Annotated in this window: 48 protein-coding genes and 1 pseudogene (2 of these 49 running past the window's edge); 12 read left to right on the top strand and 37 right to left on the bottom strand. The window is 61.6% G+C overall.

The genetic code is table 11. From position 1 onward, the window contains the following. The 5 genes from HHL24_RS03850 to HHL24_RS03830 all read right to left on the bottom strand — a co-directional run. Positions 1-988 carry the 5' portion of a CaiB/BaiF CoA transferase family protein gene (locus HHL24_RS03850; RefSeq protein ID WP_169484064.1) on the bottom strand. The gene continues 155 nt to the left of window position 1, outside the view, so the window shows 988 of its 1,143 coding nt (coding positions 1-988); the start codon lies at positions 986-988; its stop codon lies beyond the left edge, outside the window. Positions 989-1,056: 68 nt separating this feature from the next. Next, positions 1,057-2,301 carry a CaiB/BaiF CoA transferase family protein gene (locus HHL24_RS03845; RefSeq protein WP_169484063.1) on the bottom strand — a complete coding sequence of 415 codons (1,245 nt, stop codon included), beginning with the start codon at positions 2,299-2,301 and terminating at the stop codon, positions 1,057-1,059. A 59-nt stretch (positions 2,302-2,360) separates the two neighbouring features. After that, positions 2,361-3,551: an acyl-CoA dehydrogenase family protein gene (locus HHL24_RS03840; protein ID WP_169484062.1), complete on the bottom strand. Its 1,191-nt coding sequence runs from the start codon at positions 3,549-3,551 to the stop codon at positions 2,361-2,363. A gap of 117 nt (positions 3,552-3,668) precedes the next feature. Then, on the bottom strand, positions 3,669-4,124 hold the full coding sequence (locus HHL24_RS03835; protein ID WP_169484061.1) for a MaoC family dehydratase: 456 nt from the start codon (positions 4,122-4,124) through the stop codon (positions 3,669-3,671). 72 nt (positions 4,125-4,196) lie between these two features. After that, complete coding sequence (locus tag HHL24_RS03830; RefSeq protein ID WP_169484059.1) at positions 4,197-5,072, bottom strand: HpcH/HpaI aldolase/citrate lyase family protein; 876 nt, start codon at positions 5,070-5,072, stop codon at positions 4,197-4,199. Positions 5,073-5,363: 291 nt separating this feature from the next. On the opposite strand from HHL24_RS03830, the gene HHL24_RS03825 reads away from it, so the two are divergent. Next, positions 5,364-6,275: an alpha/beta fold hydrolase gene (locus tag HHL24_RS03825; protein WP_169484098.1), complete on the top strand. Its 912-nt coding sequence runs from the start codon at positions 5,364-5,366 to the stop codon at positions 6,273-6,275. 8 nt (positions 6,276-6,283) lie between these two features. Here HHL24_RS03825 and HHL24_RS03820 read toward each other — a convergent pair whose 3' ends face one another. Further along, complete coding sequence (locus tag HHL24_RS03820; protein ID WP_169484058.1) at positions 6,284-6,901, bottom strand: TetR/AcrR family transcriptional regulator; 618 nt, start codon at positions 6,899-6,901, stop codon at positions 6,284-6,286. Between the two features lie 552 nt (positions 6,902-7,453). On the opposite strand from HHL24_RS03820, the gene HHL24_RS03815 reads away from it, so the two are divergent. Together HHL24_RS03815 and HHL24_RS03810 are read left to right on the top strand one after the other, a co-directional pair. Next, the gene (locus HHL24_RS03815) at positions 7,454-7,642 is read left to right on the top strand and encodes a hypothetical protein (protein WP_169484057.1); all 189 of its coding nucleotides are present in this window, start codon (positions 7,454-7,456) and stop codon (positions 7,640-7,642) included. A gap of 322 nt (positions 7,643-7,964) precedes the next feature. Continuing rightward, positions 7,965-9,305 (top strand): MFS transporter, encoded by a 1,341-nt coding sequence (locus HHL24_RS03810; protein ID WP_169484056.1) that lies wholly within the window; start codon positions 7,965-7,967, stop codon positions 9,303-9,305. A 131-nt stretch (positions 9,306-9,436) separates the two neighbouring features. Here the strand turns inward: HHL24_RS03810 and HHL24_RS03805 are convergent, their stop codons facing one another. The 3 genes from HHL24_RS03805 to HHL24_RS03795 form a co-directional block, all read right to left on the bottom strand. Then, a complete protein-coding gene (locus tag HHL24_RS03805) occupies positions 9,437-9,736 on the bottom strand; it encodes an enoyl-CoA hydratase-related protein (protein ID WP_169484055.1) in 300 nt (99 codons plus the stop codon). Positions 9,737-9,939: 203 nt separating this feature from the next. After that, entirely contained in the window at positions 9,940-10,287 is a 348-nt protein-coding gene (locus HHL24_RS03800; RefSeq protein ID WP_169484054.1) for a BON domain-containing protein, read from the bottom strand. A 114-nt stretch (positions 10,288-10,401) separates the two neighbouring features. Continuing rightward, positions 10,402-11,466 carry a porin gene (locus tag HHL24_RS03795; RefSeq protein WP_169484096.1) on the bottom strand — a complete coding sequence of 355 codons (1,065 nt, stop codon included), beginning with the start codon at positions 11,464-11,466 and terminating at the stop codon, positions 10,402-10,404. Positions 11,467-12,288: 822 nt separating this feature from the next. On the opposite strand from HHL24_RS03795, the gene HHL24_RS03790 reads away from it, so the two are divergent. The 3 genes from HHL24_RS03790 (at position 12,289) to HHL24_RS03780 (ending at position 16,014) form a co-directional block, all read left to right on the top strand. After that, complete coding sequence (locus HHL24_RS03790; protein ID WP_169484053.1) at positions 12,289-13,578, top strand: acetyl-CoA hydrolase/transferase family protein; 1,290 nt, start codon at positions 12,289-12,291, stop codon at positions 13,576-13,578. A gap of 55 nt (positions 13,579-13,633) precedes the next feature. Further along, positions 13,634-14,761: a CaiB/BaiF CoA transferase family protein gene (locus tag HHL24_RS03785; protein ID WP_169484052.1), complete on the top strand. Its 1,128-nt coding sequence runs from the start codon at positions 13,634-13,636 to the stop codon at positions 14,759-14,761. A gap of 242 nt (positions 14,762-15,003) precedes the next feature. After that, positions 15,004-16,014 carry a LysR family transcriptional regulator gene (locus HHL24_RS03780; protein ID WP_169484050.1) on the top strand — a complete coding sequence of 337 codons (1,011 nt, stop codon included), beginning with the start codon at positions 15,004-15,006 and terminating at the stop codon, positions 16,012-16,014. Positions 16,015-16,688: 674 nt separating this feature from the next. Here HHL24_RS03780 and guaA read toward each other — a convergent pair. The 3 genes from guaA to guaB all read right to left on the bottom strand — a co-directional run bounded on the left by guaA (position 16,689) and on the right by guaB (position 20,671). Continuing rightward, complete coding sequence (guaA, locus tag HHL24_RS03775) at positions 16,689-18,272, bottom strand: glutamine-hydrolyzing GMP synthase (protein WP_169484048.1); 1,584 nt, start codon at positions 18,270-18,272, stop codon at positions 16,689-16,691. 203 nt (positions 18,273-18,475) lie between these two features. Next, the gene (locus tag HHL24_RS03770) at positions 18,476-19,204 is read right to left on the bottom strand and encodes a hypothetical protein (RefSeq protein WP_169484047.1); all 729 of its coding nucleotides are present in this window, start codon (positions 19,202-19,204) and stop codon (positions 18,476-18,478) included. A 6-nt stretch (positions 19,205-19,210) separates the two neighbouring features. Beyond that, entirely contained in the window at positions 19,211-20,671 is a 1,461-nt protein-coding gene (gene guaB, locus HHL24_RS03765; protein ID WP_169484046.1) for an IMP dehydrogenase, read from the bottom strand. Between the two features lie 360 nt (positions 20,672-21,031). Here guaB and HHL24_RS03760 point away from each other — a divergent pair, with 360 nt between their 5' ends. Then, positions 21,032-22,009: a DMT family transporter gene (locus HHL24_RS03760; RefSeq protein ID WP_169484043.1), complete on the top strand. Its 978-nt coding sequence runs from the start codon at positions 21,032-21,034 to the stop codon at positions 22,007-22,009. 197 nt (positions 22,010-22,206) lie between these two features. Here the strand turns inward: HHL24_RS03760 and HHL24_RS03755 are convergent, their stop codons facing one another. Together HHL24_RS03755 and HHL24_RS03750 are read right to left on the bottom strand one after the other, a co-directional pair. Beyond that, complete coding sequence (locus HHL24_RS03755) at positions 22,207-22,539, bottom strand: RnfH family protein (RefSeq protein ID WP_169484042.1); 333 nt, start codon at positions 22,537-22,539, stop codon at positions 22,207-22,209. After that, positions 22,536-22,973 carry a type II toxin-antitoxin system RatA family toxin gene (locus HHL24_RS03750; protein ID WP_074283112.1) on the bottom strand — a complete coding sequence of 146 codons (438 nt, stop codon included), beginning with the start codon at positions 22,971-22,973 and terminating at the stop codon, positions 22,536-22,538. The genes HHL24_RS03755 and HHL24_RS03750 overlap by 4 nt, the downstream gene beginning before the upstream one ends. A gap of 100 nt (positions 22,974-23,073) precedes the next feature. On the opposite strand from HHL24_RS03750, the gene smpB reads away from it, so the two are divergent. Then, a complete protein-coding gene (smpB, locus tag HHL24_RS03745) occupies positions 23,074-23,520 on the top strand; it encodes an SsrA-binding protein SmpB (RefSeq protein WP_042323149.1) in 447 nt (148 codons plus the stop codon). A gap of 262 nt (positions 23,521-23,782) precedes the next feature. Here the strand turns inward: smpB and HHL24_RS03740 are convergent, their stop codons facing one another. From HHL24_RS03740 to ppsA, 3 genes are all read right to left on the bottom strand, one after another. Next, on the bottom strand, positions 23,783-24,715 hold the full coding sequence (locus HHL24_RS03740) for an SPFH domain-containing protein (protein WP_169484040.1): 933 nt from the start codon (positions 24,713-24,715) through the stop codon (positions 23,783-23,785). 63 nt (positions 24,716-24,778) lie between these two features. Beyond that, positions 24,779-25,234, bottom strand: a complete 456-nt coding sequence (locus tag HHL24_RS03735; protein WP_169484039.1) for an NfeD family protein — start codon at positions 25,232-25,234, stop codon at positions 24,779-24,781. A 180-nt stretch (positions 25,235-25,414) separates the two neighbouring features. After that, positions 25,415-27,820, bottom strand: a complete 2,406-nt coding sequence (gene ppsA / locus HHL24_RS03730; RefSeq protein ID WP_169484037.1) for a phosphoenolpyruvate synthase — start codon at positions 27,818-27,820, stop codon at positions 25,415-25,417. A 539-nt stretch (positions 27,821-28,359) separates the two neighbouring features. On the opposite strand from ppsA, the gene ppsR reads away from it, so the two are divergent. Continuing rightward, positions 28,360-29,175, top strand: a complete 816-nt coding sequence (ppsR, locus tag HHL24_RS03725) for a posphoenolpyruvate synthetase regulatory kinase/phosphorylase PpsR (RefSeq protein WP_063496521.1) — start codon at positions 28,360-28,362, stop codon at positions 29,173-29,175. Positions 29,176-29,347: 172 nt separating this feature from the next. Here ppsR and HHL24_RS03720 read toward each other — a convergent pair whose 3' ends face one another. The 16 genes from HHL24_RS03720 to rpsB form a co-directional block, all read right to left on the bottom strand. Continuing rightward, positions 29,348-30,130 carry a TrmH family RNA methyltransferase gene (locus HHL24_RS03720; RefSeq protein WP_169484036.1) on the bottom strand — a complete coding sequence of 261 codons (783 nt, stop codon included), beginning with the start codon at positions 30,128-30,130 and terminating at the stop codon, positions 29,348-29,350. Between the two features lie 61 nt (positions 30,131-30,191). Then, the gene (gene rnhB, locus HHL24_RS03715) at positions 30,192-30,971 is read right to left on the bottom strand and encodes a ribonuclease HII (protein ID WP_169484034.1); all 780 of its coding nucleotides are present in this window, start codon (positions 30,969-30,971) and stop codon (positions 30,192-30,194) included. Beyond that, positions 30,968-32,137, bottom strand: a complete 1,170-nt coding sequence (gene lpxB / locus HHL24_RS03710) for a lipid-A-disaccharide synthase (RefSeq protein ID WP_169484033.1) — start codon at positions 32,135-32,137, stop codon at positions 30,968-30,970. Before lpxB ends, rnhB begins: the two co-directional genes overlap by 4 nt. 3 nt (positions 32,138-32,140) lie before the next feature. Next, positions 32,141-32,929 (bottom strand): acyl-ACP--UDP-N-acetylglucosamine O-acyltransferase, encoded by a 789-nt coding sequence (gene lpxA, locus HHL24_RS03705; protein WP_169484032.1) that lies wholly within the window; start codon positions 32,927-32,929, stop codon positions 32,141-32,143. Positions 32,930-33,024: 95 nt separating this feature from the next. Next, positions 33,025-33,489, bottom strand: a complete 465-nt coding sequence (fabZ, locus tag HHL24_RS03700; protein WP_012433437.1) for a 3-hydroxyacyl-ACP dehydratase FabZ — start codon at positions 33,487-33,489, stop codon at positions 33,025-33,027. 220 nt (positions 33,490-33,709) lie between these two features. Continuing rightward, positions 33,710-34,813, bottom strand: coding sequence for a UDP-3-O-(3-hydroxymyristoyl)glucosamine N-acyltransferase (lpxD, locus tag HHL24_RS03695; RefSeq protein ID WP_169484031.1), 1,104 nt, complete (start codon positions 34,811-34,813; stop codon positions 33,710-33,712). Positions 34,814-35,033: 220 nt separating this feature from the next. Beyond that, positions 35,034-35,570: an OmpH family outer membrane protein gene (locus tag HHL24_RS03690; protein WP_206002691.1), complete on the bottom strand. Its 537-nt coding sequence runs from the start codon at positions 35,568-35,570 to the stop codon at positions 35,034-35,036. 59 nt (positions 35,571-35,629) lie between these two features. After that, positions 35,630-37,942, bottom strand: coding sequence for an outer membrane protein assembly factor BamA (bamA, locus tag HHL24_RS03685; RefSeq protein ID WP_169484028.1), 2,313 nt, complete (start codon positions 37,940-37,942; stop codon positions 35,630-35,632). A 67-nt stretch (positions 37,943-38,009) separates the two neighbouring features. Next, positions 38,010-39,395 carry an RIP metalloprotease RseP gene (gene rseP, locus HHL24_RS03680; protein WP_169484027.1) on the bottom strand — a complete coding sequence of 462 codons (1,386 nt, stop codon included), beginning with the start codon at positions 39,393-39,395 and terminating at the stop codon, positions 38,010-38,012. 7 nt (positions 39,396-39,402) lie between these two features. Next, the gene (locus tag HHL24_RS03675) at positions 39,403-40,608 is read right to left on the bottom strand and encodes a 1-deoxy-D-xylulose-5-phosphate reductoisomerase (protein WP_169484025.1); all 1,206 of its coding nucleotides are present in this window, start codon (positions 40,606-40,608) and stop codon (positions 39,403-39,405) included. Positions 40,609-40,618: 10 nt separating this feature from the next. Beyond that, positions 40,619-41,440 carry a phosphatidate cytidylyltransferase gene (locus tag HHL24_RS03670; RefSeq protein ID WP_169484024.1) on the bottom strand — a complete coding sequence of 274 codons (822 nt, stop codon included), beginning with the start codon at positions 41,438-41,440 and terminating at the stop codon, positions 40,619-40,621. Next, the gene (gene uppS / locus HHL24_RS03665) at positions 41,434-42,216 is read right to left on the bottom strand and encodes a polyprenyl diphosphate synthase (protein WP_169484023.1); all 783 of its coding nucleotides are present in this window, start codon (positions 42,214-42,216) and stop codon (positions 41,434-41,436) included. Before uppS ends, HHL24_RS03670 begins: the two co-directional genes overlap by 7 nt. 170 nt (positions 42,217-42,386) lie before the next feature. Further along, the gene (gene frr / locus HHL24_RS03660) at positions 42,387-42,947 is read right to left on the bottom strand and encodes a ribosome recycling factor (protein WP_028199370.1); all 561 of its coding nucleotides are present in this window, start codon (positions 42,945-42,947) and stop codon (positions 42,387-42,389) included. Positions 42,948-43,047: 100 nt separating this feature from the next. Further along, positions 43,048-43,761: a UMP kinase gene (gene pyrH / locus HHL24_RS03655; RefSeq protein WP_028199371.1), complete on the bottom strand. Its 714-nt coding sequence runs from the start codon at positions 43,759-43,761 to the stop codon at positions 43,048-43,050. 217 nt (positions 43,762-43,978) lie between these two features. Beyond that, complete coding sequence (gene tsf / locus HHL24_RS03650) at positions 43,979-44,860, bottom strand: translation elongation factor Ts (protein WP_169484095.1); 882 nt, start codon at positions 44,858-44,860, stop codon at positions 43,979-43,981. A 192-nt stretch (positions 44,861-45,052) separates the two neighbouring features. Next, positions 45,053-45,805 (bottom strand): 30S ribosomal protein S2, encoded by a 753-nt coding sequence (gene rpsB, locus HHL24_RS03645; RefSeq protein WP_073427980.1) that lies wholly within the window; start codon positions 45,803-45,805, stop codon positions 45,053-45,055. Between the two features lie 453 nt (positions 45,806-46,258). On the opposite strand from rpsB, the gene map reads away from it, so the two are divergent. From map to HHL24_RS03630, 3 genes and pseudogenes are all read left to right on the top strand, one after another. Further along, a complete protein-coding gene (map, locus tag HHL24_RS03640; protein ID WP_169484022.1) occupies positions 46,259-47,068 on the top strand; it encodes a type I methionyl aminopeptidase in 810 nt (269 codons plus the stop codon). A gap of 31 nt (positions 47,069-47,099) precedes the next feature. After that, complete coding sequence (locus HHL24_RS03635) at positions 47,100-49,679, top strand: [protein-PII] uridylyltransferase (protein WP_169484020.1); 2,580 nt, start codon at positions 47,100-47,102, stop codon at positions 49,677-49,679. A 375-nt stretch (positions 49,680-50,054) separates the two neighbouring features. After that, positions 50,055-51,986: pseudogene (locus HHL24_RS03630) on the top strand (pseudouridine synthase); the annotation flags it as partial. 144 nt (positions 51,987-52,130) lie between these two features. On the opposite strand, the gene def reads toward HHL24_RS03630, so the two are convergent. The 4 genes from def to smc all read right to left on the bottom strand — a co-directional run. Beyond that, positions 52,131-52,664, bottom strand: coding sequence for a peptide deformylase (gene def / locus HHL24_RS03625; RefSeq protein WP_169484018.1), 534 nt, complete (start codon positions 52,662-52,664; stop codon positions 52,131-52,133). Next, a complete protein-coding gene (gene ligA, locus HHL24_RS03620) occupies positions 52,661-54,727 on the bottom strand; it encodes an NAD-dependent DNA ligase LigA (protein ID WP_169484016.1) in 2,067 nt (688 codons plus the stop codon). The genes def and ligA overlap by 4 nt, the downstream gene beginning before the upstream one ends. A 164-nt stretch (positions 54,728-54,891) precedes the next feature. Continuing rightward, positions 54,892-56,145 (bottom strand): cell division protein ZipA C-terminal FtsZ-binding domain-containing protein, encoded by a 1,254-nt coding sequence (locus HHL24_RS03615; RefSeq protein ID WP_169484014.1) that lies wholly within the window; start codon positions 56,143-56,145, stop codon positions 54,892-54,894. Between the two features lie 117 nt (positions 56,146-56,262). Next, positions 56,263-57,671 carry the final stretch of a chromosome segregation protein SMC gene (gene smc / locus HHL24_RS03610; RefSeq protein ID WP_169484012.1) on the bottom strand. The gene runs 2,110 nt beyond the window's last position, so 1,409 of the gene's 3,519 nt are visible here — the last part of the coding sequence; its start codon lies beyond the right edge, outside the window; the stop codon is at positions 56,263-56,265.

The following is a 57,671-nucleotide window of genomic DNA, read 5'->3' as shown; positions in this document are numbered from 1 at the left end:
TCACCCCGGCCACGTCCATATAAGTTGCGCGAGCTTTGATATGTGGATGTTCGTAGGCTTCCTTCAAATCCAGCACTGGCGCGACACAGGCGTCCGAACCCTCGAACAGTGCCAGCCACTCGGCCCGGGTTTTTTCCTTGAACTTCGACGCAAAGATTGACTTGTTCCTCTGCCAGTTACGTTGGTCCATCTGATTGCCCAGATCCGCTGGATTCAAACCGAGACGCTCGATCAATTGCACATAGAACTTCTGCTCGATGGGACCGATCGACACGTACTTGTCGTCGGCGCAGGCGTAGACCTGGTAAAAAGGCGCGCCTGAGTCAGTCAGGTTGGTGCCGCGTTCACCACTGAACATGCCGGCCTCGCGCAAGCCGACGAGGACTGTCATTAGCGACGCCACGCCGTCCACGATCGCGGCGTCCACCACCTGCCCCTTGCCCGACGTGCGAGCCTCAAGCACGCCCGCGAGGATCCCGAGTGCGAGATAGAGCGACCCGCCGGCATAGTCGCCGATCACATTGAGGGGAATCACCGGCGCCTCGCCGTGCTCGCCGATTGCGTTCAGCACGCCGGTGATCGAGATGTAGTTGATGTCATGACCGGCAGACTGCGCGAGCGGCCCGTCCTGTCCCCACCCTGTCACGCGCCCATACACCAGCTTCGGATTGCGCGCGAGGCAAATGTCCGGCCCTAGTCCTAGACGTTCGGTCACGCCAGGGCGAAAGCCTTCGATCAACGCATCCGCCTTGCCGATAAGATCCAGCACGAGCGCGATCCCCGCCGGATCCTTCAGGTCGACCCGGATCGACTTACGATTGCGTAGCGCCACGTCGAACTGAACCGGGCGCGGCAACCCAAGCCCGGACGGCTCCTTTCGATCCACACGGATCACGGTCGCCCCGAGATCGGCGAGCAGCATTGCTGCGACCGGTCCTGGGCCGATCCCCGCCAATTCGACAATACGTACCCCTGCTAACGGTCCCAATTTACTTCCCCTCGTTTTCAAAGCTGATATGAAATGTGGCGTGTCAACGGCGGTTTCGTCGCGTGTCGCTAGATAATCCCGGCAGCACGCAATGCTTCAATGTCGCGCTTCGAGAAATTAAGCAGGTCGCCGTAGATCTCCTCGTTCGCGGAACCGAGTTCGGTCGCCGGCTGGTCGAACTGGGCCGTGCTTTTCGAGAACCGAATGGGGAGGCCCATCCCAATTGCACCGATTGGTCCAAGCACGGGATGCTCCAGATTCATGACCGCACCACTTTCATGCAGGAGCGGATCGTTCAGCACCTCGTCGGGCCGACGCACGCGCGCGGACGGCACGCAACGCTTCTCCAGCAGTTCGTGTACGACCTCGTCCGAGGTTCGCTGCCGAGTCCATGCTTCGATGATCGCGTTCAATTCCGCGGCATGCTTGAGTCGCGGTCCACGGCTGCTGAAACGCGGGTCGTCCATCAGGTGCGGCTGGTCAAGCGCATCGAGCAAACCTCGCAACCAGTCTGGATGAAGCGCCGCGATAGACACGTACCCGTCCTTCGTTTGATAGACGCCGAACGGGACCAGACGGTCCTGAAAATTGCCCGTTCGCATGCGGTAGCCCGCTTTGGCAAACACGTCGAAATGTTCCTCAGCAACCCACGATGCGAGGCAATCGAGCATGGAAACCTTCACGAACTGGCCCTCGCCCGTCCGGCCGCGTTGAATCAACGCCGCGAGGACTCCATTCAGCGCGTAAAGCGGCGCCACCAGATCCGCGATAGGCAGACCACACCGCGTAGGCGGCCCGTCCGCGAAGCCGGTGACCTCCATGACACCGCTCAGGGCCTGCACGATGATGTCCATGCCCTTCAGACCGGGATAGGCGCTCGGCTCGCCCAGCGCCTTGATGGACGCGTAGATGATTTTAGGGTTGCGGCGCTGAACCTGGTCGTAGTCGATGCCAAGGCGCGCCGTCGCCCCTTCGCTCACATTTTCGATCAGCACGTCGCATTGTTCCGCGAGCTTCATGAAGATCTCGCGACCCCGTTCGCTTTTCAGGTCGAGGGTAATGCTCTTCTTGTTGCGCGCACGATTCAGGATGGTGAGCGAAACTTCATCGTCGGCCTTCGCGCCAAAATTGATACCGTCCTTGCCGACGAACGGCGGATTGGTACGCGCGATATCGCCGCCTCCCGGCGCCTCCACGCGAATGACTTCGGCCCCCATGCCACCCAGCACCATCGACGCGTAGGGTCCAGCGAGGGCGACCGTCAGGTCGAGGACCCGAATGCCTTCGAGCGGACGTGAATTCTGATCTGACATCTTTGTCTCCTGCCTCTACTTTGAAATGAGTGATAGCCCCCGCAGGGGCCAATCACCGTTCAGTAGGACTTGGGCAGGCCGAGGACCTTGTTGGAGACGAAGTTGAGCACCATCTCCTGCGAAATCGGCGCGAGGCGCAAGAGACGGACTTCACGCCAGAGCCTTTCGACGTGGTATTCCTTCGCGTAAGCGAAGCCGCCGTGGGTTTGCATGGCCTGGTCGGCGGCCCGGAATCCGGCATCGGCGCCCAGGAACTTCGCGGCATTTGCCTCGGCACCGCACGACTGATGGCTGTCGTAGAGCGCCGCTGCCCGAAGCGCCATGAGCTCGGCCGCTTCCAGCCGGATCCAGTTCTCCGCCAGCGGATGCGCGACCGCCTGGTTCTTGCCGATCGGACGATCGAAAATCACTCGCGAGTTCGCGTATTCGACCGCCAGATTCAAGGCCGCGCGCCCGATGCCGATCCCTTCCATCCCCACGACGATCCGCTCCGGATTCAAGCCGTCCAGCAGATAGTGGAAGCCACGTCCGACCTCACCGACCACATTCTCGTCGGCGACTTCGAGGCCGTCGATGAACACCTCGTTGGAATCCACCGCCGCGCGGCCCAGCTTGTCGATCACGCGCACGTCGCAATGCTTGCGATCGAGATCGGCAAAGAACAGCGTCATGCCGTCGAGCGGCCGCTTTTCATCGCGGGGCGAAGTGCGCGCCAGCAGCAGAATCTTCGTCGCATTCTGCGCGTTTGTCGTCCACACTTTCTGACCGTTGATGACCCAGCGGTCGCCCTTGCGTTCCGCCTTCGTGCGGATGCGGGACGTGTCCACGCCCGAAGTCGGCTCCGTCACGCCGAAGGCCATCAGCATTTCACCCTTCGCCATGGCCGGCAGACATCTGCGCTTGAGTTCCTCCGAGCCGTGCCGCATGATCGGCTGCGGCGGGAAAACGTAGAAATGAACGGCCGACGCGCCGCTCATGCCTGCGCCCGATGCACCGATCTCGTTCAGCATGATCGCGGCTTCACTCAGCCCCAGCCCCATGCCGCCGTACTCTTCCGGCGTCATGACACCCATCCAGCCAGCCTTCGCAAACGCGTTCACGAACTCCCAGGGATACTTTTCTTCCTTGTCGCAGGTACGCCAATACGCCAGATCGAAACGGCGTGCAAGGGTGCGTGCGGCCTCCCGCACATCCTTCAAATGCGACTCGCGCTCTTCTTTGGCATCGCCCACTACACTTGATTCACTCATGATTTCTCCAGCGGAATATAATTACGGATAACTTATTATTATCCAGTTAAATTTGGCAAAGTTTCACAGAAAAACTGAGGTCCTGGCCTTCTTGCCGCTCGCGTTCCCTCGTATGTTCTATTGCTTCGGGCGCACCAACATCAGGCCGACGCGCACCGCTTCGCAGACGATTTCGTCACGCTGATTCAAGGCGACGTGCTTGAACGTCACGATGCCCGAGTCGTTGCGGCTCTTCGAGAGCCGTGAGTTAACGATCTCCGTTCGCACGCGGATCGTATCGCCGTGGAAGGTCGGTTTCGGGAAAGTGATCTCCTTGAAGCCCAGGTTGCCGAGCGTCGTGCCGAGCGTCGTCTCAGCCACCGTCACACCCGCCACCAGCGCGAGCAGGAACATGCTATTGACGAGGCGCTGACCGTAGATGGAGCTCTTGCTGTATTCGGCGTCGATGTGCAGCGGTGCGCAGTTGTACGTCATCGCAGAAAACAGGACGTTGTCGGTCTCAGTCACGGTTCGGCGAATTGCGTGATCAATTACAAGTCCTTCCTCGCAATCTTCGAAGTAAAGTCCAGCCATGATGCATCTCCTGAATAGTGACTTGGCGGCCCCGAACGGGGGACCGTTGCTGAATGAAGTTCCTGCCGCCGGTCAGCCGTTAAAGGTTTGCGCCAGTGCGATGATTTCCCGGGCAGTTTTCACATGAGCGATGTCGATGTGCTCGCCGTCATAGATCGTCGAAGCGCGTCCTTCCGCCTCGGCCTTCTCGAGTGCGGCAATCATGCCCTCGTAGTAGGCCACCTGTTCGGTGGAAGGGCTGTAGACCTCGTTGACGGCCGCCACGTTCGACGGATGCAGCACCAGTTCGCCCGTCATGCCCAAGGCCCGATCGAGTTGCGCCGATTTCTTCAAACCCTCGACGTCATGCACCTGCTGCCACACGCCGCCAATGGGCAACTTGCCGGCAGCGCGCGCGGCCATGACGGCACGCGACTTGAAATACAGGCTTTCTCGCCCATCCGGCGACCATACATAGCCGAGCGCGCGGGCCACGTCGGCGTTTTTTGCCGTCGCGCCGCACAGTGCCGCGACCCGGTCTCGCTGCGCGATCTCGTAAGCGAACTCCAGCGCGCGAGCCGTCTCCAGTAGCGGAATCACGCGCGTCGTGCCGACCGGCAGCCCGTTGCGATATTCGGCCTCAGCCAGCATCATCGACGCGCAGTCCACATCCTCCGGCCCGCAAGGCTTCGAGATCACGATTCCTTCCACGTGCGGCCCGACGACGGCGAGCATGTCCTCGAAGTCATACAGGTGCGGGCTGCGGTTGATCCGCACGAACACGCGCTGCTTTTGCTCTGCAAGCCACGCGAGTTTCGACTGAACAATGCCGCGCGCTTCCACCTTCAGTTCCGCCGGCACGCTGTCTTCCAGATCGAGAATCAGTGCGTCGGCCTTGGCGGCGACCACCTTCTCCATCCAGCTCGGCTTATTCCCGGGTACGAACAGGAAGGATCGAATGGGTTTCATCGGACAAGCACTCATACAAGGTCACCCTTTTCTCATCGTTGACTAATTTACCTTACTAGCGTTAGGTAGTTTGGTCGCTAGCAGTATCGCCTACAAGCAGTGTTAACCCGATCCGACGATCGGCGCGATGATTGGCACACGACCCGGAATCGTTACATGACCTGAGTGACGTCCGAAGTACGGAACATCAATGTGCGAGATATTGACGTGCTAACGGCTGGGAGGGATGCTCGGCAAGGACGTGCCGTGCGTGCCGAGTACGGCCCGTATTACCTTATTGATGAGGAAAAGATGGACGCAGGAGAACGCCTTCCTGGAACACCGATCCCAATGCATGTATGGATCGGCGCGGATGGAGTCAAACTTGCGGGAGACTCCTGGGGCGATCCAGATGGACAGCTGGTCGTCCTGTTGCACGGCGGCGGCCAAACCCGCCACGCATGGGGCGAAACCGGCGAGCGTCTTGGCGCCGGCGGCTATTTTGCGGTGGCCTTCGACGCGAGAGGTCACGGCGATTCCGACTGGTGCCCGGACGGGAACTACAGTCAGAACGCGATGGTAAGCGATCTGAACTGCGTCCTCACAGCGCTCGGCGGACGGCAGCCCGTGCTCGTCGGCGCGTCCATGGGCGGCTGCACCAGCCTCGTCGCGGTAGGTGAGGACAGTGTCGACGCTCGCGCGCTGATCCTGGTCGACATCGTGCCGCATACCGAACCTGCGGGCGTGGCCCGCATCCAGACCTTCATGCAACAGATGCCAGAAGGCTTCGCATCACTCGACGAAGTCGCCGATGCGATCACCCGGTACCGATTGCAGCAGACGCGCCCCCGAAGTCTCGATGGACTTGCCAAGAATGTGCGCCTCGGGAAGGACGGCAAATTCCGCTGGCATTGGGATCCCCGCTTCATCGGACACCAGCACGACCGGGACCGTCGCCATGCGCGCCTGTCGGCGTGCGCACGGGGCTTGACACTACCTACGCTGCTCGTGCGTGGCGGCAATTCCGATGTGGTCAGCGAAGCGGGTGTCGAAGAGTTTCTCGGACTGTGTCCGCGGGCCGAGTATGTGAACGTCAGTGAGGCAGGTCATATGGTGGCCGGTGACCGCAACGATGTATTCGGCCGTGCAGCGATTGATTTTCTGCTGCGCCATGTACGAACCGGCGGAATGCCGGACAGCTTCCCCGCCAGATCGGAACAGTAACGCGAGCCTCAGGACGACGCAGCATCCACGGCGCGACGCGATACTTTGCGTGCCTTCGCGGCCGGCTTGACCCCGTCGAAAAACATGCCGCAGATCTGCTCCGCGACTTGATCCAGGGACCCCTTTCGAGGATTGAACCAGCCTTGCACAGAATTGATGCACCCGAGCAGGAACACACGGCACAAGGCGATGTCGACGTCGGCACGCAGCATGCCTTCCGTCCGCAGACCCTCGAGCAGTTGGGTCCAGAGCCGCTGATTCTGCTCATGACGCTTCACCTGACCCTCGCGCGCCTTATCGGGCAATTGGGCAAGCAGTCTTCCATGCGCCAGCGCATAGTCGCCGAACTTGATCAGCGCGCTCATCTGCCCAAGCACCGCCGCCTTGAACCGCGTCTCCGCGGATGCGGACGGCGGCAGTGCGTCCAGATGTTCCTGGATATGCTGCACGATGCTATCCCCGCCGTGTGCAACGACAACCTCCACCAGTTCTTCTTTCGAAGAAAAATGGTAATAGATGCTCGCGGCCTCAATGCCGGCCTGGTCCGCGAGGGAACGCATCGTCGTCGCGGTGTATCCCTGCGTGACGAACGAGCGGGCGGCCAGTTGCAAAAGGGTCTCCCGCATATCCACGTTCGAATTGACGTTTCGCTTGCCCACGTGTGTCTTCGCTCTCTGAAATAAAAACGGTCACCATCACGCCGCGCGGAGCGCGTGACTCTGGCCTTTGATTGCCCCGAGTCGACTCGAAAGAGCCGTGATTGATGTAGTCCAGACCCGGGGCGCCCTTCGCGACGGCCGGCGCATTTTGCCTCGCGCTTTGCGGCGCGGCTTGAGCCTCTGACTACGGTTTCTTTATTCGGCTTATGCGCGCGGCCGCAGCGCTTTGTGCTTGAAAGATTATCCTATTTCGGTCCCGCAAGCTAGCCGATGGAGGCCACCGCCGAGGGCCGCCCGGCATTGAATGCCGGATCCTTCCAGATAGTTGTGTTCCAGTGCACGGAGTCAAAGCATGGACACCCTCCACAACACCCCACAGCAGGCATCACGCGCGCGGAGTTGCATCATCGCCAGATCGACATGGCGAATAGCTGCGCGCGCTAATCAGCGCTATGCATCGGCCCCGGCTGAAACAACCAGGCGGGCAAGCTCTTGCCGTCGTATGACACGTGCGCGCATTTGAAAGAACTCCTCGGCCGGCTTGCCAACATCGTCTTTCCGACCATGATCGCGCAGCGCCCCAACGTGCCCAATACGGTTGATAGCGCTGGAAAGCCGGTCGAGATCGTTAGCTGCTACGCGTACGGGGCTTCGCACGACCTGGTGAAGCTCTGTGGTCCGCCTACCATCGCTGACCGCAGCGCGTGAATGCGCGTGTTCTTCAACGACAGCAACACGATAAATTACCGCCGACATTAAGACGGCATCCTTATCATTTTTCCGACACCTATTCGTTCAGTGTCGGATCTACTTTCAGGCTGTTTCATTGAAGCGTGAAGATGCTCCAGGGCTAACACCCATGGCTTGAGTTTTTTTCTCATCTCACACTACCTAACATTAGTATGGTTGAAATTGAGCATCGAATAGCACTGAAATCAGATCAATCCAAATCTTGCGAAAGCCTGGAGAAATGATGAGAAACCCGACGCACGCCGCGGTTCCAGAGGATGGCCGCCAGGAAGGACCGCCAATGTCTCGATCCACCGGTGCGATCCGCCTGGATAGCGCAGGATCGTGGTACGCCCTCGCCGCTCTTGCGCTGTCGTACTCGCTGGCTTACATCGATCGCCAGTTGCTTAATCTGCTCGTCGACCCGATCCGGCATTCGCTGGCGATCTCCGACACGCAATTGAGCCTGGTCCAGGGCATCGCCTTCGTCTCCGCCTACCTGCTCGCAGCACCGATATTCGGACGTCTCGTCGACGTCACCAACCGACGCAACATTCTCGTGGTCGGCATCTGTCTGTGGAGCATCTGTACAGCACTCTGCGGACGCGCGGATACCTATCTCGAATTGTTCGTCGCCCGTTTCGGCGTTGGCGCAAGCGAAGCCTGCGTCTTTCCGGTCGCATGCTCACTCATTGCCGACCTGTTCAGCGCCCGACGCGCCCCTCGGGCCCTGAGCATCTTCGCGCTCGGGCCGTTGCTGGGCGGCGGCTTCTCGCTCCTTGCGGGCGGCTTCGTCATTACCTTCGCGAGCAATATGCGCGCGCAATTCCCGATTCTGGCTACGCTCGCCACATGGCAACTGGCCTTCGTGATGATCGGTCTGCCGGGGCTTCTGCTTGGGGCAATACTGTTCCTGACGGTACGCGAACCGGCTCGCAGCCACACGCTGGGGTCGACGGTAAATGACCGGCATTACACGGTCCGCGAAGCCGCCTCGTTTATCTGGCAACGCCGCGGATTTTATGGCCGTATCTATATCGGCCTCGGCATGCTCGGCATCGTGCTGCTCGGCATGCCCGCCTGGCTTCCTGCCTATCTGATCCGCGTTCACGGCGTTGCGCCCGCGATGGTCGGCTTCCGCTTTGGGTTGCTGGTGGTCACGTTTGGCGCAGCCGGCGTACTCACCGGACCGTGGGTTGCACGGGCATTCGAAAAGCGCGGCTACGAAGACGCGGCGTTGCGCGTAGCGGGTTATTCGATGATCGGCATACTCGTTTTCTGCACAGCCATTCCGTTCGCGCCGGGCTCGCTCGGGGTGCTCGCAGCCAGCGCAGGGGCGGTCTTCTTTTTCAGCTTGCCCACCGGTGTCATGGCTGCGGCGATGCAACTTGCCTCGCCTAGCCGCATGCGTGGCGCGGTGGGCGCGCTCTACACTTTCTTTGGACAACTGATTGGCTTCAGCCTTGGACCGACATCCATTGCACTCGTCACCGACAAAGTGTTCCACGATCCCAAGGCACTGGGCTATTCGATCGCCATCGTTTGCGCCATCGCTTCCGTGGCGGCTGCGTGGCTGATGTTCACGGCGCTGCCCCATTACCGCAGAAGACTCGATGAAGAGCGGTTGGCGAACGCGTCCTGAGCGGTGTCGGCTGAAACATCGAGATGTCGGCCACGCCTTACGTAATTCGTTATTCAGCGCGTGCCAGTTCCGGTGCGCGGCCGACAGTGCCCAATTAGCAAGCCGGGGCGCGGCGGGCGCAACGTGATCTCTTACTGCCGCGCCTGGTTTGAAGGGTCGTCGAGCAGACTAGCAGCCTGGGAGGCGACAGAGATATCTGCCAGCAGAGCCGCAACAAGGCCCGCGCCGACCACCGATCCATGAATCGTCGACACGGTCGGCTTCGAGCAGTCGCGCCACGCGCGGGCAAGTTCATTATGCCCGCTCGCATCAAGCGCGTTGAGCTTCTCCCGACGATTTAGCGTAACCCGCAATACGCCCTTAGCGGGGGCGATTGAAAGCAAACTCGAATAGGCGTCGGATACCAACGTATCCTTTACGTTGTCCGACATTGTTTTATTTATTTATGCCTCTTTCACGCACCATGCTCAAGACCACACCGTGCCGGGTAGACGCATTGACTGCGTTGGACACTTGATCAGTTCCGTGCAGAGTTGGGATGCAGTACGATCCATCGAGCGCCCGGTTCCTCCGGGCCGCTTTCGCAAGCTGGTGAATCCGGGCAATCCGGTATGAGGCACGAACTTGGCGGTTCTTATGGACCGACCGCACTAACGGTCAGCCGGTTCACCACGGACGTGACGCCCGCGACACCACCGGCTATCTTTGTGGCGAGGTCGATCTGACCAGACTCTGGCACGGTACCTTGCAAGGTGATCGCGCCGCCTTGCGCCCGGACGAGGATGTTCGCAACGCTAAGCCCTTTTGATCTGGAGAGCGCGCGGCGCACATTTTTCTGTAAAGCACGATTGGCCGTCTTGCTACTTACCGCCGACGTAGAAGCGGGCGCGGACGCCGCTTCTCCGTTCTGCGCCATTGCACCAAAAGATCCAGCGAGAATGAGCACACCGACTACAAGCCTGGCCAGCTGAATTTGTTTCATTGGATTTTTTCCCGTTAAGAATTGCTACGAGCCCGTCCTGGATCAGCACGATGGTCCGCCTGATGTCTAATCGCAGGCGCCTGCTGCATGACCGCCCAGGTGACCGTCCGCGGCCTAAAACTTGTGAACGATTCCAAGCGAGGCACCCATCGTCGTACCTTTCACCCCTTCCTGTGCACCGTCGCGATCCAGACCGTAGACATCAGCACCATGGTTATTCACGACACCGATCTGCGCATACAGCGAGGTAGTCTTCGAAAGAAAATACGTCGTACCCAATGCCCACGTCATGGAATGATTGTTTGAGTCGTGAGGGTCCCGTACGATCCAGACACCGGAATTTATATCGAGTTCAGGCAACGCGAAATAGTCGAAACCGATGTTCCATACATTACTATCCCCTCCGCTTGTAACGCCATCAACTACCATCTGTGGGCCTTTATAGTTGGTAAACGAAGCCTTAACATTGACAGTGGCGAAGCGATACGCCACCCCAACTGTTCGCCCCTCAAACGGTTGCGTAAAAAAGCTGCCGTTGACGGCGGCGTCATTACTATTGCTTTCGTCGTCAACAGCGGCGTTGACCATTAGGCCACCGTACTCATACTTGAGGCTGGCCGAGTATTGACGCCCGGCGTGAAAGTCTCCGGCCACGCCGCCAAGGACATACATGGCGCTGGCGGTTAGGCCTGCGATCTTGGGGCTGGTATAGCTAATCGCATTCGAATTGAACGTTCCAGAAAACGTGTTGTTAGCGTACACGGTGATTGCGCTGCCGAATTGCGCCATGCTTCGCGGGTCGGAGTCGAATAGCGCCAGAATGAAAGGAGAATATTGCACGCCGGCTTTCACTTCGCCGTAGTTACTCCAAAGCGAAACCCATGCCTGTCGGCCAAACAGGTTTTCGTTGGAATTATCAAAGCCACCGTTGGCAAGGCTGATCCCGCTTTCAAGCTTGAATTTCGCCTTCATCCCGCCACCGAGATCTTCCTGACCCTGCATACCGAACACTGACGGCTCCATTGCGCTACTGATCAGCTCCGCCTGCTTCCCCGAATTCTGACCCGTTGCTACGTCAAGGGACTTGTTCGTATACAGGAAACCCATATCCAGCGTTCCATAGAGCGTGACGCTACCCTGTGCCCACGCCGCAGCGGGAAAGAGCAATGTACCAACCATTACCGCACTCCATTTCACCTTTTTTTCACCTGCTTCTCGAAACAACATCTTTGTCTCCCTCCTGAAATATTAATATGTATTACTTAAGAACTACGACGCTCAACGAGATATCTTTGTGAAAAAATTGACGTGACTTGATCGTGGAGATCAGCCCATGGCCTTGAGGCTATGCAAAGCACCCTACATGGGGCGCTGCCTGCTATCGCCCGCTAAACTTACTAACGTTAGGTAGTTTTAGCAGCGAAGAAAAAACACGCCATGCGTGTTAGCCCTTACCAATTTCACTTAACTAGTAAACCTATATTTACAAAATGAAAAATAAGATATGTTTTGCATGCCAATCGTTCTGACGACGATTTACCGCATCGCAGCAAATTTGCCACATCGAAACGGACGGCGAATGACGGCATCGGAGCTATCGACTACGGGGTGTTTAGCCACGATGCAGTTGTACCGAGTCTCCGTCAACGTACGTTGAAAAACAGTTCCGTACTTTGAAACGATTGTGAAAAGCCTGGCGGCGCATGGTGGAATGCGCCGGGCGATCTCCTCGACGCCCTTCCCCGTCGCATCGGGCCAGAACCGGATTCCCTGGGGAAATCGCCTGGAGACGAAGGATGGCGGATTCGACTTTTCGATAATGAAACCGCCGATTCGTGGTCGGCAAACCAGACAAGCAAGCTTGTTTTCAGTTTCCAACTCGCGAAGCGACACTTCTCAACACACAAATTGAACGCTTGTGGACCTCTCCCTAGTATCTGAAGTACACGATCCGCTTCCCAGTGCGGGAGCGATGCGCCTTTAGCCACTGGGAGAGAAAAAATGATTGTTTGCAGCAGCGTCGACACGCTGGATCTGTCGGCCTTGATTCGCGCAGGCGACGCCGTCGTCTGTAGCCAGGGACTTGCTGAACCCGTCACGCTGACGCGGGCATTGGTCGCACAACGAAAAACGATTGGTCCGATCAGTCTTTTCATCGGCCCGACGTACAGCGACAGTTTCAAAGCCGGGCATGGCGATTCGATCGCGTTCAAGAGCTATTGCGGCACGGCACGCAATGCGCCGCTTCAGGCTGCCGGGGTGCTCGATGTCGTGCCCGCGCATTACTCCGATCTGCCGCGTCTTTTCGCGCGAGGCATCTTTCCGGCTGACGTTGTCCTCCTGACGCTGAGCGAACCCGACGAGCACGGCCGATTCAACCTGGGGCTGGTCAACGATTACGTCATCGACGCAGCGCGGCGTGCGCGGGTCGTCATCGCAGAGATCAGCGATCGGCTGCCGTGGGTCCATGGCGCTGAGTTACCCGACGACATCCAGCCGCACGTAGTCGTGCGCACTTCGCGCGATCCGATCTACATGCCACGCAAAGAACCCGGCGACGCCAGCCAGCAAGATCGCGCCATCGCCCAGTTAGTCGCATCGCTGATCCCGGATGGCGCGACGCTCGAGCTTGGGATCGGCACATTGCCCGATCTGGTACTGCATGCGCTGCATGACCATCGCGATATCGGAATCCACTCAGGGGTATTGGGCGACGGCGTTGCGGACCTGATGGAGCGCGGCGTGATCAACAACGCTCGCAAGTTAAATTTTCGTGGCGTAAGCGTTGCGGGGTTGTTAATGGGCAGCCGGCGGCTGCTGGATTTTGCGCACCGGAACAGCAGCGTGTTCCTCGCCGCGCCGAGCGAAACTCACGATATCGGCGTACTGCGCGCGATCCCGCATTTCATTGCTATCAACGGCGCAATCGAGGTCGACCTAACCGGTCAGGTGAACGCCGAGAGCGTGGACGGCAAATACGTTGGCGCGGTGGGAGGCCAGGTCGACTTCGTGCGAGGCGCGAACAATTCACCTGGTGGCCGCTCGATCATGTTGCTGCCGTCCACTGCTCGCAACGGCACCGTCAGCCGCATCGTTTTTCGCCTGCACGGCTCAGTCGTCACCACTCCACGCAGCGATGTCGACATCGTCGTTACCGAATGGGGCATCGCCGAACTGCGTGGAAAGAGTTTGAGAGAGCGCGCCGCCGCTCTTACCGCGATCGCCCATCCTGACTTCCGTGAACAACTCGGGCGGCAAGTTCACGAGACGGGCGCGTTGCAGATGAGCTGACCAAGACCCGTCAGTTCAACGATAAGTTCAACGATAACTACGTGGAGACAAGGCTATGGCAAGTGTTCTGCAGGGCGTCAAGGTGGTCGATCAGGGCACGTTCATCACGGGTCCCGCCGCCGGCATGCTGCTCGGCGATCTCGGCGCCGACGTGATCAAGGTCGAGCAACCGGGCAGCGGTGATCCGTTTCGAGCTTTCAAGGGTGGGCTATACAGCCCACACTTTCAGGCGTGCAATCGAAATAAGCGCAGCGTTACGCTCGATACGAAACTGCCGGCGGACCTGGAGAAGTTCGACGCGCTGATTCGCGATGCGGACGTGTACATTCAGAACTTCCGGCCGGGCGTGGCCGAGCGGCTCAACGCAGGCGCCGAGCGCCTGCAGGCAATCAATCCACGTCTGATCTATTGCTCGATCAGCGGCTTCGGGCCAACCGGCCCGTCAGCTCAGCGGCCCGCCTACGACGGTGTGGCGCAAGCCGCAAGCGGATTGCTCAGTCTGCTTATCACCCCCGAGAATCCACGCGTAGTCGGCCCTGCACTCGCCGATTCTCTGACCGCGTTCTACGCGACATATGGAATACTCGGCGCGCTTTACGAGCGCGAGCGAACTGCCCGTGGCCGCAAAGTCGAACTGTCGATGCTGGAGGCCATGACTCACTTCAATCTCGACGCCTTCACCCACTTCTACCAGGCGGGCGAAATCGTCGGGCCTTACACTCGACCGAGCGTGTCGCAAACCTACGCGCTCAAGTGCGCCGACGGTAAATGGATCGCGTTGCATATGTCGTCGCCGGAAAAGTTTTGGGTCGGTCTTGCGAATGTGATCGAGCGTCCCACGCTGCTGCAAGACCCACGCTTCGACAGCCGCGAAGGACGCATTGCCAATCAGGCAATTCTCGCCGGTGTGTTAGCCGATGTCTTCGTCCGTTTCGACCGTGCCGAATGGTGCACACGCCTCGAAAAAGCGGATGTGCCACATTCACCGATGTACGACGCAAGCGACGCACTCGAAGATCCCCAGGCGAAGCATATGGAACTGTTGATCAAGGCGCGACACCAGACGATGGGCGATTTCCGAACCGTACGTTGCCCAGTCAGCTACGACGGGGAGCGCTCGACTCACGTTCGTCCCCCTCCCCTACTGGGCGAACACAATACAGAGATTCTTGAGCGTCCCTGACAATAGGCTTGCGGTAAGCCGCGACACACCGTGCACGGAAGAACACGAGGTGTCGCTCTTTCGCATCCCGCTTGCCTTCTCGCGCCACGACACCCTGGCGGCGTTTCAGTGTTTGCCCAATGCGCACACGCGCCGGCCGCAGGCGGCTCTAGCACGTATACCCGCCATTGACCCTGAATGCCGCAACGTGGTAGCTTTTTCAGCTACCGACCACAACAATAAAAGGTCACCCAGGAGGCGCAATGAACGGGCTCAGCATTCACAATCTGGTGAGGAAAGTCGATCTCTTCACCTTGAAGCTCTTTCTCACGGCGATCGAAGAAGGCCAGATCGGGCGAGCCGCGGTGCGCGAGCACATTGCACCGTCAGCCGCCACCAAGCGCATCCAGGATCTGGAAGATCTCGCTGGGCTCAAACTATTGGACCGCAGCCCGAAAGGCGTCGTGCCGAGCTCGGCAGGCGAAGTATTTGCGCGGCACATCCGGATGATGCTCGCCAATCTCGACGACATGCGTCGCGAGATCGGTGAATTCAGCGAAGGTATCCGTGGCCATGTCGCCGTCTGCGCCCCGCGCCTGATGATCACGGAATTTCTGGGTAACGAGATCGGCGATTTCACCCGGCGCTTCCCGCTGGTCAACGTCGAGGTACTGGAGGATAGCAACGCGAATGCGGTGCGGGCGGTCGCCGCGGGCGACGTCGATCTGTCCGTGTTCGTTGCAAACAACGAGTTGCCCTGCGACACACTCGACATTGTCGAATATCGGCCCGACCGGCTGGTCGCCGTGCTGCCGCCGAATCACCCGCTAAGCGGCCGCAGCAGTCTGGCGCTCGACGAACTGCTCGATCTCGACTTCGTGGCGCATCACACAACGGTCATCACGGGCATTCAACGGGCGGCGCTTGGGATCGGCCGGGAACTTCATGTGAAATACAGCGTGAATACGGTTGAGTCCGCACGCAGCCTCGTTAGAGCGGGCCTGGGCATTACCGTGCAACCTGGATGCATGCTGTCCGTAGAAGACCAGGCACAACTCGCTACGGTGCCGCTCGCCGGCGATTGGGCCAGACTCAGCCATTGCATCGGGACGCTGCATGGCCGTTCGTTGACGGCCGCCGCAAAGGCGCTAATCGAACAACTAACGCATCATGCGTCGGTATTGCACGATACGCAGACAGCAGACGATGCCGAGCCGCGGCCGTATTCAGCCGCGGACCTTGACCGCGCATCGACGAACCCGCTTGCGCATTGAACCGATCACACAAGAGGTCCAACCGCCGCATCGTATAAAAACAGGCCGAAAAATCGCCGGCTTGCTCACCGAAACATACAGGCCGACACCACTCGAAATGAGGTGAGTTGATGCTGCAGCCGTACTTTAGGTGATCCATCAATTTCTTGCGCGCTAATGCAGGTGAAATTCCTTCCCGGCATAGCGGCCAATCGTCAGCGTCTCTCGGCGCCCATTGATGCGCTCGTCGTATCAAAAGTAGATGTTGCCCGCTGGGACACCGTGACGTACCTGCCGTCACGGTCGGCGATCTTATACATCGCCGTGCGGGCCTAAGGTTGCTTAGCGTGAATTCGGCGAGCATGGTGTCGTTCTCATGGTGGGGACAGGTAATTGACTGTCACCGACCACGAAATTTACAGACACATGGTCACCCGCGCGGAGTCGGGCTCCTTGGCCGAACGTCTCTGACGTGTCCAAAATTGGGCTGAAGGTAATCCATCAAGGATCATTACGCTCCATACCGTGCGTTTTACAGACACCAGCTACCGTCTCTGGTACCGTAGAGTTTGCCCGGCTTCCAACGGAATCGTCAAAAATACGCCTAAAATCAATAACTTGCAGACAGACAAATTCTGAAGTGATAATCGCATCCGTGACGTACACCGTTGATTTTATTCAGGAAATTCCCACCCCTATTCCCACTCGATCGTCGCCGGCGGCTTCCCAGAGATGTCGTACACCACCCGGTTGATCCCGCGCACTTCATTAATGATGCGGTTCGACACATGCCCCAGCAACTCGTGCGGCAGATGCGCCCAATGCGCGGTCATGAAGTCCAGCGTCTGCACAGCGCGCAGCGCAACGACGTACTCATAGGTGCGGCCGTCGCCCATCACACCAACGCTCTTCACCGGCAGGAACACCGCGAACGCCTGGCTCGTCAGGTCGTACCAGGACTTGCCGGTTTCCTTGTCGATAAAGGTGCGCAGCGTCTCGATGAAAATCGCGTCCGCGCGACGCAACAGATCGGCGAAATCGCGGCGCACTTCGCCGAGAATCCGCACACCGAGACCCGGGCCCGGGAACGGGTGGCGATACACCATTGCCGGCGGCAAACCGAGCTTCACGCCGAGTTCGCGCACTTCGTCCTTGAACAGTTCGCGCAGCGGCTCGAGCAGCTTCAGATTCAGCGTCTCAGGCAGGCCGCCCACGTTGTGGTGGCTCTTGATGGTTTGCGTCGCCTTCTTGCCCTTGCCGGCCGATTCGATCACGTCCGGATAGATCGTGCCTTGCGCGAGCCACTTCGCATCGGTCAGCTTGTTGGCTTCGGTCTGGAACACTTCGACGAATTCCGCACCGATGATCTTGCGCTTCGCTTCCGGATCGGTCACGCCGGCCAGCTTCGACAGGAACACTTCGCTCGCGTCGACGTGGATCACCTTCACGCCGAGGTGATCGGCGAAAGTGGCCATCACCTGCTCGGCTTCGTTCAAACGCAAGAGGCCGTGATCGACGAACACGCAGGTCAGCTGATCACCGATCGCGCGATGCAAGAGCGCCGCCGCCACCGACGAATCCACGCCGCCCGACAAGCCCAGAATCACATGCTCGTTACCCACCTGCTCGCGAATCTTCGCGACGGCTTCGTCGATGTAGTGGCCCATTTCCCAGTCGGGATTCGCACCGCAAATCTGCAGCACGAAACGTTCGAGCATCGCGCGGCCTTGCACGGTGTGCGTCACTTCCGGGTGCCATTGCAGGCCGTAGAAATGGCGCTGTTCGTCGGCCATCGCCGCGATCGGGCACGATTCCGTCGACGCCATCAGCTGGAAGCCCTGCGGCATTTCGAGCACCTTGTCGCCGTGGCTCATCCACACCTTCAGCATGCCGTGACCTTCCGGTGTGGTGAAGTCGCTGATGCCTTCGAGCAGGCTCGTATGGTTGCGCGCGCGCACTTCGGCATAGCCGAACTCACGTAGGTGGCCGATATCGACCTTGCCGCCGAGTTGCTCGGCCATCGCCTGCATGCCGTAGCAAATGCCCAGCACAGGCACGCCGAGTTCGAACACCGCCTGCGGGACACGCGGCGCATCCGTTTCGGTCACCGAACTCGGGCCGCCGGAGAGAATCACGCCCTTGGGCGCGAAGTCGCGAATGAACGACGCGTCGACGTCGTGGGGATGAATTTCCGAATACACGTTGGCTTCGCGAACGCGACGTGCAATCAGTTGGGTGACTTGCGAACCGAAGTCGAGGATCAGGATCTTGTCATGCATGGCAGCGGACGGAGTCAAAAGTGAACGGATACGGGATGCCGCGCATGACGCGCGGCGTTGAATTCAAAGCAGTCCACATGGGGACGATCGAGCATGAAACGTAACGATGAAGCGCGCTGGACCAGCGGACGCCGCAGGCACTCACCTGCGCCGCGCACGAACGGAATCCGGTAGCTTCGGCAGGCGTTCTGGCGCTCGGCGCCTCAACCATGAAACGGCGGCCGGGGCGCACCAGGCGCATCGGCGGCGGAGTTACGGGCGTCGTCGCGGGCGGCTGCAGCCTCGACCCGCGCGGCGCGTTCAGACGCCGTCAGGCCCGGTTCGTCGACCGACGGGTAGGCCGGCGCTGCCGAAACAGGACTCAGAGGCCGCGTGACCGGCATAACAGGCTCGACTACCGGCTCGGCGTGATAGACCGGGAAGCCCGCCGTCACACGACCGGAGTCGCGTTTGTTGGCAGCATCTCTGGCGGCGTCTTTCACGGCCTGCTTTTCGGCGCGCTCGGCGGCAGCAACTTCAACCAGCCGCACCTTTTCACGCCGCCGCACCGCGCCCGAGAGGCGCACACCGCCCAGGCCGATCACCAGCAGCACCACACCGGTCAGCACTGCGATGATCTGCCCGAAGCCGGTCAGCGCCGGCGTATGCAGCCCGAGCAGCCAGATCAGCATCAGCACGCCGGTCAGCCAGTTCACATGGCCGACGACCTTGGCAACCGTCGACGTGAGCGAACCGTCGATCGACGCGTGCAAAGCAAGCCACGCGAGACCGATCAGCGCCACGCCAAACCCTTGGCCGACCAGAGCCGGCTGGGTTTGCACCAACAGCAGCGCGTTGTACAACGAAGTCCAGGGCGTCAGCAGAAATAGCAGGCCGAACGCAAGCAGCAACAACGCATCGAGGATGAGTACAGCGCGCAGCAATGGCTTCATTGGCGTTTAGTCCACGTGGTAGTTGGGCGCTTCCTTGGTGATCTGCACATCATGCACATGCGACTCGCGCAAGCCCGCGCCCGTGATCTGCACGAACTCGGCCTTGTCGTTCATCTCCGCGATCGTGCGGCAACCGCAATAGCCCATGCTGGCGCGCACGCCGCCGATCAGCTGGAACAGGATCGCGTTGACCGAGCCCTTGTAGGCGACGCGGCCTTCGATACCTTCCGGCACCAGCTTGTCGATGTTCGCGGAGTTGTCCTGGAAGTAGCGGTCTGCCGCGCCGTCCTTCATCGCGCCGACCGAGCCCATGCCACGGTACGACTTGTACTGGCGGCCCTGGAACAGGAACACGTCGCCCGGCGCTTCTTCGGTGCCGGCGAACATGCTGCCCATCATCACGGAATTCGCGCCGGCGGCCAGCGCCTTGCTGACGTCGCCCGAGAAACGCACGCCGCCGTCGGCGATGACCGGCACGCCCGTGCCCTTCAGCGCTTCCGACACGTTCGAAATCGCGGTGACCTGCGGCACGCCCACACCCGCGACGATCCGCGTCGTGCAGATCGAGCCCGGGCCGATACCGACCTTCACGCCGTCTGCGCCGTATTCGACGAGCGCCTTGGCAGCCGCAGCGGTGGCGATGTTGCCGCCGATCACTTCGACATGCGGGAACTTCTGCTTGACCCACTTGACGCGCTCAAGCACGCCCTTGCTGTGGCCGTGCGCCGTATCGACGACGATCACGTCCACGCCCGCCTGCACCAGCAGTTCAACGCGCTCTTCGTTGTCCTCGCCCACGCCGACCGCCGCGCCTGCGCGCAGCTTGCCGTGTTCGTCTTTACACGCGTCCGGGTGTTCGGTTTGCTTGGTGATGTCCTTGACGGTCATCAGGCCACGCAGTTCGAATGCGTCGTTGATGACCAGCACGCGCTCGAGACGGTGGCTGTGCATCAGCGCCTTGGCTTCGGCGAGCGGCGTGCCTTCCTTGACGGTGACGAGGCGCTCGCGCGGCGTCATGATGTTGCGCACCGGCTCGTCCAGACGCTCTTCGAAGCGCAAGTCACGATTCGTGACGATACCGATCAGTTGCGCGCCTTCGACGACCGGGAAGCCCGAGATGCCATGCTGGCGCGACAGCGCGATGACGTCGCGCACCTTCATTTGCGGCGGCACCGTGATCGGATCGCGCACGACGCCCGATTCGAAGCGCTTGACCTTGGCAACTTCACGCGCCTGTTCAGCCGGCGTGAGATTCTTGTGGATGATGCCCACACCACCCATTTGCGCCATCGCGATCGCGAGACGGGCTTCGGTGACGGTGTCCATGGCGGCGGACACGAGCGGCATATTCAGGGAAATGTTGCGGGTCAGCCGGGTCTTGAGGCTGGTGTCGCGCGGCAGAACATCAGAAAAGGCCGGGACGAGGAGCACGTCATCGAACGTGAGTGCTGTTTGGATCAGACGCATGGCAAATCCTATAGGCGCAAAAGCGAATTATACGCGATACCTCCCCGGTTTTCACTGCACTAACAGCAGCTTAGCGAATTTCGAGGGATTTTTTTCATGACTTCTCACCGTTCGATTTCGCTTCCACGTTCGCCTCGGGTTCGATCCGGTTTCGTTTGCGCGTTCGGGTGCATGGGGACCTCACCGAGTCGGAACATGGGTAATTCGGCGGAGCTTGCGCGCCGTCGAACCCTCGCGCGGAAGTTAAAAGGCGCCTGAACACACCGGATAAAACCGCTGGAATGCAGAATCAAACAAGACACCCTGCCCGCCAAACGGCTATTCTGCCGACCATTCCAGTTTTTCTTGCAGGGGCAGTCGATGCAGCGCGGTGTGGCATATGGAGTAATGGCGGGGGCCTTATGGGGCATGGTGTTTCTGGTGCCGCGCGTGCTGCCCGATTTTTCGCCACTGCTGCTTAGCGCCGGCCGCTACACGATGTACGGCATTGTCTCGCTGGCCGCCGCGCTGCCGATGGCGCGTTCGCTCATCAAACGCCTGACCCGCGAGGATCTCGGCGCGCTGGTCAAGCTGGCGTTGGCCGGCAACCTGCTCTACTACCTGCTGCTGACCGCAGCGGTCCACATAATCGGCATCGCGCCGGCCTCGCTGATCGTCGGCGTGCTGCCTGTCACGGTGACGCTGCTCGGTCGGCGCGATCATGGCGCCGTGCCGCTCGCGCGCCTCGCATGGCCGCTCTCGCTGGTCGTCGCGGGTATCGCCTGCATCAACATCGACGTCTTCACGGTAGCGGACACCACGCCAGTGAGCATCGCGACGAAGCTCCTCGGCCTCGCCTGCGCGGTCGGCGCACTCGCCTGCTGGACCTGGTTCGCGGTCGAAAACGCCCGCTACCTGCAGCGCCAGACGCACTTCAGCGGCAACGAGTGGTCGGTGTTGTGGGGTGTGGTGACCGGCGCGCTCGGCACGGCATTGTGGCTGGTAATCGCCGTCATGCCGTCCGGCAGCCTTCAGGGGCCGCTCGGCGACGAGCGCTGGCATACCTTCTGGATGCTGAATCTGGGCCTCGCAGTCGGCGCTTCGTGGCTCGGCAATGGGCTGTGGAATGCCGCATCGAAGCGGCTGCCGCTCACCCTGTCCGGCCAGATGATCGTGTTCGAGACGCTATTCGCGCTGCTCTACGCGTTTATCTACGACCAGCGCCTGCCGCGCCCGCTGGAAACCGCGGCGATCCTGCTGCTGGTGGCGGGGGTGTGCTGGTCGGTGCGCCAGCATGCGGACGACGATACGTCCGGTGCGGCATCGATTGAGGAAAAGGCGCAACCGTCGGTGCATTGATGCATGGCACGGCTTCGACGACGTCTTGACACGAGACGCTGCGACCAGCGGCCCGCAGATAGGCGTAAAAGACGTTTGCTTAACGGTAGCGACTGACAACACCACTGAGTGCCAGTTCACCCGCGCTACGCGGGGAAGGCTGGCCCCAGGCCACCCGAGCCGGCCAGCGCGCTGATAGGCGCCGCCACAAGACTCACCTAGCGCGAATCCTTGTTCTGCCAGCGGCGCCCTTCGATCGAGCCCGCCTTGCGGGTCTTCTCGACACGCCGTTGCCGCGAGAGCTTCGGATCCACCAGCAGGGGCCGGTAAATCTCGACGCGATCGTGGTCGGCGAGCACCGCATCGAGCGGCTTGAGCTTGCCGAACACGCCGACCTTCTGCGTGCCCAGATCGATCTGCGGATAACGCTGCAAGATGCCGCTCGCGTCGAGCGCCTGCTGCAGCGTGGCGCCTTCCGGCAATTCCACGGCGATCAGCGTCTGCTCATTCGCGAGCGCGTAGCAGACTTCAATCGACAAGCGCGCGCTCATGCCTTACCGTAGCGCTGATCGGCGCGCTTCACGAACGATTCGACGAAGGTGTTGGCAATGTGGCTAAACACCGGCCCGATGATCTTCTCGAGAATGATGTTGGTGAATTCGTAGTGCAGCGCGAATTCGATCTTGCAGGCATCCGCGCGCAACGGCGTGAAACGCCAGAAACCGGTGAATTTGCGAAATGGGCCGTCCGCGAATTGCATATCGATGCGCGTGGGCCGCTCCATGGTGTTGTGCGTCGCGAAGTGCTGCTTGATGCCCTTGAAGTTGATATCGATCTTCGCCTCCATGCCGGTTTCGTCCTGGCGGCGGATTTCGACTCCCCCACACCAGGGCAGGAAATTGGGGTAATCGGCGACGTCGGTAACGAGGTCGAACATCTGTTCCGCCGAATGGCGGATCAACACGGTTTTCTGGACATCTGCCATAAATTGAACAGCGCGTGGCAAGGGTGGACAAGCGCCGCGGGCTTTCCTTGCCCCGCTTTGCTAAAATCGTGATTTTAAACGAGTTGGGCACTTTCCATTCATGAGCATCATCGACAACAGAAAAGCCTTCTACGACTACTCGGTCGAAGAACGCTATGAGGCAGGGCTCGTGCTCGAAGGATGGGAGGTCAAGGCGCTGCGCGCCGGGCGCGGCCAGATCAAGGAAGGTTACGTGGTCATCAAGAATAACGAACTGTTCCTGATCGGCACGCACATCAGCCCGCTGCCTGAGGCCTCGACCCACATCAACCCGGACCCGGTGCGTACGCGCAAGCTGCTGCTGCATAGCGAGGAAATCAGCAAACTGATCGGCAAAGTCGAGCAGCGCGGCTACACGCTCGTGCCGCTGAACTTCCATTACAAAGGCGGTCGCGTCAAATGCGAGATCGGCCTGGCCAAGGGTAAGAAGCAGCACGACAAGCGCGAGACCGAAAAGAAGCGCGACTGGGAACGCGAGAAGGCGCGGCTGATGCGCTCGCCATCGTGATCGTGATCTCAGGCTTGAGTTGCGAGTTAATCTGCGGCTCGGCCTGCGAGTTGGCCTGCGGGTTGGCCTGATCAGCGTCGCGTGATGCGCGGATTTGCCGCGCTTTGCCGCCCGATCGGGTCGACAGCAAAAGCTGCGATGCAACAAAAAATGGCCCGCACAAATCGCGGGCCATTTTTTTGGCAGTTCCAGGCGCCGGCAGAGGGCCGGCTCGGACAAGGGAATCTGAAGTCAGGCTGGGTCAACCTGCGTTGCCGCCAACTCAGCGCACCTCGGTTGCGCCCTTCCCCTTGTTCACAATGGTCAGCGCCGACGCTATCATCGAACTCATATCCGCCAGGTTACCCGGCACGATCAGCGTCGTGCCCTGCTTCGCCAGGTTACCGAACGCGTTCACGTACTGCTCGGCCACCTTCAGGTTCACTGCTTCCATCCCGCCGTTCGACTGGATTGCCGCTGCGATCTTCTGAATCGCCTGTGAGTTAGCCTCAGCCACCGCCAGAATCGCAGCAGCCTGACCCTGCGCCTGATTGATCGCCGCTTGCCGCTCGCCTTCGGACTTCTGGATCGACGCCTCGCGCCCACCCGAGGCGATATTGATCTGCTCCTGCTTGCGCCCTTCGGAGGCCGCGATCAACGCGCGCTTCTCACGCTCGGCGGTGATCTGCGCCTGCATCGCGTGCAGAATTTCCTTGGGCGGCGTCAGGTCCTTGATCTCGTAACGCAGCACCTTGACGCCCCAGTTCGCCGCCGCCTGATCGAGCGACGACACGATGCTGTGGTTGATAAAGTCGCGCTCTTCGAAAGTCTTGTCGAGTTCGAGTTTGCCGATTACCGAGCGCAGGGTGGTCTGCGACAACTGCGTAATCGCGAACACGAAGTTGCTCGAGCCGTATGACGCCTTCATGGGATCGGTGACCTGGAAATACAACACGCCATCCACCTGCAATTGCGTGTTGTCGCGCGTAATACACACCTGGCTCGGCACTTCGAGCGGGATTTCCTTGAGGATGTGCTTGTACGCGATCCGGTCGACGAACGGAAACGCGAAGCTCAAGCCAGGCGTCAGCGTACGGTGATAGCGGCCGAGCCGCTCCAGCACCCACGCATGCTGCTGCGGCACGATCTTGAGCGTCTGCGCCGCCAGCACGATCACGATAATCAGAAGCACCGCCCCGACGATGGTTGAGTCCATTACTGCCCTCCGGTCCGTAGTTCGAATAGTTGTGCGTGGTACTGTGCACGCGTTGGTGCGCGCTCAGGCCACGGTTGCCTTGGCTTTCGCATGCCGGCTGGCCACGACGACGAGGCAACTGCCACGCATCTCGGCGATTTCATAGAGCTGCGCATCTTCGGGCTCGCCAGCGGCCAGTTCGACGTCCCATTCAGCCCCGCGGTAATTGGCGCGGGCGCGGCGCTCGTGCCACGCCGCCACGGTCAGTGCCTGACCGATGTCCAGATTGACGTCCGGGTTCCTCGACGCCTCTTTACGCGTTCTGCGGCCAAAGCGCGAACGCCTGAGCAACAGGACGGCCGCCAACGCCACTACGGCTGCGACCGAGAATTGAATATCAGCAGCGGCGCCCGCAATGCGCGCAATAGCCGCCCCGATACAACCCAACGCGATCATCAGCAGATAGAAAGTGCCGCTGATCAACTCCAGCGCGATGAGCACACCCGCCCCGATCCACCAGAACAATCCACCTGGCGCCACGTCGACCTCCACAAAGCAAAACACCCCGGATCTACCGGGGTGTTTATAGCACGAAGCGGGTGCGTTTTATCGGGCGGTACAGCACGCTTTTACGTGCTTTTGACGTACCGCACCGCCCTTTATGCAAGCCGCTTATCGGGCACCTGCCCGGCGCTTATTTACTTCGCTTATTTACGTCGCTTACTTCGTGATCGATTTCGCCAGTTGCTGCCACGTCTCGATGATCGAGTCCGGGTTCAGCGAGATCGACTTGATGCCTTCATCGGTCAGCCATTGCGCAAAGTCCGGATGATCCGACGGGCCCTGGCCGCAGATACCGACGTACTTGTTCAGTCGCAGACACGTGTCGATCGCGCGCTTCAGCAAGAACTTGACTGCCGGATCACGTTCGTCGAAATCGACTGCCAGCAGTTCCATGCCGGAGTCACGGTCGAGGCCGAGCGTGAGCTGCGTCAGGTCGTTCGAACCGATCGAGAAACCGTCGAAGAATTGCAGGAACTCTTCGGCGAGAATCGCGTTCGACGGCACTTCGCACATCATGATCAGGCGCAGATTCTTCTCGCCGCGCTTCAGGCCGAACTTCTCCAGCAGCCCGACCACGCGCTCCGCCTGCTTCAGCGTACGCACGAACGGCACCATGATCTCGACGTTGTCGAGGCCCATCTCTTCACGCACCTTCTTCAGCGCGATGCACTCCATCTGGAACGCTTCGGCGAAGTCGTCGGCGATGTAACGCGATGCGCCACGGAAGCCCAGCATCGGGTTTTCTTCATCCGGCTCGTAACGCGAACCGCCGATCAGCTTCTTGTACTCGTTCGACTTGAAGTCCGACAGACGCACGATCACGGGCTTCGGATAGAACGCCGCCGCGATTGTGGCGATACCTTCGGTCAGCTTGTCGACATAGAACGCGCGCGGCGATGCATGGCCACGCGCCACGCTTTCCACGGCCTTCTTCAGGTCTTGATCGATGTTCGGATACTCGAGAATCGCCTTCGGGTGAACGCCGATGTTGTTGTTGATGATGAATTCCAACCGTGCCAGACCCACACCTGCGTTCGGCAGTTGCGAGAAGTCAAAGGCCAGTTGCGGGTTGCCGACGTTCATCATGATCTTCACCGGAATCGGCGGCAGTTCGCCGCGCTGCACTTCGGTGATTTCGGTTTCGAGCAGACCGTCGTAGATCTTGCCTTCGTCGCCTTCGGCGCACGACACGGTCACCAGCGCGCCTTCCTTCAACACGTCGGTCGCGTCGCCGCAGCCCACCACCGCCGGCACGCCCAGCTCACGCGCGATAATCGCCGCGTGGCAGGTACGGCCGCCACGATTCGTGACGATTGCGGATGCGCGCTTCATCACCGGCTCCCAGTTCGGGTCGGTCATGTCGGCCACCAGCACGTCACCCGGCTGCACACGGTCCATTTCCGACGGATCGTGGATCACGCGCACGGGACCCGCGCCGATCTTCTGGCCGATTGCACGGCCGGTAGCCAGCACGTTCGATTGACCCTTCAACCTGAAGCGTTGCTCGGCCTTGCCCGCAGCCTGGCTCTTCACCGTTTCCGGACGTGCCTGCAGGATGAAAATCTTGCCGTCGCGGCCATCTTTGCCCCACTCGATGTCCATCGGACGCTCGTAGTGCTTTTCAATGATGACGGCGTACTTCGCGAGTTCGATCACGTCTTCGTCGGTGATCGAGAAACGGTTGCGCTGCTCGTGCGCGACGTCGACGGTCTTTACGCGGCCTTGCTCGCCGGCCTTGGTGAATTCCATCTTGATCAGCTTCGAGCCGATCGAGCGGCGGATGATCGGGTACTTGCCTTGTGCGAGCGTGGTCTTGAAGACGTAGAACTCGTCCGGATTCACGGCGCCCTGCACGACCGTTTCGCCCAGGCCGTAGCTCGACGTAATGAAGACGGCGTCCTTGAAGCCCGATTCCGTGTCCAGCGTGAACATCACGCCTGCCGCGCCAACGTCCGAGCGCACCATGCGCTGCACGCCTGCCGACAACGCGACTTCAGCGTGGGTAAAGCCCTTGTGGACGCGATAGGAGATAGCACGGTCGTTATACAGCGACGCGAACACGTGCTTCATGCGATCGAGCACGTCGTCGATGCCGACCACGTTGAGGTAGCTTTCCTGCTGACCCGCGAACGATGCGTCCGGCAAGTCTTCCGCCGTTGCCGATGAACGCACGGCAAACGACAACTCTTCAGGCGAGCTGTTTTGCAGGGTATCGAAGCCTGCGCGGATATCCGCTTCGAGACGCGGTTGCATCGGCGCGTCGATGATCCATTGACGGATCTCTTTGCCTGCTTCGGCGAGCGCCTTCACGTCGTCGACGTCGAGCGTTTCGAGACGTTTGGCGATGCGTTCGGTGAGGTTGTTGTGATGCAGGAAGTCACGGAAAGCCAGTGCCGTAGTGGCGAAGCCCGTCGGCACGCGCACGCCGGCTTCGGCGAGCTGACTGATCATCTCGCCAAGCGACGCGTTCTTGCCGCCGACAATCTCCACATCGGTCATCCGCAACTGCTCAAACGGAACTACATACGCCTCTTCCTTTGCGACGGTAACTGCGTTAGTCATACAAGCCCCTAAGTGTGAAAGAAATTCACGGCTGTGCAAGTGGGCTTGAACGCGAGACGCCCATTGGAAGCGTGACCTCGCGTCTTGCACAACCTGTTGGAGAAGCAATCGCTGCAAATGGCCGGAATCGCCACAAAGCGCCAGATGCACGACGTAGAAAGCGGATGGACGAAATTACCGATCGATCCATCCTATTGCTCTATTTTGCCGCAAGTTACCGGCTGAAAGCGTGGCGTTGACCGACCGTTCGGGGTGAGTTAGACGCCAATCGCCTGCAATTGCTTATCCAACAGGTTGCCGCTATTCTACCGTGCCGACTCTCAAAATGTGACAGTCGGACGAGAATTGCGCCTCGAATCGCGCCCCGGACCGGCTGACGGGCTTTGGCGAGCCCCCACCGCCATCCGGGCGCAGTTGCGGTGCCCACGGCGCGCTGAAATGACGCCGCTGCAATTTCCGGTTAGCCACCGCGCAGCGACGCCAATCCAGCGATGTTTCATTCGAGCGCTTTTTTCCGCTCACGTTCCCCAGTCCCACTGATGCCGCCCACCGTATTCATCGTCTCCGACGGTACCGGGATCACTGCCGAAACCTTCGCGCATTCGATCCTCTCCCAGTTCGACCAGAAATTCCGCCTGGTTCGCGTGCCCTTCGTCGACTCGACGGACAAAGCGTACGCCACGCTGGAAAAGATCAACGAAGCGATCCAGCAGGATGGCCGCCGTCCGATCGTCTTCACAACGCTGGTGGACAGCGCGTCGAATCAGATCGTCAAAGGCTCGAATGCGCTCGTGCTGGACATGTTCCAGACCTTCGTCGAGCCGCTCGAACAGGAACTGGAGCTCAAGTCGAGCCACGCGATGGGCCGCGGCCACCAGAACGCCGATACCGAGGAATACAAGAACCGGATCGAGGCGATCAACTTCTCGCTCGCGCACGACGACGGTCAATCGAACCGCAATCTGGCCGATGCCGACGTGATTCTGGTGGGCGTGTCGCGCAGCGGCAAAACGCCAACGAGTCTGTATCTGGCGATGCAGTACGGTGTGAAAGCAGCCAACTATCCGCTGATTCCGGAAGACTTCGAGCGTGGCAAGCTGCCTACGCCGCTATTGGCGCATCGGCAGAAAATGTTTGGCTTGTCGATCGATCCGCAGCGGCTGTCGGAGATCCGTAACGAGCGCCGGCCGGGCAGCAAGTACGCCGCGCCGGAAAATTGCCGTTACGAGATCAATGAGGCCGAAGCGATGATGCGGCGCGAAGGAGTCAAGTGGTTGTCGTCGACGCATAAGTCAATCGAAGAGATCGCGACGACGATCCTGCAGGAGATCAAGCTGGACCGGCCGGCTTACTGAGCGCGGCCTCGCCGCGCATCGCGCGCGCTCAGCACGCGGCGGCGGAGTTGCCTGGCTACGCCGCACGCTGGTGCGCTGGTGTGACGCACACCGCACGCCGCACGCCGCACGCCGCACGCCGCACGCCGGTCAATGTAGCCTGGCGCTGGCGCGGGTTACTCAGTACCGCGCCTCACCCGCGGCGCTGCTGTCGACACTGCTCGAACACGCAAACCGCCGCCGCAGCCGCCACATTGAGCGACTCCATGCCACCCGGCTGCGGAATCGTCACCCGCAACGACACCGCATCGCGCCACGTCTGCGATACGCCCGCTCCTTCGTTGCCGAACACCCACGCAAGCGGTCCGCTCAGATCGCAGTCGTAGATCGCTTCGGCACCGTGCGAATCCGTAATGACGACGGGCACCGCGAGGCGCTGGATCAATACCTGCGCCTCGACATCCTCGTGGATTTGCAGCAGAAAATGCGCGCCCATGCCCGAGCGCAGTACCTTCGACGACCATGCGTACGCGGTGCCCGGCGCGCAAAACACCTGCTGAATGCCGGCGGCCGCCGCGCTGCGCAGAATCGAACCGACGTTGCCGGCGTCCTGCACGCCATCGAGCACGAGACAGGTTTCTCCGACCTTCTCCGGCAGCGGCGTATCGAGTTTTTCGACCAGCAGGAGAATCCCAACACCGTGCACGACGTTCGACAACTGGCCAAACAACGCATCAGGCAGCGTGACAATGCGGTGCTCGTCGATGCGCGAGACGATGGCCTGCGCTTCGTCGTGACGCAGTGCACCCTCGGTGACGATGCACATTTCCGGCTGCCCGGCGACGTCGAGATACGCGCTCGCGAGATGGAAGCCTTCGAGCAGTGCGTGGCCGCTGCGGCGCTGCTGATGCGTTGAGCCGGCCAGTGCCTTAAGGCGCTTGTAGAGCGGATTGTCCCGCGAGGTGATGGCTTTCACAGGCAGCGAACACAGTGAGAATGAGGAAAGAGTGGGCGATGCGCGAGGCCAAGCATGGCGCTCAGGCGCCGCTGCGTTCGCCGAAGGCGTCGTCGTCGAGCATGGCGTCGGTGAGCATGGCGTCGGTGAGCATTCCCGACACAACGATCACGTCGCCCACCGGGAGCTGCTTCGAGCCTGTGCCGAAACGCTGATGCGCTTCACGCACCGGCGCGAACGAGCGCCGATGATGCTCGCAGGGCCCATGTTCGCGCAGCGCCGCGAGATGCTGCGGCGTGCCATAGCCAGCATGCGCGTTAAAACCGTAGACCGGATAGGTTTGATGCAATTCGAGCAGCATCCGGTCGCGCGTGACCTTGGCGAGAATCGACGCCGCGGAAATGCTCTTGACCAGCGCATCGCCGCCGATTATTGCCTCGCTGCGAATGCTCAGCGTCGGGCAGCGGTTACCGTCGATTTTCACGAGCGTCGGTACGACTGAGAGGCCTTCGACCGCCCGCTTCATCGCCAGCATGGTGGCGTGCAGGATGTTCAGCGTATCGATTTCTTCGACGGTAGCCGACGCGATGCAGTAAGCCAATGCCCGGTCGACGATCTTGTCGTACAGTTCGTCGCGCTTTTTGGCGGTGAGCGCTTTCGAATCGTCAAGGCCGCGAATCATCGGCTTCGAAGGGTCGAAAATCACGGCCGCAGCGACCACCGGGCCGGCCAACGGGCCGCGTCCGGCTTCATCGACGCCGCAGACGATGTCATCCGGCGTTTCGAAGTCCAGACCGACCTGCCGCGCCGCCGCGCCTGCACCGGTCGCAGCCTTGCGGCGTGGGACGGGTGCCGTGGTCACGGCCGCGCCTTCCGCTTTTCGATGACGCTCGCCACGACTTCCGCCGCACGCTGCGCGGTGTTCTGCTTCAGTACGTGATGCATCTCCGTGAAGATTTCCGTCAGCGTGCGCCGGTTGGTCTCGTCGCGCAACTGTTTCAGCGTGGCCTCGGCGAGCGCCTGCGGCGTGGCGAAGTGCTGCAGAATTTCGGGCACGACGAAACGCCCCGCCAGGATGTTCGGCAAGCCGACGTATGGCAGATAGCCTTGGCGGCGCATGATCTGGCCGGTCAGCCAAGGCACCTTGTACGAGATGACCATGGGTTTTTTCAGCAGCGCGGCTTCCAGCGTCACCGTGCCGCTCTTGACGAGAATCGCATCGGCCGCCGTCATCGCGAGTTGCGACTGGCCGTCGGTGATGGTCAGCGCGAGACCCGGATGCGCATCGACCAGCGGCCGCAGCATTTCGCGCAGCGCGGGCGTGGCCGCCGGCATCACGAAACGCAAACCAGGCTCTTGGTGCTGCATCATCTCCATCGCGGCAAAGAACGTCGGACCGATCAGATCGATCTCAGAGCGCCGGCTGCCCGGCAGCACCGCGATGATCGGACCGCTTTCAGCGAGGCCGAGTGTGCGGCGCGCACCAAGCGTATCGGGTTCGATCGGGATCTCGTCAGCGAGCGGATGGCCCACGTAGGACGCCGCGACGCCTGCCTTTTCCAGCAACGCCGTTTCGAACGGGAACACGCACAGCATGTGGTCGACCGCCTTGGCGATCTTCTTGATGCGCCCGCCCCGCCACGCCCAGATGGACGGACAGACGAAGTGAATGGTCGGAATGCCCGCTTCGCGCAACGGATGCTCGAGGCCGAAGTTGAAATCGGGCGCATCCACGCCGATGAACACCGACGGCGGCTCAGCCAGCAGTTGGCGCTTCAGTTCGTTGCGGATGCCGAGGATCTCGGGAATATGCCGCAATGCTTCGACATAGCCGCGCACCGTCAGCTTTTCCATCGGCCAGTGGGCGTCGAAGCCCGTGGCGATCATGCGTGGGCCGCCGATCCCGTAATACTGGGTACCGGCGGGCAGACGGCTCGCGAGGCCGTCGAGCAGCGACGCCGCCAGCAGGTCGCCGGACGGCTCGCCAGCCACCATCGCGACGCGCAGCGGACTCGGTTGCAATGCCATCGGTTAGCGGATGATGCCGCGTTGCGACGCTTCGACAAACGCGAGCAGCGTTTGTACCGGTGCATCGCCATCGCCACCCGCGGACGCGAGTTCGCGCAACTGCACCTTCGCTTCTTCGAGCGACAGGCTGTTCTTGTACAGCAAGCGGTACGCCGAGCGCAGCGCCGAGATCGCGTCCGCGGAGAAACCGCGGCGGCGCAGACCTTCGACGTTGATACCGTGAGGCTCGGCCTTGTTGCCGGCCGCGATCACGAACGGCGGGACGTCCTGCACGAGCGCCGACGCGCCGCCCAGCATCGAATGCGCGCCGATGCGCACGAACTGATGCACGCCCGACATGCCCCCAATGATCGCGTAGTCGCCGATGGTCACGTGGCCGGCCATCTGCGCATTGCTCGACAGGATGACGTTGTTGCCGACGTGGCAGTCGTGCCCAATGTGCACGTAGGCCATGATCCAGTTATCTTCACCCAGCGTGGTGACGCCCGTATCTTGCACCGTGCCGGTGTGGATCGTGGTGAATTCACGGATCGTATTGCGATTGCCGATCACGAGCCGGGTCGGCTCGTCCTTGTACTTCATGTCCTGCGGACGGCCGCCAACCGATGCGTAGTGGCCGATCCGGTTGTCTTCGCCGATCGTGGTGTGACCTTCGATCACGCTGTGCGAACCGACCGTGGTCCGTGCGCCGATCGTCACGTGTGCGCCGATGACGGCATACGGTCCGATTTCGACGGATTCGTCGAGTTGCGCGCCCGGTTCGACGATCGCAGTGGGATGAATCCTGCTCATGCGTCCTCGCTTCTGATTCTGTTGCGTTGTCTGGATGGACGTAGCCGGAGCTTGCAGGACTCAGGATAAGCCGCTGACTGCCCGGACACCGGTCTTTAAGCGTCTTTGTCCGTGTGCCGCACCGCGCACATCAGGTCGGCTTCCGCCGCCACGACACCATCCACTTCGGCGCGCGCCTTGAACTTCCAGATGCCGCGCATATGACGCTCGAACGTGCAGTTCAGGATCAGCTGATCGCCCGGTTCCACCACGCGCTTGAAACGCGCATTGTCGATGCCCACGAACAGATACAGCGTGTTCGACGGATCGCTCGGCTCTTCCGAAAACGTCAGCAGGGCCGCCGTTTGCGCGAGCGCTTCGAGGATCAGCACGCCGGGCATCACCGGACGGGTCGGAAAGTGACCCTGGAAATACGGCTCATTGATCGACACGTTCTTCAACGCTTTGATGCACTTATGCGGCTCGAGTTCGAGCACCCGGTCGACCAGCAGGATCGGGTAACGATGTGGCAGCAGCGTGAGAATCTTATGAATGTCGAGATTGATTTTTTCGGTGCTCATGGTGTTTCTACTCACGCATTAACTGCGCGATGATGACTGCGGATGCTGGTGCAGGTGGGTTGGTAACGCGTGCTGCCGGCGCTTGCCGAGACCCGGCGGCCATGCCACCCGGTCACGGCAACCGACTTTGCTTCCTGATGCTTGCCCGCCATTTTACGCGGTGCCAGCAGGTTGCCCCGCAGATTGTTCTGCGGGTTGACCCTCGGGTCGGCGTGATATCTCAGGCGTTGTCGCCTGCGGAATTGCTTGCTGCGTTGGCTGGCTGGCCTGCCGAAGCGGCATTTTCGAGCGCCTTGATACGGTCGCGAAGTTTGTCGATATTACGCAGCAAAGCGGCGCTCTTGTTCCAGTCGGCATGGTTCACAGCCGGGAACGCACTGGTGTAGATGCCGGGCTTCAGCAAGGACTTCGAGACGCCCGACTTCGCCGTGACGATCACATAATCAGCCAGCGTGACGTGCCCGGCGATCCCAACCGCGCCGCCGATCATGCAATGACGGCCGATCGTCGTGCTGCCCGCAATACCCGCGCAGCCGGCGATCACCGTGTAAGCGCCGACCTTGCAGTTGTGGCCGATCTGCACGAGATTGTCGATTTTCACGCACTCTTCGATAATCGTGTCGGCCATAGCGCCACGGTCGATGGTAGTGTTCGCGCCGATTTCGACGTCTGCCGCGATCGACACACCGCCTACCTGGGGAATTTTCACCCAGCTGCCGGTACGCGCATCGCCTTCGCCCACGAAATCCGGCGCGAAGCCAAAACCGTCCGAACCGATCACCGCCCCCGCGTGCACGATCACGCGCTCGCCGAGCTTGCATCCGTAGTACACCGCGACATTCGGATACAGGTGCGAGCCCGCGCCGATCCGCGTGCCCCGGCCGATCACCACGTTGGCATCCAAACGCACGTTTTCGCCGATCACCGCACCCGCTTCCACCGTGACGTGGGGGCCGATCACCGCGCTCGGCGCAATCTGCGCCGACGGGTCGATCGTCGCGCTCGGGTGCACGCCGGGCACGGCCTTGGGCGCTGCCATGTCGATGAAAGTCTGCGCGACGCGCGCGAAGTAAGCGTAGGGATTCGGCGTGACGATGAAGTTACGGCCGTCAAGAGAACTGAGCTTCGCGAGGTCATCGGCGTTGATCAACACCGCGCCCGCGCGAGTCGTCTCGACCTGCGACAGGTACTTCGGATTGGCGAGGAACGCCAGCTGGTCCGGGCCTGCCTGGTCGAGCGGCGCCAGACTGCCGACGCGCTGCGAACCCTCTCCAACTACTTCACCGCCGAACCGTTGGACGATGTCCTCGAGCGTAAATGCCATGCCTATCCTGTCTCCTGTGTCGACCAGAGTTAGCGCTTTAGCGCTTACTCCGGTCCCATGCAACGCTGTCGACCGGAGTTAGCGCTTTAGCGCACTACTCTGGTCCCATGCAATGCACTTACTCCGATCCCATCCAAGATGGTTGCTGCAAAATCAGTCCAACTTGTCAGTTCTACCGCCCCATGGGGCGACCCGGCGGCCGACGACCCGGCGTGCGCGCTCAGTTACCCGAGGCTGCGAGCGCCTTGAGCACCTGATCGGTGATGTCGATGCGCGGACTCACGTACACCGCTTCCTGAACGATCAGGTCGTAGTGCTGCTGCTCGGCGATCTGCTTGATCACCTTGTTGGCCCGGTCGAGCACCGCCGCCAGCTCTTCGTTGCGGCGCTGGTTCAGGTCCTCGCGAAACTCGCGTTGTTTGCGCTGGAAGTCCGTATCCAGCTGCGAAAGATCGCGCTGTTTCTGCGCGCGATCGGCGGCCGACATCGACGCGCCGTTCTTGTCGAGCGAGTCGGACATCGACTTCAGCTTCTGCGCCATGTCGGCCAGATCCTTGTCGCGCTTCGCGAACTCCGCCTCGAGCTTGACCTGCGCAGCCTTCGCGGCAGCCGATTCACGCAGGATACGGTCCGAATTCACGGCAGCGATCCTGGCTTCCTGCGCGTGCGCTGCTCCCGCTACGCCGACACCCAGCGTCATTGCCAGCGCCAGCGCGCACGCTACACGTTTCGAAAACATACCGGTTCGCAAAGTCATCCTCTCGATACTGTAGTTTGGCCGGGCCCGCCGCCGGGAGCCGCGCGTAGTGGCCGGGATCAGAATGCCGTCCCAATCTGGAACTGGAACTTCTGATATTGGTCGCCAGTGTGCTTCACGAGCGGGAAGCCCAAGCTGAGCTTGAGCGGGCCGATCGGCGAAATCCACGCAAGACCGACACCATAGCCGTACCGCAAGCCGTTCGCGCCCGTCGAATTCGCAGCGGCGCTCGCGTCTGCCCAGACGTTACCGGCGTCGAGGAACGTGAACACCCGCAAAGTGCGGTCGTAGCCCGTGCCCGGCAACGGGAACGTCAACTCGATGTTGCCGACCAGCAGTTTGGAACCACCGATCGGGTCGTTCGTGGTTTTGTCACGCGGGCCCAGCGAGCTCGGCTCGTAGCCGCGCACCGAACCGATACCACCGGCGTAGTAGTTCTTGAAAATCGGATAGGGCTTGCCGGCCATGCCGTTACCGTAACCGCCCTGGAAGTTGAAGCCCAGCACGAAGCCGCGCGCAAACGAATAATAGTACTGCGCGTTGATGTCGGCCTTGTAGTACTGCGTGCCGCCAAGCGGCGTGCCGTATTCGGCGTTCGCCTGCGTGAAGTAACCGCGGCTCGGCACCAGTGCGCTGTCACGCGCGTCGCGCGACCAGCCCACCGTAAGCGGCACGTTGTTCGATACCCGGCCGAAATCCTGCACATACTGCTTGTACGAAGCCGGCGTGTTCGCGTCGATATCCAGCTGGTTCTGCTCGAGGCCGGCACCGAAGTAGACCGTGTCGACTTCGGAGAACGGGATACCGAACTTCAGGTCACCACCAATCGTGACAATCTTGAAGCTCGAATCCGTCGAGTAGTACAGCGGTTGGTACGTACGGTAGTAGACGTCGGTAATCCGCTTGATGCCGTCGACCGTGAAGTACGGGTCGACCTGCGTGACCGTCAAGGTACGGTACGTTTTGGCGGTATTCACGTTTACCGAGAGACTCGTGCCCGAACCGAACACGTTGTCCTGCGACACGCCCGCGGAGAGCACCACCTTGTCGGTCGACGAGAAGCCCGCGCCCAGCGTGATCGCGCCGGTCGGCTTTTCGGCCACCTTGACGTCCACATCGACCTGGTCCGGCGTACCTTCGACCGGCACCGTGGTCACGTCGACGTCGGTAAAGTAGCCGAGACGGTTGATCCGGTCTTTCGACAGCGCGAGGCGGTTCGAATCGAACCAGGAGCTTTCGAGCTGGCGCATTTCGCGGCGCACCACTTCGTCGCGCGTACGCGTGTTGCCGACCACGTTGATGCGGCGCACGTACACACGGCGGCTCGGGTCCACTTGCAGCGTCAGGTCGACCTTGTGGTGTTCCTGATCGATCTGCGGCTGCGCGTTCACAGTGGCGAACGCATAACCGTATTCGCCCAGCTTGTCGACAATCGCCTTGGTGGTGGCTTGCAGCTTTTCAGCCGAGAAGCGGTCACCCGGTTTGATCTTGATGAGCTTGGCCAGCTCCGGCTCGCGGTCGAGCAGGTTACCGGCCAGCTTGATGCTATTGATCGTGTACGGCTCGCCTTCGTGCAGCGTGACCGTCAGGTACATGTCCTTCTTGTCCGGCGTGATCGAGACCTGGGTCGACTCGATGTTGAACTCGAGGTAGCCGCGATTCAGGTAATACGAGCGGACGTTTTCGAGGTCGCCGGTGAGCTTGTCTTTCGCGTACAGGTCGTTCTTTGTGTACCACGAGAACCAGTTCGGCGTGGACAGCTGCATTTCGTCGCGCAGCGTACCCGTGCTGAACGCCTTGTTGCCGATGAAGTTGATCTGGCGGATCTTCGCGCTCGGACCTTCAGCCACCGAGAACAGCACCGACACGCGATTGCGGTCGATCGGCGTGATCGTGGTGGTGACTTCGGCGGCATAGTAGCCACGCGTCAGATACTGGCGCTTCAGTTCCTGCTCGGCCTTGTCGACGAGCGCCTTGTCGTAGTAACGGCCTTGCGACAAACCGACCGCGCGCAGCGCCTTGGTCAGGTTGTCCTTGTCGAACTCGTGAATGCCTGCGAAGTCGATCGTGCCGATGGCCGGACGCTCCAGCACCTGCACGATGACGACATTGCCTTCGGTCGCGATCTTGACGTCGTTGAAGAAGCCCGTGGCGTACAGCGCGCGAATGGCTTCAGAAGCCTTGTCGTCGCTAAAGGTGTCGCCTTGCTTGATGGGCAAGTACGCGAACACGGTACCGGGTTCGACGCGTTGCAATCCCTCGATCCGGATGTCTTGCACCACGAAGGGCGTCGTTGCGTGAGCAACCAGCCCATGCGCGGCGAATGCCGCGGCTATAACCGTCTTTGGAACAAAGCGATGAGGTTTAAACAACGTGCTTCCCCAGTGTGTATAGCTGCATCAGGTCAGACGGTCGCCATCGTGAACGCCGCCAGACACTTTAAAAATGGATTAAACGAGCCAGATCGTTGAACAGCGCAATCGCCGACAACGCGACGATGCAGGCGAGACCCGCCCTCTGAAAAACGAGTTGCCAGCGATCAGAAACAACTTTGCCGGTTACAGCTTCAACCAAATAATATAACAGATGACCCCCGTCCAATACCGGAATTGGTAACAGGTTCAGTACGCCGAGGCTAATACTGACAAGGGCCAGGAACGACAGGAATGCAGAAGGACCTAGACGTGCGCTCTTTCCTGCGTAATCGGCGATCGTCACGGGGCCAGAAAGATTCTTCAGCGAAGCCTCGCCAACGATCATTCGCCCGAACATGCGCACCGAATAAACAGCGAGGTCCCACGTGCGGCGTGCGCCCAGTTGCAGACTTTCGACCGGCCCATAACGCACGTCGATCGACGGCACCTGGGTGGCGAGTTCCGCACCGATACGGCCGATTTGCTGACCTGTTGCGTCATCACGCTGCGACTGCGGGACGATGCGAACGTCTTCCAGCTTGCTCGCCGCTGGCCCACCACGCTCTACCTGCAGCGTCACGGGCACACCGGCGTGCGATTTTACATAAGCGATGAAGGCCGTGGCATTGTCGGTAGGGATACCGTTGATCGCGCGCAGACGGTCACCCACTACAAGGCCTGCCTTTTGTGCTGCGCTATCCGGTTGCACACCAGCGACTGTGAGCTTGCCACCACCCGGCTCGAAGCCGAGATGCGACATAAAGTCGTCGTCGACGTCTTTCTCGGTGATACCGCGCAGATCCAGCTGGAAATCCGAGGTGCCGTGGGCATCTTTCGCGCTCAGCACGACGCGCTTGTGATCGAATGCCGCGCCCAGCAGTTTCCAGCGCAGGTCGGACCACGAGCGCACGTGTTCGGATTCGCCGGCATTCTCGGCTCGCACTGCGACGATGGTTTCGCCGCCGTCGAAACCGGCCAACGCCGCCGGCGTATTCGGAGCAGGCGCGGCAACCACCGCCGCCGGCTCCGTCACGCCGGTGGCGAACACGAGGGCGAACAGCACGATGGCGAGCAGGAAGTTCGCGACCGGACCGGCCGCGACGATCGCGAAACGACGCCACACCGACTGCCGGTTGAAGGCATGCGGCAAGGCTTCAACCGGAATTGGCGCACCGCCGGTCTCGCGTTCGTCGAGCATCTTCACGTAGCCGCCCAGCGGCAGTGCGGCAATCGTCCATTCGGTGCCCGTTTTCGGGCTCACCCATTGGAACAGCGGCTTGCCGAAACCGATCGAAAAGCGCAACACCTTGACGCCGCACAAACGCGCCACGCTGTAATGCCCGTACTCGTGGACGACCACGAGTACGCCAATCGCGACCGCGAAGGCAAGCAGTTCGATCAGCAGATTCATAGGCGCCTCACTGGACGGCGCGTTCCGTGCGACGGGCGCCGTCCGGCAGACGCGCGATGAAATCGGCAGCGGCGCGGCGCGCGGCTGCGTCGGCCTCAATCACGTCTTCGAGCGCGTGCGCGCTGCGGTTCGGCAACGCGTTGAGCACGGCGTCGACAACCTGAGCGATTGCCATGAAACCAATCTGGCGCGACAGGAACGCTTCAACAGCGATTTCGTTCGCGGCATTCAGGGCCGCGCTCGCCAACCCACCCTCAGCCAGTGCCTTCACCGCGAGCGCGAGACATGGGAAGCGTGTGTAATCCGGCTTTTCGAACGAGAGCGACGCGACCTGCAGCAGATCGAGTTGCGCCACGCCCGAATCGACGCGATCGGGAAACGCCAGCGCGTGCGCGATCGGCGTGCGCATGTCGGGGTTCCCCAGTTGCGCGAGCACCGAGCCGTCAGCGTACGACACCATCGAATGGATCACGCTTTGCGGGTGAATCAGCACGTCGATGCGCTCGCCCGGCAAATCGAAGAGCCAGTGCGCCTCGATCACTTCGAGGCCTTTGTTCATCATCGTGGCCGAGTCGACCGAAATCTTACGGCCCATCACCCAGTTCGGATGCTTGCAGGCCTCGTCAGGCGTGACGTCGACTAGCGTGGCCGGTTCGCGCGTGCGGAACGGGCCACCCGACGCGGTCAGGATGATCTTCGAGACGCCGCCGTGCAGCGCGGCTTCGCGCGGCAGGCATTGGAAAATGGCGTTGTGTTCGCTGTCGACCGGCAGCAGCACGGCGCCGTTGTCACGCACCGCGTCCATGAAGATCGCGCCGGACATCACCAGCGCTTCCTTGTTGGCGAGCAGAATGCGCTTGCCGGCGCGCGCAGCGGCCAGGCTCGGCGCGAGGCCGGCCGCACCGACAATCGCCGCCACCACCGTATCGCAGCCATCGCTCTTCGACACGTCGACGAGCGCTTGCGGCCCGTACGTGACTTCGGTCTTGCAGCCCGCTTCGCGCAGCTTCGCCGCGACGTGCGCAGCGGTATCGGCATCGCCGACTACCGCGACTTCAGGCTGAAAGCGCAGGCATTGCTCGACGAGCTTGTCACCGTTGCGATGCGCCGTGAGCGCGTAAACCGAAAAGCGCTCGGGATGACGCGCGACGACGTCAAGCGTGCTGTCTCCAATCGAGCCCGTAGAACCGAGCAATGTCAGACGTTTTTGCATATCTCTTTCTCTAGCCGAGCAGCAGCATGGCAAGCGGCAGCACCGGCAACAATGCGTCGATGCGGTCGAGTACGCCACCGTGCCCGGGCAACAGGCCGCTTGAATCTTTCACTCCGGCCTGGCGTTTCATCATTGATTCGAACAGGTCGCCCACCACGCTGAATGCCACCAGCAGGGTCAGAGCGAGCAGCGTACGTACGGCGCCCAATTGCGCCAGCAGCGCAGAATACAGGGTGGGCTCGAACGCGTGCAAAAAGACCGCCGCCGCCGCGACGATCATCACCACCAGCCAGCCGCCGATCGCGCCCTCCCAAGTCTTACCCGGGCTGATGGCAGGCGCCAGCTTGTGTTTTCCGAAAGCCTTTCCAGAGAAGTATGCGCCGATATCGGCAAGCCATACCAACAGCAGCAGCGACAGCACGAACGGCACGCCCTTCATGCGAGCGGCGACGAGAGCATGCCAGCACGCGACGAATACCACAATGCCAGCAAGGAATAGAAAAGCGCGCCAGGCGCCTTGCGCGAGGGTCGGCTTGCGCAGGAGCACGTACGGCCCCGCGATCACCCAGAAAATAGCGGCCGCCTGAAACAGCGGCCGGGGCTCCTCGACACCGGTACCGAGCCGCGTACTCGCGACCAGCGCAACCGCCGCCACCAGCGCGTAGATGACCGGGCCCGCGCCGCCGAGCTTCAGCAGGCGCGCCCACTCCCACGCGGCGAACACGACGACGAAGGCGATCAGCGCGCCGAACGCGCCCACCGGCGCGAACAACGTGACCGGCAGGAAGATCGCCAGCAGGATGATCGCCGTGATGACACGGGTTTTTAGCATGGAAGCGAATCGACGTTTTGCGATTGCGGCTCGAGTTGAGCACTGGTGCGGCCGAAGCGGCGCTCACGCTCCGCGTAGGAAGCGATAGCGTGGCCGAGCGCGTCGGCGTCGAAATCCGGCCAGAACGTGTCGGTGAAGTAGAACTCGGTGTAGGCGAGTTGCCACAGCAGGAAGTTGCTGACGCGGCGCTCGCCGCCGGTGCGGATAAAGAGGTCCGGCTCCGGCGCATAGGCCATTGACAGGTGTCCGGCGAACGAGTCCTCGGTCACCTCGACCGCCTTGCCCGCCAGCGCCGATTGTTCGGCGAGCTTGCGGGTGGCCTGCATGATGTCCCATCGGCCGCCGTAGTTGGCGGCGATGGTAAGCGTGAGGCGGGTGTTGCGCGCAGTTTTGGTCTCCGCGCGCTTGATCAGATCGCGAATGCGCGTATCGAACTTCGACAGATCGCCGACCACGCGCAGACGAATGCCGTTCGCGTGCAGCTTGCCGATCTCGCGCTCCAGCGCAGTGACGAACAGACGCATCAGGAACGACACTTCGTCGTTCGGGCGGCGCCAGTTTTCCGAGCTGAAGGCAAAGAGCGTCAGATATTCGACGCCCTGCCGGGCGCAGGCTTCGACGGCCGCACGCACCGCGTCGACGCCGCGCGTATGACCGGCCACGCGCGGCAGACGGCGCTGGGTCGCCCAACGGCCGTTGCCGTCCATGATGATCGCGATATGTCGCGGCACCGCGGCGACATCAGGCACGCGCACGGTTGAGCTGGTATAGGTCATGGCCGTCGGGACAGTGACTGCAAAAAAAGAAGTGGAAGTCTTGAAGGTGCTGAGTGCCCCCAAACCTGGCGCTTCGCGCCAAGCCCCCCGAGGGGGCAATCCCCCAAGGGGACTTCCTGCAGGGCGGAAAACCTGGGGCGGCCCTGCGTTTTCCTCGGGGCCATGCGGCCTCAGACCGTCATGATCTCGGCTTCTTTGGTCACTACAAGCTTGTCGATTTCCGTGACGAACTTGTCCGTCAGTTTCTGAACGTCGTCACCGGCACGGCGCTCGTCGTCTTCTGAAATTTCCTTGTCTTTCACGAGCTTTTTCAGTTGCTCGTTTGCATCACGGCGCAGGTTACGAATAGCAACCTTGGCCGTTTCTGCTTCGCTCTTGACCACTTTGGTCAGTTCGCGGCGGCGTTCTTCGGTCAGCGCGGGCATCGGCACGCGGATCACGTCGCCTTGCGTAGCCGGGTTCAGACCGAGGTCCGACTCGCGGATCGCCTTTTCGACGACCTGGACCATCTTCTTTTCCCACGGCTGCACGCCGATCGTGCGTGCGTCGATCAGCGTCAGGTTCGCGACCTGCGAAATCGGCACCGGCGAACCGTAGTAATCGCACTGGATGTGATCGAGCAGGCCCGTGTGTGCACGGCCCGTGCGGATCTTCGACAAGTCGTTCTTGAACGCGTCGATGGAACGCTGCATCTTTTGTTCAGCGCCCTTCCTGATATCAGCCACAGACATTTTTAAACCTCCGAACCTTCAAAACGGTGCGAGCCAGCCAGCGCGCGGAATATGCGGCGGCCTGGGCTCGCGTTAAAGCCCACGTTATGTGAACGAGAGTTTACACGTGGACGAGGGTGCCCTCGTCCTCGCCCAGTACGATGCGCTTGAGCGCGCCCGGCTTGACGATCGAAAACACCCGGATCGGCAGCTTCTGGTCGCGGCACAGCGCGAACGCCGTGGCGTCCATCACCTGCAGATTACGGCCGATGGCTTCGTCGAAGCTGATCGTGGCGTAACGGGTCGCGCTCGGGTCTTTCTTTGGGTCGGCAGAATAGACGCCGTCCACCTTGGTGGCCTTCAGCACAACTTCCGCGCCGACTTCCGAGCCGCGCAGCGCGGCAGCCGTATCCGTCGTGAAGAACGGATTGCCGGTACCGGCCGCGAAAATCACGACTTTGCCTTCTTCGAGCTGGCGAATCGCGCGGGGACGGATGTACGGCTCGACCACCTGGTCCATGCGCAGCGCGGATTGCACACGCGCTTCAATACCGGCGTGGCGCATTGCGTCCTGCAGCGCCAGCGCGTTCATCATGGTGGCCAGCATGCCCATGTAGTCTGCCGTGGCGCGATCCATCCCGGCCGCGCCGCCCGCGACGCCGCGGAAAATATTGCCGCCGCCGATCACCACGGCCAGCTGCGTTCCGAGACGGACCACTTCGGCCACGTCCGCTACCATTCGTTCGATGGTTGCGCGATTGATGCCAAAGGCATCGTCGCCCATCAGAGCTTCACCGGAGAGTTTGAGCAGGACGCGTTTATAGGCAGTGGGCATAGGGGTATCCAGATCGCGCAGAACAGGGCAACAACAAGGGACTAATGTAGGGGTGAAATACTGATTCGGGCAAGCGTCGCCAAATTGACGAACCCTGGGGTTCGCCAGCGGCGTGCGCCACGAGGGTCACCCGCGCGCAGCCTTGCGGCGCCGCCGACCGCGGCAAAGTCTTGCTCCGCCGCGGATCGAACGGTACTAACTGAAGCTTAAGCGATGCTTATTGTTGCTTTGCAGCAGCGACTTGAGCCGCCACTTCAGCTGCGAAGTCGTCCTGCTTCTTCTCGATGCCTTCACCGACCACGAACAGCGCGAACTTCTGCACGCTCGCGTTGCCAGCCTTCAGCATCTGTTCGATCGTCTGTTTGTCGTTCTTAACGAACGTCTGGTTCAGCAGCGACACTTCCTTCAGGTACTTCTGCACGCTGCCGTCGACCATCTTGGCGACGATTTCAGCCGGCTTGCCCGATTCAGCAGCCTTCTGCTCAGCAATGCTGCGTTCCTTGGCGATCAGATCCGCCGGGACGTCGTCCGACGACAGCGAGACCGGCTTCATGGCGGCGATGTGCATTGCCACGTCCTTACCGACCTGCTCGTCCGCGCCGGTGTACTCGACCAGCACGCCGATACGGGTGCCGTGCAGGTACGCTGCCAGCTTGTTCGACGTGTCGAAACGCACGAAACGGCGGATCGACAGGTTTTCACCGATCTTGCCGACCAGTGCCAGACGCACTGCGTCGACCGTCGAGCCGTCCAGCGGCAGGGCCGCCAGCGCAGCGACGTCTGCCGGGTTTTGCGTAGCGACCAGCTCAGCGACCGTCTTCGAGAAAGCCAGGAAGTCGTCGTTCTTCGAAACGAAGTCGGTTTCGCAATTCAGTTCGACCAGCGAACCGGCGTTGCCGCCAATGAACGATGCGACCACGCCTTCAGCCGTCACGCGCGACGCTGCCTTGCTGGCCTTGTTGCCCAGCTTCACGCGCAGCAGCTCTTCAGCGCGCGCCATGTCGCCTTCAGCTTCCGTCAGCGCTTTCTTGCATTCCATCATCGGCGCGTCGGTCTTTGCGCGCAGTTCTGCAACCATGCTTGCGGTAATTGCCGCCATCATTTGCTCCTTGAGTTCCGTCTGTCACACGCCGCCCGGACTTCGATACCGGCGGCAAGAATTCGTTTCAACGTCGCGCGTATTTTTTACGGACCACGTTTAGGCACTGCTCACAGCACACCACTACATTGTCGCGGCTTAAAAAAAGGGGGCCTGTAGAAAGCCCCCTTTTTTGCCGGACACGGGGCAGCTTTACGCTTCCGAGTTGACCTCGACGAACTCGTCGCCGTCGCCACCACGTGCAGCTTGCACCACTTCGTTGACCGCGTTAGCACGGCCTTCGAGGATCGCGTCAGCCACGCCAGCCGTGTACAGAGCGACAGCCTTCGAAGCGTCGTCGTTACCCGGGATCACGTAGTCGATGCCTTCCGGCGAGTGGTTCGTGTCGACCACGGCGATGACCGGCACGCCGAGCTTGTTAGCTTCGGTGACGGCAATCTTGTGGTAGCCGACGTCGACCACGAAGATCGCGTCCGGAATACCGCCCATGTCCTTCACGCCGCCGATCGACTTTTGCAGCTTGGCCATTTCGCGTTCGAACAGGAGCGCTTCCTTCTTGCTCATGCGTTCGGTTTCGCCTGCTTCCAGCGCTGCTTCCATGTCCTTCAGGCGCTTGATCGAGACCTTCAGCGTCTTGAAGTTGGTCAGCATGCCGCCGAGCCAGCGTGCGTTGACGTAAGGCATGCCAGCGCGTTGTGCTTCTTCAGCGATCGTGTCGCGCGATTGACGCTTCGTGCCGACGAACAGGATCGTGCCGCGATTCGCTGCCAGTTGACGCGCGTACTTCAGCGCGTCGTTGTACATCGGCAGCGTCTTTTCGAGGTTGATGATGTGAATCTTGTTGCGATGACCGAAAATGAAGGGGGCCATCTTCGGGTTCCAGAAGCGCGTTTGGTGACCGAAGTGGACACCGGCTTCCAGCATTTGACGCATGGTAACTGCCATGAAAATCTCCGCGAGGGTTGGGTCTTAAGCCGGCTGCCGTATCGGCCGCGCTGCCTTTTTGGCTGAACGCGACGGACACCCTGGGTGCACCGGCTTGCGAGTCTGCTGCCTTGGTACTGCCTTGCTCGTAGCGCAGGCAACTATCGCTACGAGAAGCCTTTCCTGCCAGTTTGCGCCCGCTTGCGTTCATTAGAACAGCGATAGAGCAACAAAAATAAGACAGAGATCGACTTAGCCAAAGATTATAGCACGCGACTATCGGCCGACTCAACCCGCGCGGTAGCTCCCGCTTGCCGCACGCGGTTGCACCTTGGCGCTTGCCACCGGCCTCCACCAAGGCGCTCGCAATCCGCCGCAAACACGGGAGCAAAAGGCGCCACCTCTCTCAAAAGCCTGCGGCAGCCGGAATATGGTGCGATAATCTTGCAATAAACCGCATTTCAGGCCCGACTCATGGCTATTACGCTCAAAAACGAACACGATATCGCGCAGATGCGCGTCGCCTGCAAGCTCGCTAGCGAAGTGCTCGATTACATTACGCCGTTCGTCGCGGCCGGCATCACGACCGGCGAACTCGACCGGCTGTGTCACGAATATATGCTCAAGGAACAAGGCACCGTTCCGGCGCCGCTGAATTATCAGCCGCCCGGCTATCCGCCGTATCCGAAAGCCACCTGCATTTCGGTCAACGACGTGATCTGTCACGGCATTCCGGGCGACAAGACGCTGAAAAACGGCGACGCGCTGAATATCGACATCACGGTGATCAAGGAAGGCTATTTCGGCGACACCAGCCGGATGTTCATCGTCGGCGAAGGCTCGATCATGGCCAAACGGCTCGTGCAGACCACCTTCGAATGCATGTGGCTCGGCATCGATCAGGTGCGCCCGGGCGCCCATCTCGGCGATATCGGCTATGCCATCCAGAAGCATGCCGAAGGGCAAGGCTACAGCGTGGTGCGCGAATATTGCGGCCACGGCATCGGCACGGTGTTCCACGAAGACCCGCAGATTCTGCACTATGGCCGTCCCGGCACCGGGCTCGAGCTGCAGGCCGGCATGATCTTCACGATCGAACCGATGATCAACGCCGGCCGGCGCGACATCCGCACCATGCCGGACCAATGGACCGTCAAGACCAAAGACCGCAGCCTGTCGGCACAGTGGGAACACACCGTACTCGTCACCGAAACCGGCTATGACGTGCTGACTGTCTCAGCCGGCACGCCCGCGCGTCCGCCGGTTGTAGCCGCCACGGCCTGACCGACTTTCGCCCTCACCTGCCCGCCTGCCAATGAGTAGTGTTCCAGCCGTCGCCCAATCCCATGCCTCGTCGCTCAAGGCGGACTATAAAGTGGCCAAAGCCCAGTTGCTGGAACGCTTCAAGACCGCCTCCAACGTCGACTCGCTGATGGCCGCGCTCGCGCGCACCACAGACGAGTCGCTGCGCGCCGCGTGGAACACCTGCGAGCTGCCGCCCGAACTGGCGCTGCTGGCTGTCGGCGGCTACGGGCGGGGCGAACTCGCACCGCACTCTGACATCGACATTCTGGTCCTGCTGCCCGACGCGCCGATCGAGCATCTCGAAGCGCGCATCGAGCGCTTTATCAGCCTCGCGTGGGATTTGGGGCTCGAACTCGGTAGCAGCGTGCGCAGCGTGGTGCAATGCGTCGAAGAAGCCGCCAACGACGTCACCGTGCGCACCTCGCTGCTCGAAGCGCGGCGCATTACGGGCAGCGCCCCGCTCTTCGACGACTTTGCGAGGCGCTACCGCGAAACGCTCGACCCACGCGCGTTCTTCCAGGCCAAAGTGCTGGAAATGCGTCAGCGGCACGCCAAGTTTCAGGACACGCCGTATGCGCTCGAGCCGAACATCAAGGAAAGCCCGGGCGGCCTGCGCGATCTGCAACTGATTCTGTGGATTACCCAGGCGGCCGGTTTCGGTAGTAGCTGGCGCGAACTCGAAGCACGCGGCCTGATCACCGAGCGTGAAGCGCGCGAACTGCGCCGCAACGAAGGCTTCCTGAAAACGCTGCGTGCCCGGCTGCATGTGATCGCCGGCCGCCGCCAGGACATTCTGGTGTTCGACCTGCAAACACCGGTAGCCGAAAGCTTCGGCTACAAGCCGACGGCCACCAAGCGCGCCAGCGAGCAGCTGATGCGTCGCTATTACTGGTCTGCCAAGGCCGTCACGCAACTCGCGACGATCCTGATCCAGAACATCGAGGCGCAACTCTTCCCCAACACGAGCGGCATTACGCGCGTGCTGTCGGACCGTTTCGTCGAGAAGCAGGGGATGCTGGAGATCGCCAGCGACGACGTCTTCCAGCGCGAGCCGAACGCGATCCTCGAAGCTTTCCTGCTCTACGAACAGACGCCGGGCGTGAAGGGTTTGTCGGCGCGCACGCTGCGCGCGATCTACAACGCCCGCGACGTGATGGATCAGCATTGGCGGCGCGATCCGGAAAACCGGCGCCTGTTCATGGATATCCTGAAGCAGCCGGCCGGCATCACGCACGCGTTGCGGCTGATGAACCAGACCAGCGTGCTCGGGCGCTATCTGCTGAACTTCCGGCGCATTGTCGGACAGATGCAGCACGACCTGTATCACGTCTACACGGTCGATCAGCACATCCTCATGGTGTTGCGCAATCTGCGCCGCTTTGCGGTAGCCGAGCACGCGCACGAATATCCGTTCTGCAGCCAGTTGATCGCCAATTTCGACCGGCCGTGGGTGTTGTACGTGGCGGCGCTGTTTCACGACATCGCCAAAGGCCGCGGCGGCGACCATTCCACGCTCGGCATGGCCGACGCGCGGCGCTTCTGCCGCAACCATGGCATCGAGAGCGAGGACGGCGAACTGGTCGTCTGGCTGGTCCAGCAGCATCTGACCATGAGCCAGGTCGCGCAGAAACAGGACACGAGCGACCCCGAAGTCATCAAGCGGTTTGCCGAACTGGTCGGCAACGAGCGCCGGCTGACTGCGCTTTACCTGCTGACCGTGGCCGACATTCGCGGCACCAGCCCGAAAGTCTGGAACACGTGGAAAGGCAAGCTGCTCGAGGACCTCTACCGCGCAACTTTGGCGGTGCTCGGCGGCGCACGGCCTGACGCGCACTCTGAACTGAAGTCGCGGCAGGAAGAGGCGTTGGCCCTGCTGCGCCTCGAAACCGTGCCGGAAGGCGCGCAGAAGGCGCTGTGGGACAAGCTGGACATCGGCTACTTCCTGCGCCACGATGCGGCGGATATCGCCTGGCAGACCCGCGTGCTGTACCGGCACGTCGAGACCGCGACGCCGATCGTGCGGGCGCGTCCTTCGCCGATCGGCGAAGCGCTTCAGGTGCTGGTGTATGTGAAAGACCAGCCCGATCTGTTCGCCGGCATTTGTGCGTATTTCGACCGCAACGGCTTGTCAGTGCTCGATGCGCGGGTCAGCACGACCCGTCACGGGTACGCGCTCGATAATTTCCTCGTCGCGCATACCGAAGAAGACGTGCATTATCGCGATATTGCCAATCTGGTCGAACAGGAACTGACCGCACGCCTCACGGGTGACGGCACCCTGCTCCCGGGACCGTCGAAAGGCCGTTTGTCACGGCTGTCGCGGACCTTCCCTGTTACGCCGCGCGTCGATCTTCGGGCCGACGAGCGCGGCCAATATTACATCCTGTCCGTGTCTGCGAACGACCGGCCAGGCCTTCTTTATTCAATCGCGCGCGTGCTGGCCGAGCACCGGGTCGGCGTCGCGTCGGCGCGGATCAATACGCTCGGCGAACGCGTCGAAGACGTGTTCCTGCTGGATGGGCACGGTCTGTCGGACAACCGCCTGCAAATTCAGGTCGAGACCGAACTGCTGCGCGCGATTGCAGTGTGAGATTTCATGCGAGTCAAATTAACAGCCAAGCACCCGCGGCCGGCTTCGTCCGAACGCGCCCCTGTCCGTACCGGAAGCACCTCGGCGCGTAAGCCGACGCGCGCGACCGGGCCAAGGCCGTCTACGCCGACGGCTGGGTTTAATGGGGCGCGGGGTGAAGGCGCTGGCGCAGCGGGTGGCGGCGGCAAGCGGCCAGCCGGCGCAGGTAAGCCGGCGGGCACCGGCGCGCGCGCGCCACGGGCTGAAGGATCGTTTTCCCGCGAGCGGGACGCAGGTGGTGCTGGCGCTGCGCGCCGGGCACCGTCGGATCGGCCGCCGCGGCGTGAGGGGGCCGGCGGTGCGCCGCGCCGCTTCGAGGGTGGCGGCGATCGCGCTCCCCGTCGGGACGACGGCGAGCGTGCACCGCGGCGGTTTGAAGGTGCTGGCGATCGTAGCGAACGTGCTCCGCGTCGCGCTGACGGTGAACGCAGCCAAGGCGCACCGCGCCGGTTTGAGGGTAGCAACGACCGTGCTCCGCGTCGGGACGATGGTGAGCGTGCGCCCCGTCGATTTGAAGGTGGCGGCGATCGTACCGATCGTGCTCCGCGCCGGGACGAGGGCGCTCGTGCGCCCCGTAAGTTTGAAGCTGGCGCCGACCGTAGCGAACGCGCCCCGCGCCGTGCTGACGGTGAACGCGCTCAAGGCGCACCGCGTCGGTTTGAGGGCAGCAGCGACCGTGCTCCGCGTCGGGACGAGGGCGCTCGTGCGCCCCGTAAGTTTGAAGGTAGCGGCGATCGTAGCGATCGTGCTCCGCGTCGCGCTGACGGTGAACGCACTCAAGGCGCACCGCGCCGGTTTGAGGGCAGCAGCGATCGTGCTCCGCGTCGCTTTGAAGGCGGTGCGGATCGCGGCGAGCGCGGCCAAGGCGCACCCCGCCGCTTCGAAGGCAGCGCAGATCGCAGCGAACGCGCACCACGCAGTTTCGAAGGCAACCGCGCACCGCGCCGCGACGACGGCGAACGTCGCTCGTTCAGCGGTCCGCGCCCGGGCGCAGGCCGCCCGTCGGAAGGCGGACCGCGTGGCGAGCGTCCGGCGCGCGACGCCTCGGATCGGCCTCGCTTCGGCAGCGACCGTGGCGCCCCGCAAGAACGCCGTAGCGGCGAGCGCGGGCCGCGCAGCGACAGCGCACCGCGCCGTTTTGAAGGCGAACGCGGCTCGTCCGAGCGCGGCGAGCGCACTTTCGCGAAACCCGTCAAAAGCGGCTACGGTGACCGGACGGATCGTCCGGCTCGCGCACCGCGCGACGACCGCGGCGAACGTGCACCGGCCAAACGTGAGTTTGGCGATCGCCCGGCGCGCGCAGGCGAACGTAACGAACGCAATGACCGGGGCGAACGCCCTGCTCGCAGCTTCGACAAGGCGCTCCCGGCCGCCGGGCGCCGCTTTGGCGACGACAACCGCCCCGCCCGTGCCGACAAACCGCACGGCCCGGCTCCCGCAGCCAGAGCCGAACGCGACGATGGCGCCGACGCTGCTCCGCGCACGCCGCGCCGCGATTACGAAGACGCGCCGGGCACCCTACGCCTGTCCAAGCTGATGTCGGAACTCGGCCTGTGCTCACGCCGCGAAGCCGACGAGTGGATCGAAAAAGGCTGGGTGCTGGTCGACGGCGAGCGGATCGACACGCTCGGCACCAAGGTTCGTCCGGACCAGCGAATCGAGATCGACCCCGCCGCTGAAGCCGCGCAAGCGAGCCAGGTGACGGTTCTGATCCACAAGCCCGTGGGCCTTGTATCGGGCCAGGCGGAAGACGGCTATCAACCGGCGATCACGCTGGTCACGCCGGAAAATCGCTGGGAAGGCGACAGTTCTGACATCCGCTTCTCGGTCTCGCATCTGCGCCAGCTCGCGCCGGCTGGGCGCCTGGACATCGATTCGACGGGCCTGCTGGTGCTGACGCAGGACGGCCGCATCGCCAAGCAGCTGATTGGCGGCCATTCGGAGATCGATAAGGAGTATCTGGTGCGCGTCGCGTTCGGCGAGCACACCACCGACGTCGAAAGCCACTTCCCACCGGAAAGCCTCGCGCTCTTGTGCCACGGCCTCTCGCTCGACGAAGTGCCGTTGAAGCCCGCACAGGTCAATTGGCAAAACGGCGAGCAACTGCGTTTCGTGCTGCGCGAGGGCAAGAAGCGCCAGATCCGCCGGATGTGCGAACTGGTCGGCCTTGAAGTGATCGGCCTGAAGCGCGTGCGGATGGGCCAGGTGATGCTGGGTGCGCTGCCGCCGGGTCAATGGCGCTATCTGTCGGCGGACGAGTCGTTTTGATGGCGGGAGCCTGACGCTCAAATAGCGAAAAACTCACGGTGTCCACCGTGACGTTCGCCCAACAAAAAACCCACGCCGCGGCGTGGGTTTTTTGTTTCCGGTGGCGCTAGCAACAATGCAATCGTCGCAGGCGAAGATACAGCGTCAGTCGTCACTATTCGGGTCCAGATCCGGAAACAGGACTTCCGTGAAGCCGAACTTCGCGAAATCGTTGATCCTCATCGGATACAGCTTGCCGATCAGATGGTCGCACTCATGCTGCACGACACGCGCGTGAAAGCCCTCGGCGACGCGGTCGATCGGCTTGCCGTATTGATCGAAGCCGTGATACTTGATCATCGAGAACCGGCTCACGGCGCCTCGCAGGCCCGGCACGGACAGGCAGCCTTCCCAGCCCTCTTCCATATCCAGCGACACCGGCGTGATGGTCGGGTTGATCAGCACCGTCTCGGGCACCGGCGGTGCATCCGGATAGCGTTCGTTATGCCCGAAGCCGAAGATCACCACCTGCAAATTGACACCGATCTGCGGCGCGGCGAGCCCCGCGCCATTCGCGTCGTGCATGGTCTCGAACATGTCTTTGACAAGCTCATGCAGTTCGGGAGTGTCGAAATGATCGACCGGATCGGCAATTTGCAAAAGGCGCGGATCGCCCATCTTGAGAATTTCGCGGATCATAACTGCCCCTCCAGGAGCTTACGCATACCATCTTCGTCGAGTACCGGGATGCCGAGTTCCTCGGCTTTCGCCAACTTGCTGCCCGCTTCGGCCCCCGCCACCACGTAGTCCGTTTTCTTCGACACCGAGCCGGCCACTTTCGCGCCGGCCGCTTCGAGCATTTCTTTCGCATCTTCCCGGGCAAGCGTCGGCAAAGTGCCGGTCAATACGACCGTCTTGCCGGCCAGCACGCCTTGCGGCGCCTTTGGTGCGGGCGGCCCTTCCGGCCATGTGACCTTGCCGGGTGCGCGTAGTTGCTCGATCACCGTGCGGTTGTGCTCTTCGGCGAAAAACTGATGAATCGACTCGGCCACCACAGGACCCACATCGTTCACCTCCAGCAATTCTTCGACCGAGGCATCCATGATCGGAGTCAGCGAGCCGAAATGTTTGGCAAGATCTTTCGCCGTCGATTCGCCCACATGCCGGATACCAAGTGCGTAAATGAAGCGCGCGAGCGTGGTGTGTTTGGCTTTTTCGAGCGAGTCGAGCAGATTCTGCGCGGACTTCTCGGCGAAGCGGTCGAGTTCAGCAAGTGTCGCAAAGCCGACGTTGAACAGATCAGCCGGCGTGCGCACGAGATTCTGCTCGACGAGTTGGTCGATGATCTTTTCGCCGAGCCCGTCGATATCCAGTGCCCGCCGCTGCGCAAAGTGCCACAGCGCCTGCTTGCGCTGCGCCGGGCAGAACAGACCACCCGTGCAGCGCGCGATCGCCTCGTCCGGCAGCCGTTCGATGCTCGAGCCGCATACCGGGCAATGCGTAGGCATGACGAACTCGCGGGCATCGTCCGGGCGGCGCTCGAGCAGCGCGCTCACCACTTCTGGAATCACGTCGCCGGCGCGCCGCACGATCACGGTGTCGCCGATGCGGATATCTTTGCGGCGCACTTCGTCTTCATTGTGCAACGTCGCGTTCGTCACCGTCGCGCCGCCGACGAACACCGGCTCCAGCCGCGCAACCGGCGTGATCGCGCCGGTACGGCCGACCTGCACGTCGATCGCGACGAGTTTGGTCAGTGCTTCCTGCGCGGGGAATTTGTGCGCCAAAGCGAAACGCGGCGCGCGCGAGACAAAGCCGAGCGCGTCCTGCTCATCGCGCCGGTTGACCTTGTAGACGACGCCGTCGATATCGTAAGGCAGCGTGTCGCGCTTCTCGCCTACCGTGTGGAAGAACCCCAGCAAGCCTTCGGCGCCTTGTACCACCGCCCGCTCGCCATTCACCGGCAAGCCGAGCTCCTTGTACCAGTCGAGCAGTTCGCTATGTGTGGCGGGCATCTCGCCACCTTCGAGCACACCGATTCCATAGGCGAAGAACGAGAGCGGCCGCTGCGCGGTGATCTTCGAATCGAGCTGCCGCAAGCTGCCCGCGGCAGCGTTGCGCGGATTGGCGAATTCCTTCTGCTCAGCGGCCCGCTGGCGCTCGTTCAGGCGTTCAAAATCGCGCTTGAACATGAGCACTTCGCCGCGCACGTCGAGCACATGCGGCACGCGTTTGCCCTTGAGCTTGAGCGGAATGGAGCGGATCGTGCGGACGTTCTCGGTGACATTCTCGCCGGTGGCGCCATCGCCGCGCGTGGACGCCTGGACGAAAATGCCGTCGACATAACGCAGCGAGATGGCGAGGCCGTCGAACTTCAGCTCAGCTGCGTAATCCACCGGCACCGGCGGTTCGCTCGCGTTCTTGCCGAGCGCGTCGCCGACGCGCTTGTCGAACGCGACGATGTCTTCGTCCGCGAAGCCATTGTTCAGCGAGAGCATGGGTTGATCGTGCACGACCGGCTCGAAGCCGCTTGACGCCTCGCCGCCCACGCGCTGGGTGGGCGAATCCGGCACGATCAGGTCCGGATGCTCCGTCTCGATTCGCTCCAGCTCCTTGAAGAGCTTGTCGTATTCCGCGTCCGGCAGGTCCGGCTGGTCGAGCACGTAGTACGCGTAATTGGCGCGTTCGAGTTCCGCGCGCAGCCACGCGGCCCGCTCCGCGGGAGCATTGGTTGCAGGGTTTGAGGCGGGAGTTCGGGCCATGCTGTCGGACGCTTCTTCAATGGAATTCAGACATTGGATTATCGCAGGAAGCGTGCCCCTTTACATCGGCCGAATGGCCAGTTTCCTGCGTTCGTCACTGCGCCCAAAACGCCAACGGCCGCACATCGCGCGGCCGTCGAGTACTGCATAAAAAAGCAGAGCCGTTACTGGCTGAACAAACGCCGGGTGGCTGGCGAACCCGCCGGAATCCCCGCCTGTTCGAGCTTCGCGTAGAGCGTCATCAACTGCTTTTCGATCGCCAGCAGCGCGGTTTCCGGCAGCGGACGGCGCCCATCGTCGACCACCCGTCCGCCGATACGCTCAGCCAACGATTTCGCGTAGTCGCACATCAGGCGGAACGGCAGGATGTCTTCGTCCGCGACCGGCACGTCGAGCACCAGCGTGATCATCTGGCCGCCCTTGTAGGTCAGGTCGTCGCGCAGGAAATTGGTGTCGCCGAATTGCAGCATGAACACCGGGCTCTGCTTCGCGTCGAGCTTGACGAAGCGCGTGCCGTCGCGCGAGAGCAGCAAGCCGTCTTGCGACGCGACTGCCTGGACATAGTTGGCCGACCACGGCGCACCGTCGGAAAGTACGTTGATCGACAGTTGTGCATCGCACTGCGCGGCGAAGCCGTCGAGTTCGCGCGCCATGGCGACCGTTTCGAGCATGTCGGGAAATTCCGGCGACGCGTCGAGCGCATCGGCAAACTGCTGCACGCCGGTCACGAACTCCGAGAACTCCAGTTCGTTGAGCGCCCCACTCCGATTGGCCAATTGCGCGGCCGCGCGCAGCTCTTCGTAGCGCGCGCCGTTTTGCAGCAATTCCCACGCGCCGCCTTCGAGCTTGCCTTCGATATGCACTGGCTTACTGCCGGCGCGGCGCAGACGCTGCGCAAGCGGAATCACCTTGTCGCCGGCCACCGGGCCGTTCAAACGAATCGGCACGATGCAGTCGATGCGACGATCGACGATAGCCGGCGGCGCCGACGAAATCGTCGTGGCAGCGGGCATGATCGGCTCGACCGGTTCGTCGGCCTTCGCAGCGTGGCCGCCTTCTGCTTCAGCAATGCCTCCCGCTTCCGGATAGCCGTTCGGCGTAGTCGTCTCGGCCTGAATATCGGCCGGCGTATCGAGCGGCGCAGCGGTTGCGCCAAACGTCGGCTCGACGCGCGCCGCCGCGGTTTCCGCCGCCGCGTCTGAACTCACTACCGGCTCGCGCCGCGTGGTCGGCCGGGCCGGTTCGATAAACGGGCTCTGCTCCTCCTGATCGTCCCGCGCGAAACTTTCGGCGGTATCGGCCGGCATCGGACGCGGCATCTTGCGGCGAACCTTCGCGCCTTGCCATGCGTTGTACACGACCACGCCCCCGACCACCACGGCACCCGCGCCGATCAAACCGAGTGTCAACTCGTCCATGCATGCTCCATCAGCAATTCTTTTGTCTGCGCGGCTATGCGCCCGCCCCACGTGTCGCGCGGCCGATGGCCGCTGCGCTGAACCTGGGCGCCCGCGATGATCAACCTAAACGAAAACTTAAACGATATTCTGGGCGAAACCAGCCGCCGTTTCCATGTCGACGGCAACGATCCGCGACACGCCCTGCTCCTGCATGGTCACGCCGATCAGTTGCTGCGCCATTTCCATCGCGATCTTGTTGTGCGAAATGAACAGGAACTGCGTCTTGTCCGACATCGCGCGCACGAGGTTCGCGAAACGCTCTGTGTTGGCGTCGTCGAGCGGCGCGTCCACTTCGTCGAGCAGACAGAACGGCGCGGGATTCAGCTGGAACATCGCGAACACTAGTGCGGTGGCAGTCAATGCCTTCTCGCCGCCCGACAACAGGTGAATCGTCGAATTCTTCTTGCCCGGCGGTTGCGCCATCACCTGCACGCCGGCGTCGAGAATCTCATCGCCGGTCATGATCAGCTTGGCCTGCCCACCGCCAAAGAGACGCGGGAACAGCTCGCCGAAATGACGATTCACCTCGTCGAAGGTGCCTTGCAGCAGCGTACGCGTTTCGCCATCGATCTTGCGGATCGCGTCCTCGAGCGTTTCGATCGCGTTGTTCAGGTCGGCCGATTGCGAATCGAGGAACGTTTTGCGCTCGCTCGCCGCCTTCAGTTCGTCCAACGCGGCCATGTTGACCGGGCCGAGCGCGGTGATCGCGTTGTTGATCCGCGTGACTTCGCCTTGCAGGTAGGACGGCTTCATGTCCGGCGTGAGCTTGGCCTGCAATTGCGCTTCATCGACACCGGCCGCGGCCAGTTGCTCGATGAACTGCTCGCCATTCAGGCGCGCGGCCTGTTCCTTCAGCTGCAATTCGTTGATGCGGTCGCGCAGCGGTTGCAGCGCACGCTCGGCCGTCAAACGGGTTTCGTCGGCGGCACGCAGCTTGGCGGTCAGGTCGTCCAGTTCGAGACGCGTGGCGTGCAACGCCTCTTCCTTGACCGCGCGGATATCGAGCGCGTCCTGCAAGCCAGTATGTGCGGTTTGCTCGTTGATCGTTTCCAGTTCGGCGCGCGCATCTTCCAGCGATGCGGCGACGCGCTCGCTCTGCTCATGCGAGACCTGGATGCTGCGCTTCAATTCGTCGATACGGTTCGCCATGTTGCGCGCCGCGAAGCGCGCGTCGGTGGCGGCTCGATCGAGATCGCGCGATTGGGCGCGCGCGGCGGTGAGCGCTTCGTCGAGCGCTTCGAAGGCCATCTGGTGATCTTCGAAACGCGCCTGCAATTCGGCGAGTTCAGAGTCGTGACGCTCGAAGTTCGCTTCCGATTCGCCACGCAATGCGCGCTGCTCTTCGATCTGCGCGGTGATTTCTTCGAGCTCTTCGCGGATTTGCGTGCTGCGCTGCGTGTAACGCTCATGCGCTTGCGCGAGCTTGAGCACGTCCATCTGCAAGGCGTGCACGCGTTGCGTCGCGCGCTCCGACTGTTGACGTA

Origin of the sequence: Paraburkholderia polaris, assembly GCF_012927345.1 — a bacterium.
Taxonomy (GTDB): Bacteria; Pseudomonadota; Gammaproteobacteria; order Burkholderiales; family Burkholderiaceae; genus Paraburkholderia; species Paraburkholderia polaris.
This window is presented reverse-complemented; position numbering and strand designations above follow the sequence as displayed.

Coding starts and splice junctions, on each gene's coding strand:
- HHL24_RS03845 (WP_169484063.1), bottom strand. CDS start 2,301: ATGTCAGATCAGAATTCACGTCCGCTCGAAGGCATTCGGGTCCTCGAC.
- HHL24_RS03840 (WP_169484062.1), bottom strand. CDS start 3,551: ATGAGTGAATCAAGTGTAGTGGGCGATGCCAAAGAAGAGCGCGAGTCG.
- HHL24_RS03835 (WP_169484061.1), bottom strand. CDS start 4,124: ATGGCTGGACTTTACTTCGAAGATTGCGAGGAAGGACTTGTAATTGAT.
- HHL24_RS03830 (WP_169484059.1), bottom strand. CDS start 5,072: ATGAAACCCATTCGATCCTTCCTGTTCGTACCCGGGAATAAGCCGAGC.
- HHL24_RS03825 (WP_169484098.1), top strand. CDS start 5,364: ATGGACGCAGGAGAACGCCTTCCTGGAACACCGATCCCAATGCATGTA.
- HHL24_RS03820 (WP_169484058.1), bottom strand. CDS start 6,901: ATGCGGGAGACCCTTTTGCAACTGGCCGCCCGCTCGTTCGTCACGCAG.
- HHL24_RS03810 (WP_169484056.1), top strand. CDS start 7,965: ATGTCTCGATCCACCGGTGCGATCCGCCTGGATAGCGCAGGATCGTGG.
- HHL24_RS03805 (WP_169484055.1), bottom strand. CDS start 9,736: ATGTCGGACAACGTAAAGGATACGTTGGTATCCGACGCCTATTCGAGT.
- HHL24_RS03800 (WP_169484054.1), bottom strand. CDS start 10,287: ATGAAACAAATTCAGCTGGCCAGGCTTGTAGTCGGTGTGCTCATTCTC.
- HHL24_RS03795 (WP_169484096.1), bottom strand. CDS start 11,466: ATGGTTGGTACATTGCTCTTTCCCGCTGCGGCGTGGGCACAGGGTAGC.
- HHL24_RS03790 (WP_169484053.1), top strand. CDS start 12,289: ATGATTGTTTGCAGCAGCGTCGACACGCTGGATCTGTCGGCCTTGATT.
- HHL24_RS03785 (WP_169484052.1), top strand. CDS start 13,634: ATGGCAAGTGTTCTGCAGGGCGTCAAGGTGGTCGATCAGGGCACGTTC.
- HHL24_RS03780 (WP_169484050.1), top strand. CDS start 15,004: ATGAACGGGCTCAGCATTCACAATCTGGTGAGGAAAGTCGATCTCTTC.
- guaA (WP_169484048.1), bottom strand. CDS start 18,272: ATGCATGACAAGATCCTGATCCTCGACTTCGGTTCGCAAGTCACCCAA.
- HHL24_RS03770 (WP_169484047.1), bottom strand. CDS start 19,204: ATGAAGCCATTGCTGCGCGCTGTACTCATCCTCGATGCGTTGTTGCTG.
- guaB (WP_169484046.1), bottom strand. CDS start 20,671: ATGCGTCTGATCCAAACAGCACTCACGTTCGATGACGTGCTCCTCGTC.
- HHL24_RS03760 (WP_169484043.1), top strand. CDS start 21,032: ATGCAGCGCGGTGTGGCATATGGAGTAATGGCGGGGGCCTTATGGGGC.
- HHL24_RS03755 (WP_169484042.1), bottom strand. CDS start 22,539: ATGAGCGCGCGCTTGTCGATTGAAGTCTGCTACGCGCTCGCGAATGAG.
- HHL24_RS03750 (WP_074283112.1), bottom strand. CDS start 22,973: ATGGCAGATGTCCAGAAAACCGTGTTGATCCGCCATTCGGCGGAACAG.
- smpB (WP_042323149.1), top strand. CDS start 23,074: ATGAGCATCATCGACAACAGAAAAGCCTTCTACGACTACTCGGTCGAA.
- HHL24_RS03740 (WP_169484040.1), bottom strand. CDS start 24,715: ATGGACTCAACCATCGTCGGGGCGGTGCTTCTGATTATCGTGATCGTG.
- ppsA (WP_169484037.1), bottom strand. CDS start 27,820: ATGACTAACGCAGTTACCGTCGCAAAGGAAGAGGCGTATGTAGTTCCG.
- ppsR (WP_063496521.1), top strand. CDS start 28,360: ATGCCGCCCACCGTATTCATCGTCTCCGACGGTACCGGGATCACTGCC.
- lpxB (WP_169484033.1), bottom strand. CDS start 32,137: ATGGCATTGCAACCGAGTCCGCTGCGCGTCGCGATGGTGGCTGGCGAG.
- lpxA (WP_169484032.1), bottom strand. CDS start 32,929: ATGAGCAGGATTCATCCCACTGCGATCGTCGAACCGGGCGCGCAACTC.
- fabZ (WP_012433437.1), bottom strand. CDS start 33,489: ATGAGCACCGAAAAAATCAATCTCGACATTCATAAGATTCTCACGCTG.
- lpxD (WP_169484031.1), bottom strand. CDS start 34,813: ATGGCATTTACGCTCGAGGACATCGTCCAACGGTTCGGCGGTGAAGTA.
- HHL24_RS03690 (WP_206002691.1), bottom strand. CDS start 35,570: ATGACTTTGCGAACCGGTATGTTTTCGAAACGTGTAGCGTGCGCGCTG.
- rseP (WP_169484027.1), bottom strand. CDS start 39,395: ATGAATCTGCTGATCGAACTGCTTGCCTTCGCGGTCGCGATTGGCGTA.
- HHL24_RS03675 (WP_169484025.1), bottom strand. CDS start 40,608: ATGCAAAAACGTCTGACATTGCTCGGTTCTACGGGCTCGATTGGAGAC.
- HHL24_RS03670 (WP_169484024.1), bottom strand. CDS start 41,440: ATGCTAAAAACCCGTGTCATCACGGCGATCATCCTGCTGGCGATCTTC.
- uppS (WP_169484023.1), bottom strand. CDS start 42,216: ATGACCTATACCAGCTCAACCGTGCGCGTGCCTGATGTCGCCGCGGTG.
- frr (WP_028199370.1), bottom strand. CDS start 42,947: ATGTCTGTGGCTGATATCAGGAAGGGCGCTGAACAAAAGATGCAGCGT.
- pyrH (WP_028199371.1), bottom strand. CDS start 43,761: ATGCCCACTGCCTATAAACGCGTCCTGCTCAAACTCTCCGGTGAAGCT.
- tsf (WP_169484095.1), bottom strand. CDS start 44,860: ATGGCGGCAATTACCGCAAGCATGGTTGCAGAACTGCGCGCAAAGACC.
- rpsB (WP_073427980.1), bottom strand. CDS start 45,805: ATGGCAGTTACCATGCGTCAAATGCTGGAAGCCGGTGTCCACTTCGGT.
- map (WP_169484022.1), top strand. CDS start 46,259: ATGGCTATTACGCTCAAAAACGAACACGATATCGCGCAGATGCGCGTC.
- HHL24_RS03635 (WP_169484020.1), top strand. CDS start 47,100: ATGAGTAGTGTTCCAGCCGTCGCCCAATCCCATGCCTCGTCGCTCAAG.
- def (WP_169484018.1), bottom strand. CDS start 52,664: ATGATCCGCGAAATTCTCAAGATGGGCGATCCGCGCCTTTTGCAAATT.
- ligA (WP_169484016.1), bottom strand. CDS start 54,727: ATGGCCCGAACTCCCGCCTCAAACCCTGCAACCAATGCTCCCGCGGAG.
- HHL24_RS03615 (WP_169484014.1), bottom strand. CDS start 56,145: ATGGACGAGTTGACACTCGGTTTGATCGGCGCGGGTGCCGTGGTGGTC.